General features: G+C 69.3%; 46 protein-coding genes and 1 pseudogene (1 of these 47 running past the window's edge). 27 read left to right on the forward strand and 20 right to left on the reverse strand.

Annotated elements, in window-relative coordinates:
- Positions 1-305: 305 nt before the first annotated feature.
- The 3 genes from VV867_RS11430 to dmeF all read right to left on the reverse strand — a co-directional run bounded on the left by VV867_RS11430 (position 306) and on the right by dmeF (position 2,460).
- Positions 306-440 carry a hypothetical protein gene (locus VV867_RS11430; protein WP_009618002.1) on the reverse strand — a complete coding sequence of 45 codons (135 nt, stop codon included), beginning with the start codon at positions 438-440 and terminating at the stop codon, positions 306-308.
- 116 nt (positions 441-556) lie between these two features.
- Entirely contained in the window at positions 557-1,456 is a 900-nt protein-coding gene (locus VV867_RS11435) for a pseudouridine synthase (RefSeq protein ID WP_328566407.1), read from the reverse strand.
- Between the two features lie 71 nt (positions 1,457-1,527).
- On the reverse strand, positions 1,528-2,460 hold the full coding sequence (gene dmeF / locus VV867_RS11440) for a CDF family Co(II)/Ni(II) efflux transporter DmeF (RefSeq protein ID WP_328566408.1): 933 nt from the start codon (positions 2,458-2,460) through the stop codon (positions 1,528-1,530).
- Positions 2,461-2,523: 63 nt separating this feature from the next.
- On the opposite strand from dmeF, the gene VV867_RS11445 reads away from it, so the two are divergent.
- The gene (locus VV867_RS11445) at positions 2,524-2,802 is read left to right on the forward strand and encodes a metal/formaldehyde-sensitive transcriptional repressor (protein WP_275627501.1); all 279 of its coding nucleotides are present in this window, start codon (positions 2,524-2,526) and stop codon (positions 2,800-2,802) included.
- Between the two features lies 1 nt (position 2,803).
- Here VV867_RS11445 and VV867_RS11450 read toward each other — a convergent pair whose 3' ends face one another.
- On the reverse strand, positions 2,804-3,034 hold the full coding sequence (locus tag VV867_RS11450; RefSeq protein ID WP_328566409.1) for a DUF2789 domain-containing protein: 231 nt from the start codon (positions 3,032-3,034) through the stop codon (positions 2,804-2,806).
- Between the two features lie 146 nt (positions 3,035-3,180).
- Here VV867_RS11450 and VV867_RS11455 point away from each other — a divergent pair, with 146 nt between their 5' ends.
- Positions 3,181-4,383, forward strand: coding sequence for an MFS transporter (locus VV867_RS11455; RefSeq protein WP_328566410.1), 1,203 nt, complete (start codon positions 3,181-3,183; stop codon positions 4,381-4,383).
- Positions 4,384-4,414: 31 nt separating this feature from the next.
- Positions 4,415-5,278 carry a LysR family transcriptional regulator gene (locus tag VV867_RS11460; protein WP_089390697.1) on the forward strand — a complete coding sequence of 288 codons (864 nt, stop codon included), beginning with the start codon at positions 4,415-4,417 and terminating at the stop codon, positions 5,276-5,278.
- Here the strand turns inward: VV867_RS11460 and VV867_RS11465 are convergent.
- Both VV867_RS11465 and VV867_RS11470 read right to left on the reverse strand, forming a co-directional pair.
- The gene (locus tag VV867_RS11465; RefSeq protein ID WP_275627498.1) at positions 5,275-6,414 is read right to left on the reverse strand and encodes an HPP family protein; all 1,140 of its coding nucleotides are present in this window, start codon (positions 6,412-6,414) and stop codon (positions 5,275-5,277) included. The genes VV867_RS11460 and VV867_RS11465 overlap by 4 nt on opposite strands.
- A 257-nt stretch (positions 6,415-6,671) precedes the next feature.
- A complete protein-coding gene (locus tag VV867_RS11470; RefSeq protein WP_328566411.1) occupies positions 6,672-7,274 on the reverse strand; it encodes a glutathione S-transferase family protein in 603 nt (200 codons plus the stop codon).
- Positions 7,275-7,413: 139 nt separating this feature from the next.
- On the opposite strand from VV867_RS11470, the gene VV867_RS11475 reads away from it, so the two are divergent.
- The 8 genes from VV867_RS11475 (at position 7,414) to VV867_RS11510 (ending at position 26,577) form a co-directional block, all read left to right on the forward strand.
- Positions 7,414-8,295 carry a LysR substrate-binding domain-containing protein gene (locus tag VV867_RS11475; RefSeq protein WP_109932527.1) on the forward strand — a complete coding sequence of 294 codons (882 nt, stop codon included), beginning with the start codon at positions 7,414-7,416 and terminating at the stop codon, positions 8,293-8,295.
- A 946-nt stretch (positions 8,296-9,241) separates the two neighbouring features.
- Positions 9,242-12,730 carry an exodeoxyribonuclease V subunit gamma gene (recC, locus tag VV867_RS11480; RefSeq protein ID WP_328566412.1) on the forward strand — a complete coding sequence of 1,163 codons (3,489 nt, stop codon included), beginning with the start codon at positions 9,242-9,244 and terminating at the stop codon, positions 12,728-12,730.
- Positions 12,727-16,425, forward strand: a complete 3,699-nt coding sequence (gene recB, locus VV867_RS11485) for an exodeoxyribonuclease V subunit beta (RefSeq protein ID WP_328566413.1) — start codon at positions 12,727-12,729, stop codon at positions 16,423-16,425. Before recC ends, recB begins: the two co-directional genes overlap by 4 nt.
- Complete coding sequence (gene recD, locus VV867_RS11490; protein ID WP_328566414.1) at positions 16,422-18,461, forward strand: exodeoxyribonuclease V subunit alpha; 2,040 nt, start codon at positions 16,422-16,424, stop codon at positions 18,459-18,461. Before recB ends, recD begins: the two co-directional genes overlap by 4 nt.
- A gap of 70 nt (positions 18,462-18,531) precedes the next feature.
- A complete protein-coding gene (locus VV867_RS11495) occupies positions 18,532-21,348 on the forward strand; it encodes an ATP-binding protein (RefSeq protein WP_328566415.1) in 2,817 nt (938 codons plus the stop codon).
- Positions 21,345-22,541, forward strand: coding sequence for an EAL domain-containing response regulator (locus VV867_RS11500; RefSeq protein ID WP_328566416.1), 1,197 nt, complete (start codon positions 21,345-21,347; stop codon positions 22,539-22,541). Before VV867_RS11495 ends, VV867_RS11500 begins: the two co-directional genes overlap by 4 nt.
- A 98-nt stretch (positions 22,542-22,639) precedes the next feature.
- On the forward strand, positions 22,640-25,876 hold the full coding sequence (locus tag VV867_RS11505; protein ID WP_328566417.1) for a hybrid sensor histidine kinase/response regulator: 3,237 nt from the start codon (positions 22,640-22,642) through the stop codon (positions 25,874-25,876).
- A gap of 50 nt (positions 25,877-25,926) precedes the next feature.
- A complete protein-coding gene (locus tag VV867_RS11510; RefSeq protein ID WP_328566418.1) occupies positions 25,927-26,577 on the forward strand; it encodes a response regulator in 651 nt (216 codons plus the stop codon).
- Between the two features lie 8 nt (positions 26,578-26,585).
- Here the strand turns inward: VV867_RS11510 and VV867_RS11515 are convergent, their stop codons facing one another.
- The 5 genes from VV867_RS11515 to VV867_RS11535 form a co-directional block, all read right to left on the reverse strand.
- On the reverse strand, positions 26,586-27,317 hold the full coding sequence (locus tag VV867_RS11515; RefSeq protein WP_328566419.1) for a fimbrial biogenesis chaperone: 732 nt from the start codon (positions 27,315-27,317) through the stop codon (positions 26,586-26,588).
- Positions 27,314-28,633 (reverse strand): fimbrial protein, encoded by a 1,320-nt coding sequence (locus VV867_RS11520; protein WP_328566420.1) that lies wholly within the window; start codon positions 28,631-28,633, stop codon positions 27,314-27,316. The genes VV867_RS11515 and VV867_RS11520 overlap by 4 nt, the downstream gene beginning before the upstream one ends.
- Positions 28,634-28,653: 20 nt before the next feature.
- Positions 28,654-31,305, reverse strand: coding sequence for a fimbria/pilus outer membrane usher protein (locus VV867_RS11525; protein ID WP_328566421.1), 2,652 nt, complete (start codon positions 31,303-31,305; stop codon positions 28,654-28,656).
- A 14-nt stretch (positions 31,306-31,319) separates the two neighbouring features.
- Positions 31,320-32,048, reverse strand: coding sequence for a fimbrial biogenesis chaperone (locus VV867_RS11530; RefSeq protein ID WP_328566422.1), 729 nt, complete (start codon positions 32,046-32,048; stop codon positions 31,320-31,322).
- A gap of 94 nt (positions 32,049-32,142) precedes the next feature.
- A complete protein-coding gene (locus VV867_RS11535; protein WP_328566423.1) occupies positions 32,143-32,673 on the reverse strand; it encodes a fimbrial protein in 531 nt (176 codons plus the stop codon).
- A 368-nt stretch (positions 32,674-33,041) separates the two neighbouring features.
- Between VV867_RS11535 and VV867_RS11540 the strand changes: the two genes are divergently transcribed.
- The 4 genes from VV867_RS11540 to VV867_RS11555 are packed head-to-tail and all read left to right on the forward strand — an operon-like array spanning position 33,042 to position 35,948.
- Positions 33,042-33,413, forward strand: coding sequence for a YciI family protein (locus VV867_RS11540; RefSeq protein ID WP_089394225.1), 372 nt, complete (start codon positions 33,042-33,044; stop codon positions 33,411-33,413).
- 45 nt (positions 33,414-33,458) lie between these two features.
- Positions 33,459-34,241 carry a DUF899 domain-containing protein gene (locus tag VV867_RS11545; RefSeq protein ID WP_275627485.1) on the forward strand — a complete coding sequence of 261 codons (783 nt, stop codon included), beginning with the start codon at positions 33,459-33,461 and terminating at the stop codon, positions 34,239-34,241.
- Positions 34,242-34,256: 15 nt separating this feature from the next.
- Positions 34,257-34,685 carry a YybH family protein gene (locus tag VV867_RS11550; protein ID WP_109936485.1) on the forward strand — a complete coding sequence of 143 codons (429 nt, stop codon included), beginning with the start codon at positions 34,257-34,259 and terminating at the stop codon, positions 34,683-34,685.
- A gap of 9 nt (positions 34,686-34,694) precedes the next feature.
- Positions 34,695-35,948 carry an RNA polymerase sigma factor gene (locus VV867_RS11555; protein ID WP_328566424.1) on the forward strand — a complete coding sequence of 418 codons (1,254 nt, stop codon included), beginning with the start codon at positions 34,695-34,697 and terminating at the stop codon, positions 35,946-35,948.
- 303 nt (positions 35,949-36,251) lie between these two features.
- On the opposite strand, the gene VV867_RS11560 is transcribed toward VV867_RS11555, so the two are convergent.
- Entirely contained in the window at positions 36,252-36,944 is a 693-nt protein-coding gene (locus VV867_RS11560; protein ID WP_328566425.1) for a Crp/Fnr family transcriptional regulator, read from the reverse strand.
- A 162-nt stretch (positions 36,945-37,106) separates the two neighbouring features.
- On the opposite strand from VV867_RS11560, the gene VV867_RS11565 reads away from it, so the two are divergent.
- The 3 genes and pseudogenes from VV867_RS11565 to copD all read left to right on the forward strand — a co-directional run bounded on the left by VV867_RS11565 (position 37,107) and on the right by copD (position 39,473).
- Positions 37,107-37,970 (forward strand): SDR family NAD(P)-dependent oxidoreductase, encoded by an 864-nt coding sequence (locus VV867_RS11565; RefSeq protein ID WP_109936482.1) that lies wholly within the window; start codon positions 37,107-37,109, stop codon positions 37,968-37,970.
- Positions 37,971-38,208: 238 nt separating this feature from the next.
- Complete coding sequence (gene copC, locus VV867_RS11570; protein ID WP_328566426.1) at positions 38,209-38,574, forward strand: copper homeostasis periplasmic binding protein CopC; 366 nt, start codon at positions 38,209-38,211, stop codon at positions 38,572-38,574.
- Between the two features lie 33 nt (positions 38,575-38,607).
- Positions 38,608-39,473 (forward strand): annotated as a pseudogene (gene copD / locus VV867_RS11575) (copper homeostasis membrane protein CopD).
- A gap of 144 nt (positions 39,474-39,617) precedes the next feature.
- Here the strand turns inward: copD and fahA are convergent.
- Both fahA and hmgA read right to left on the reverse strand, forming a co-directional pair.
- Entirely contained in the window at positions 39,618-40,922 is a 1,305-nt protein-coding gene (fahA, locus tag VV867_RS11580; RefSeq protein WP_328566427.1) for a fumarylacetoacetase, read from the reverse strand.
- A gap of 5 nt (positions 40,923-40,927) precedes the next feature.
- Complete coding sequence (gene hmgA / locus VV867_RS11585; protein WP_328566428.1) at positions 40,928-42,217, reverse strand: homogentisate 1,2-dioxygenase; 1,290 nt, start codon at positions 42,215-42,217, stop codon at positions 40,928-40,930.
- A gap of 101 nt (positions 42,218-42,318) precedes the next feature.
- On the opposite strand from hmgA, the gene VV867_RS11590 reads away from it, so the two are divergent.
- Positions 42,319-43,107 (forward strand): IclR family transcriptional regulator, encoded by a 789-nt coding sequence (locus VV867_RS11590; RefSeq protein WP_328566429.1) that lies wholly within the window; start codon positions 42,319-42,321, stop codon positions 43,105-43,107.
- A gap of 672 nt (positions 43,108-43,779) precedes the next feature.
- On the opposite strand, the gene hppD is transcribed toward VV867_RS11590, so the two are convergent.
- From hppD to pobA, 3 genes are all read right to left on the reverse strand, one after another.
- Entirely contained in the window at positions 43,780-44,856 is a 1,077-nt protein-coding gene (hppD, locus tag VV867_RS11595) for a 4-hydroxyphenylpyruvate dioxygenase (RefSeq protein ID WP_089394214.1), read from the reverse strand.
- Between the two features lie 167 nt (positions 44,857-45,023).
- Complete coding sequence (gene maiA / locus VV867_RS11600) at positions 45,024-45,653, reverse strand: maleylacetoacetate isomerase (protein WP_109936387.1); 630 nt, start codon at positions 45,651-45,653, stop codon at positions 45,024-45,026.
- A 128-nt stretch (positions 45,654-45,781) separates the two neighbouring features.
- Entirely contained in the window at positions 45,782-46,966 is a 1,185-nt protein-coding gene (gene pobA / locus VV867_RS11605) for a 4-hydroxybenzoate 3-monooxygenase (protein WP_328566430.1), read from the reverse strand.
- A gap of 163 nt (positions 46,967-47,129) precedes the next feature.
- Here pobA and VV867_RS11610 point away from each other — a divergent pair, with 163 nt between their 5' ends.
- The 6 genes from VV867_RS11610 to pcaC all read left to right on the forward strand — a co-directional run bounded on the left by VV867_RS11610 (position 47,130) and on the right by pcaC (position 52,269).
- The gene (locus tag VV867_RS11610) at positions 47,130-48,002 is read left to right on the forward strand and encodes a helix-turn-helix domain-containing protein (protein WP_089394211.1); all 873 of its coding nucleotides are present in this window, start codon (positions 47,130-47,132) and stop codon (positions 48,000-48,002) included.
- Complete coding sequence (gene pcaQ, locus VV867_RS11615; RefSeq protein WP_328566431.1) at positions 47,999-48,928, forward strand: pca operon transcription factor PcaQ; 930 nt, start codon at positions 47,999-48,001, stop codon at positions 48,926-48,928. Before VV867_RS11610 ends, pcaQ begins: the two co-directional genes overlap by 4 nt.
- A 120-nt stretch (positions 48,929-49,048) precedes the next feature.
- Positions 49,049-49,768: a protocatechuate 3,4-dioxygenase subunit beta gene (gene pcaH / locus VV867_RS11620; protein WP_058072712.1), complete on the forward strand. Its 720-nt coding sequence runs from the start codon at positions 49,049-49,051 to the stop codon at positions 49,766-49,768.
- An 11-nt stretch (positions 49,769-49,779) separates the two neighbouring features.
- Positions 49,780-50,385, forward strand: coding sequence for a protocatechuate 3,4-dioxygenase subunit alpha (gene pcaG / locus VV867_RS11625; protein ID WP_009618058.1), 606 nt, complete (start codon positions 49,780-49,782; stop codon positions 50,383-50,385).
- A 109-nt stretch (positions 50,386-50,494) separates the two neighbouring features.
- Entirely contained in the window at positions 50,495-51,844 is a 1,350-nt protein-coding gene (locus VV867_RS11630) for a 3-carboxy-cis,cis-muconate cycloisomerase (protein WP_328566432.1), read from the forward strand.
- A gap of 29 nt (positions 51,845-51,873) precedes the next feature.
- Positions 51,874-52,269 carry a 4-carboxymuconolactone decarboxylase gene (gene pcaC, locus VV867_RS11635; protein ID WP_089394208.1) on the forward strand — a complete coding sequence of 132 codons (396 nt, stop codon included), beginning with the start codon at positions 51,874-51,876 and terminating at the stop codon, positions 52,267-52,269.
- Positions 52,270-52,662: 393 nt separating this feature from the next.
- Here the strand turns inward: pcaC and VV867_RS11640 are convergent, their stop codons facing one another.
- Positions 52,663-54,069 (reverse strand): DUF2252 domain-containing protein, encoded by a 1,407-nt coding sequence (locus VV867_RS11640; RefSeq protein ID WP_328566433.1) that lies wholly within the window; start codon positions 54,067-54,069, stop codon positions 52,663-52,665.
- Between the two features lie 171 nt (positions 54,070-54,240).
- Between VV867_RS11640 and VV867_RS11645 the strand changes: the two genes are divergently transcribed.
- Both VV867_RS11645 and VV867_RS11650 read left to right on the forward strand, forming a co-directional pair.
- Complete coding sequence (locus VV867_RS11645) at positions 54,241-55,335, forward strand: DUF1615 domain-containing protein (RefSeq protein ID WP_328566496.1); 1,095 nt, start codon at positions 54,241-54,243, stop codon at positions 55,333-55,335.
- 64 nt (positions 55,336-55,399) lie between these two features.
- Entirely contained in the window at positions 55,400-55,816 is a 417-nt protein-coding gene (locus VV867_RS11650) for an MAPEG family protein (protein ID WP_328566434.1), read from the forward strand.
- 9 nt (positions 55,817-55,825) lie between these two features.
- On the opposite strand, the gene VV867_RS11655 is transcribed toward VV867_RS11650, so the two are convergent.
- Positions 55,826-56,425, reverse strand: coding sequence for a GNAT family N-acetyltransferase (locus VV867_RS11655; protein ID WP_328566435.1), 600 nt, complete (start codon positions 56,423-56,425; stop codon positions 55,826-55,828).
- A gap of 212 nt (positions 56,426-56,637) precedes the next feature.
- Positions 56,638-56,669, reverse strand: partial view of an aldo/keto reductase gene (locus VV867_RS11660; protein ID WP_328566436.1) — the end only. It continues 1,009 nt past the right edge of the window; only the last 32 of its 1,041 coding nucleotides appear in the window; the start codon falls outside the window, past its right edge; the stop codon is at positions 56,638-56,640.

Consider the following 56,669-nt stretch of genomic DNA (forward strand, 5'->3'; position numbering starts at 1 on the left):
CGGGGCAAGCCTTTTTGGTTCCTTTTTGCGGGGGTGGCCTTCCACCGTTTGACAAAAGGGACTCGCCCGAGGGGGCGAAACAAGAGACGTCCGAACACTCGGAGCGGCGCGCTACACCCACACCCGACGTCTTTTCAATGACAAAGGGGTGGAGATCGGAGCACAGGCCCAGGGTTCGCGAGCAAGCTCGCTCCTACGAGGCCCGGGGGTTCAGACCCCCGAACACAGCAACCAGGCCACCGCCAGCAGGTAGAACAGCAGCGACCCATCCTCGCCCAGCGGCGAGTGGCGGAAAGTCCGAGCGTTCATGCCTTGACCTCCGCCGACCAGTAGCCCTGGGCATTGCGGAAGGGCTGCCGGGCCATCTGCTCCGGGCGGGTGATGCCGTTGGCGCGCAGGGCGTTGACCAGCGCCGAGAAGGACTTCGCGGTATAGCTCATGGCGGGCTCCTTGCGTTCCGTCAGTGGGATGACGCTTATGAAAGCGCAACGGCCACCCCCGGCGGAAATGGAACTTCCTGCTTTCGACTATTGATGAAATCGATGAAAGGCCCGGCTCACCAGTCCAGTTGCAACTGGCTGTCGAACTGCCGCGGCCGGCCCGTCAGCGGGTCGTTGAAGGCCAGGTGGCGGGCCAGCAGCTGCAGCGGGCGGCTGTAGTCGTCGCTGCGCCGCTGCTCTTCCGGCAGCAGCTGCGGGTAAAGCGGATCGTTGCGCAGCGCGGCGCCCAGGGCGGCCATGTGCACGCGCAGCTGGTGGCGCTTGCCGCTCACCGGGTAGAGCGCGTAGCGCCACCAGTGCTCGCGGCGCTCCAGCACCTCGATGCGGGTTTCGCTGTTGACCGTGCCCTCGGCCTCGCGCATGAGGATGAAGGGTTCGCCGTCCACCAGGCGGCTGCGCCGCACGTGGGGGAATTCCAGCTGCGGCAGCGGCGGGGCGATGGCCTCGTAGCGCTTGTGCATGCGCCGCTCGCGGAACAGCGCCTGGTAGGCGGCGCGGCTGGCCGGGTTGGCGGAGAACAGCACCAGCCCGGCGGTGGGCCGGTCGATGCGGTGCAGCGGCACCAGCAGCGGGTTGTCCAGGCGCCGGGCCAGGCGCGCCAGCAGGGTCTGCTCGACGTACTGGCCGGAGGGCGTCACCGGCAGGAAGTGCGGCTTGTCGGCCACCACCAGGTGCTCGTCGACGTGCAGGATGCGCTCCTCGAAGGGGATCGGCGTTTCCGCCTCCACCTCGCGGAAGTAGTGCACGCGCAAGCCCTCGCGGTAGGGCGTTGTGGCATCCAGGGCGCGGCCTTCGGCATCCAGCACGCGGCCGCGGGCCAGGCGCTGCAGCCAGGTCTCGCGGGGGATCGCCGGGAAGCGCGCGCACAGGCAGTCGAGCACCGTCGACCAGGGGCCGGCCGGCAGGTGCAGGGTGCTGGCGCGGTGCTGGGCGGCGGAAAACGGCTTCTCGGACATGGGCGGCGGCGACGGTCGGGGGCGTGCATTAGGCCGCAGATGGCCGCTATCGTCAAAGGCCGCCCGGCGCCTCAGGCGGGGTTCACTTCGACGGTCACATGGGCCAGCTCCTCGTGCACCCCCAGCAGTGCCTTGAAGTCTTCCGGCCGCGCCGGGCTGGCGGTGCTGAGGCTGAGGATGCAGGCGTACTTGCGCTTGCCCACCCGCCACAGGTGCAGGTCGGTGATGCGCGCCGGGTAGGGGCCGGCGGCGATGGCCTGGCGCACTTCCTCCAGCACCGGCGCGTCCATCTCCGCGTCGAGCAGCACGCGGCTGCTCTGGCGCAGCAGGCCACGGGCCCAGGTCGCCACCAGCACGGCGCCGACGATGCCCATCAGCGGGTCGAGCCAGGCCGCGCCCCAGAGCATGCCGCCGAGCAGCGCGACTATGGCCAGCACCGAAGTGGCGGCGTCGGCCAGCACGTGCAGGTAGGCGGCGCGCAGGTTGAGGTCGTGGCCATGGGCGTGCCCGTGGTCGTGAGGGTGATCGTGGTCATGGTCATGGTCATGATCGTGGTGGTCGCGCAGCAGCCAGGCGCAGGCCAGGTTGACCAGCAGGCCGAGCGCGGCGATGACGATGGCCTGGACATAGTGGATGGGCGAGGGATTGATCAGCCGCGCCAGCGACTCGAACAGCATCAACGCCGCCACGGCGAGCAGCAGCAGGGCGCTGCTGTAGCTGGCCAGCACCTCGATCTTCCAGGTGCCGAAGGCGAAACGCCCGTCGCCCTTCAGGCGCCGCGCCGCGACGTAGGCGAAGAACGCCAGGCCCAGGGCCATGGCGTGGGAACTCATGTGCCAGCCGTCGGCGAGCAGGGCCATGGAGTTGAAGTACCAGCCGCCGGCGATCTCCAGCACCATCATCAGCGCGGTGAGCACCACCGCGCGCAGGGTGTTGCGCTCGGCCAGCGGATTGCTTTCGTGGAAGTCGTGCGGGTGCGACGGGGCAAGGGCGGGGGCTGGCATGCGAGAATGTCCTGGAATCCGTTTCATATACTATACCCCAGTATACTTTCAGGACGTCAGCCCATGGCCCACACCATCCGCGACAAACGCAAGCTGCTCACCCGCATCCGCCGCATCAAGGGGCAAAGCGAGGCGCTGGAACGGGCGCTGGAGAAGGAGGAGGGCGACTGCGCCGCGGTGCTGCAGCAGATCGCGGCGATCCGTGGCGCGGTCAACGGCCTGATGGCCGAGGTGCTGGAGGGGCACCTGCGCGAGCACCTGGCGGCCGAGGCGCGCACGCCGCAGCAGCGCGCGGAAGACCTCGACCAGGTGATGGGCGTGCTGCGTTCCTACCTGAAGTAGCTCAGTGGGACAGCCGCGCGGCCAGTTCGTCGACTTCCTCGGCCCAGTCCGAGTCCTCTTCCAGAGCCTCGCGGATGAACGTCGCCTGGGCTTCGTTCCAGAAGGACGCATCGGCCAGGGCCTGGCCTTCGGGCAGGCGGTGCGCGGCGAGGAAGGCGTCGATCTCCTGGTGGCCGCTGGGCAGGCCCAGTTGCTTGAACAGCTCGGCGAAGGTGTGTGGGGTGGTGTCCATGGTGGGCCTCCTGTGGTCGGTCGTGCATCAACTATAGGCGTTCGGCGCCGGCCGGTCGGCCGCGGAATCGATAGGTGGCTTTCAATTTTCCCGGCATCGGGCAATGATGGCGCAGTCCCTGACATCCCCTCGCGCCAGGCCCGTTCATGAGCTCTCCCGAGCAGCGTCCGCACGCCGTCACCCTGCAGATCGTCTCGATCGTCGTCTTCACCTTCCTGCTGTTCCTGTGCATCGGCTTCCTGCTGCCGGTGCTGCCCGGCTTCGTCCACCACGACCTGGGCTTCGACGCCACCACCGCCGGCGTGGTGATCGGCGCGCAGTACCTGGCGACCCTCGCCTCGCGGCCGCTGGCCGGGCGCCTGACCGACACCCTGGGGGCCAAGCGCGCGGTGATCTACGGCCTGCTGGCGCTGGCCGGCGGCGGCGCGCTGGTACTGCTGGCCACCAGCCTGCAGGCGCTGACCTGGCCGAGCCTGGCGCTGCTGCTGGGCAGCCGCCTGCTGATCGGCTTCGCCCAGGGCCTGATGGGCATCGGCACGGCGAGCTGGGGCATCGCCCGGGTCGGCGCACAGAACACCGCGCGGGTGATCTCCTGGAACGGCATCGTCTGCTACGGCGGCATCGCCCTGGGCGCGCCGCTGGGCGTGGGCATGGCCGCGCACCTGGGGCTGTGGAGCCTGGGCGCCGGCATCCTGGTGCTGGCCGGCCTGGGCCTGCTGCTGGCCCGCGGCAGGGCGCCGGCGCCGATCATCGCCGGCACGCGCATGGCCTTCTTCGCCGTGCTCGGCCGGGTACTCCCCTACGGTATGTGCGTGGCCCTGGGCTCCATCGGCTTCGGCAGCCTGGCCACCTTCATCACCCTCTACTACGGCAGCCGCGGCTGGGCCGACCCGGCCTGGTGCCTGAGCCTGTTCGGCATCAGCTTCGTCGGCGCGCGGCTGCTGCTGTCCTGGACCATCAACCGCTTCGGCGGTTTCAACGTGGCGGTGCTCTGCCTGCTGGTGGAAAGCGCCGGCCTGCTGCTGTTGTGGCAGGCGCCGAGCCCGGCCTTCGCCCTGCTCGGCACGGCGCTGACCGGCGCCGGGCTGTCGCTGGTGTACCCGGCGCTGGGCGTCGAGGCGGTGCTGCGCATCCCCGCCGCCAGCCGCAGTTCGGCGCTGGGCGCCTACGCGCTGTTCTTCGACCTTGCCCTGGGCCTGGCCGGCCCGCTGATGGGCGCGGTGGCCGCGCACTCGGACTACGCCAGCATCTTCCTGGTGGCCGCGGCGCTGGCCGCCTGCGGCTTCCTCATCTGCCTCTGGTTGCTGCGCTTCACCCGCCAGCGCCACGAGGAACTGGAGTTCGACTAGACTGCGGCATCCTTCGCCGCAAGCCCTTCCCATGGACATCGACCTGGCGCGCACCTTCCTGGAAATCGCCCGAGGCGGTAGCTTCGTCGCCGCCGCGCAGCGCCTGCACGTGACCCAGACCACAGTCACCGCGCGGGTGCAGAACCTCGAGGCGCAGCTGGGCTGCCGGCTGTTCCAGCGCAGCCGCGCCGGCGCCCGGCTGACCGCCGACGGCGAGCGCTTCCTCGGCTACGCCAACCAGTTGGTGCAGACCTGGGACGCGGCGCGGCGCGACCTGCCGCTGCCGGCGGGCTACCGCGAGGCGCTGAGCATCGGCGGCGAGCTGAGCCTGAGCAACCCGCTGATGCTCGGCTGGACGGTGCGCCTGCGCCAGCGCATGCCGGCCCTGGCCCTGCACGCCGAGGTCGGCAGCGGCGAGCAGTTGCAGAAGCAGCTGGAGCTGGGCGTGCTCGACGCCGCGCTGGTCTACCGCCCGGACTACTGGCCGGGCATGCAGGTGGAGCAGTTGCTGGAGGAGAAGCTGATCCTGGTGCGCTCGACGCAGCAGCCGGAGCCCTACATCTACATCGACTGGGGCGAGGAATTCCGCCGCCAGCACGACGCCGCGCTGCCGGACCGGGCCCACGCCGCCACCCGCTTCAGCCTCGGCCCGCTGGCCCTGCAGCACCTGCTGCAATGCGGCGGCAGCGGCTACTTCCGCACGCGGGTGGTGCACAGCTACCTGCAGGCCGGGGTGCTGGAGCGGGTGCCGCTGGCGCCGGAATTCATCTACCCGACCTACCTGGTGTACTCCCGCGAGAAGGACTCGCCGGCGCTGCAGAACGCCCTGGCCATCCTCCGCGAAGTGGTGGCCGAGGACATCGACTGGTCGCAGCGCTGGGACTACGAGGCCTAGACCGCCAGCTGCAGGGCCCGCTCGGCCTGCACCTGCGGCTGCAGCCAGAGGTGGCGGAAGGCGGCGATCAGGTCGGTCTGGCTGAGCATGCCCACCAGCCGGCCGGCGTCGTCGACCACCGGCAGGCAGTGCCGGCCCTGGTCGGAGAGCAGCTGGATCAGCTCCGGCAACTGGGCGTCCTCGCGCAGCGATTGCACGCGGTGCGTCATCAGGTTGCCGACGCGCTGGCCGAAGGGCGAGCGCAGGCGGCGCTGGCCGCGGAACAGGTCGCTCAAGGTGAGGATGCCCACCAGGTGGCCGCGGTCGAGCACCGGCAGGGCCTTGAGGTGGTGCTTGTCGAGCAGGCCCCAGGCCTCCTCGATGCGCGCGTCCGGGCTGACCGAGCGAATGTCCCGGGACATGATGTCGCGCGCGCGGATGCCGCCCAGCAGGCGCTCGCTGGCGTGCTTCTCGGCGGCCAGCAGCAGGCGTTCGAGGTCCTCGGGGGTGACGTCGACGAAGCCGCCGGCGCTGGCCAGGGCGCTTTCCAGGTCGTCGGCGTGCAGGCCCAGGCGCTCGCCGGGCAGCGGGTCGGCGGTCAGGTGCGGGTTGCTGGCCGGGGCGGCGAGCTTGCGCGGGTAGGGCGCGCGGGTGAGGTTGTTGTAGAGCAGGGCCACGCCGATCAGCGCCAGCGAGGCCACGCCCACCGGCAGTAGCAGGTGCAGCAACTGCTGGTCCACCAGCGGCCCGCCCAGGGCCAGGCTGAAGGCCATGGCCGTGCTCGGCGGGTGCAGGCAGCGCAGGCCGAGCATCAGCAGCACCGCCACGGCCATGGCCAGCGACGCCTGCGGCCAGCTGTGGCCCAGCCAGTGGCCGAGCAGCAGGCCCACCAGCGCGGCCACCAGGTTGCCGCCCAGCAGCGACCAGGGTTGCGCCAGCGGGCTGGAGGGCACGGCGATGGCCAGCAGGGCGGAGGCGGCCAGCGGCGGGCCGATGCGCAGCACGGTGTCGATGCCGAACAGCCAGGTGCACAAGGGCATGCTCAGGCCCAGGGCCAGGCCGCAGCCGAGCACGGCACGCAGCCAGTCGCGGTTGGACGAGGGCCCGGCGCAGGGCGCCAGGCGGTGCAGCCAGGCGCCGAAGGCAGCGGCTTTCATCGCGGCACCTCGCAAGAGGCGCCGGGAAGGGGGGCAGTCAATGGATGCATGTCACGCAGGCACCGCGCATCACGAATCCGGCCTGGGGCCGGTCGGGCGGGCGCTTCCTTATGGTTGGTCGAGCGGCGATTCGCCGCAGGGGCGAAGGCTGGAGGCCATCCTAGACAGCGTGACGATGCATATCCAATGAATGTTATTGCTGTTTGAGTGCAATAACGATGAAGTGTGGCGAGCCGTCGGGCTCGCCCGCGCAGGGCTCACACCGGCGGGAAGGCCTTGAAGGCTTCCAGCGTCTCGGCGAACGCCGTCCAGTCGCGCAGCGCCGGGTAGTCGCCGGCGGCCACGCGCTCGGCATGCACCAGCTGGATGAAGGTCCAGGCCACGGCGGCGGTCAGGCCGGCCTGGTCCAGGCTGCCGTCGTGCGGCAGCGGCTGGGTCAGCAGCTCCAGTTCCAGGCCGGCGCAGGCGGCGCGCAGTTGCTGGTCCACCCGGGCGTACCAGGCGGGGTCGCGCCGGGCCTCGTCCCGTTGCAGCTCGTAGTACAGCTGCACGGCCTTCTCGCAGGCCGCCAGGCCCAGGCCCAGCAGGCGCGTGGCGCGCACCCGCGCGGCCGGCTCGGCGGGCATCAGGCTGCGCCCGGCCTGGTGTTCGGCCAGGTCGATGATCAGGCTGGAGTCCATCAGCACCTGGCCGTCGTCCAGCACCAGGCTGGGCGCCTTGACCACCGGGTTGATGGCGCGGAATTCCTCGACGTGGCGGAACACCGAGAGCGAGCGGTGGCTGAAGTCGACGTCCAGCAGGCGCAGGCTGATGGCCACGCGGCGGACGTAGGGCGAATCGAGCATTCCGATCAGTTGCATGGAGGCATCCTGTTATTGGAGATTACATGGGGTGGCCGGCTGAAGGGGCCGCGCGTCAGTGCTGTTGTCGCCCAATCTAGCGGCTCGCAAGGGCGGAAAAAATCGACGATTTATAACTGCAAGGGTTAGTGGAACTTACATGAGCGCCTATCCACCCCTGTCCGCGCTGCGCAGCTTCGAGGCCGTGGCCCGGCTCGGCAGCGTGACCCAGGCCGCCGCCGAGCTGCACGTCACCCACTCGGCAGTGAGCCAGCAGGTGCGCCAGCTGGAGGAACTGCTCGGCGTCACCCTGCTGCAGCGCGAGGGCCGCGGCCTGCGCCTGAGCGAGGAGGGCCGGCTCTACGCCTTGCAGGTGCGCCGCGCCCTGCGCGACATCGCCGAGGCCACGCGCCTGGCGCGGGCGCGGCCCAGCGAAGGCGAACTGGTGGTGGCGGTGCTGCCGTCCTTCGCCCAGCAATGGTTGCTGCCGCGCCTGCCGGGCTTCCGCCGGCGCCACCCGCAGTACCGCCTGCGCCTGCTGGCCAGCCTGGAGGTGATCGACCTGCGCCAGGGCCTGGCCGACGTGGCCATCCGCATCGGCCAGGGGCACTGGGAGGGCCTGGCCCAGCAACGCCTGTTCGACGACGAGCTGGTGGCGGTGTGCGCCCCGCACTTCAATGGCGGGCGCCTGCCGCGCACGCCGCAGCAGATCCTCGCCGGCCCGCTGATCCACGGCTTCGAGTCCTGGCTGCCCTGGTGCCAGGCGGCGGGCGTGGCGCTGCCCGAGGGCGACGGCCTGTTCACCGTCAACGACTCCAACCTGGTGGTGGAGGCCCTGCGCCTGGGCCTGGGCGTGAGCGTCGAACGGCGCAGCCTGGTGGCCGGCGCCCTGGCCCGCGGCGAGCTGGTGCAGCTGGGCGAGGTCAGCGCACCCTATGCCTACCCCTACTGGCTGGTATGGCCGCAGCGGGAGGAGACCCGGGCCAAGGTGGCGGTGTTCGCCGAGTGGCTGGCGGAGGAGGTGGAGGGGTACCTGGCGTAGGGCGAATGACCGTTCGCGGTTATCCGCCGTTGGCCGTGCCACCGGGGTGTCCGGCGTGGGCGGTGAGACCAATCGCGGACGGAGTCCGCTCCTACGCGGGCCGAGCCATGCCATTCCCCTGTAGGAGCGCGCCCTGCGCGCGATTCGCGGGCAGGGCCCGCTCCTACGTCCGTGCTTCCTGAAACCGTAGGAGCAACTTTGTCCGCGATTTGGCGGATAACGCCGTAGGCGTTATGCGCCCTACGAGTTATCGCGAACGTGGGGAGTCAGGGTTCGCGAGCAAGCTCGCTCCTACGAAAAGCAAAAGCGCGTCAGCTCTGGCTCTGGCTTTTGGACTTCCAGAGAAATATCCGAGCGCACCGGAACGCCCCTTCAGAAGGCCGAGCGAAACCGGCGCTCAGGAGGTCATGCGACATGGATGTCGCTAGAGCCCCGATGGGCTACAGGGATGTACCCTCGGGGCGGGCCTCCGTGGCGGGGGAGTTCGCGAGGGTAGCCCGGCTCCATCGGGCCCGTATGCGGGGCAAGCCTTCTTGGTTACTTCTTTGGCGTTTGAAAGAAGTGACTCGCCCGAGGGGGCGAAACGAGAGACACCCACGCACTCGGAGCGGCGCGCTACACCCAAACCCAATAGACAGTTGCTCCTACGTCCGTGCTTCCTGAAACCGTAGGAGCAACTTTGTCCGCGATTTGGCGGATAACGCCGTAGGCGTTATGCGCCCTACACGAGAAACATCAACGCGCTCGGAGCGGCGCGCTACACCCAAACCTGACATCTTTTCTGGGGCCCGCATTCGCGGGAATGACAAGGTTAGGTTGGGGGCGGGGACCAACCTCGCGACACAGAACGTCGCCCCGCCCCGATACAATCACCCCGTGGAAAAACCTCCCGACCCACCCCGGCTTCTGCTCAAATGCCGGGCACACCGGCAAACCTGGAGAGACGATGAGCGAAGCCCTGAGCCCCGGCCTGATGGTCATCCACGGCAACCACCCCGAGGCGCTGCGCGACCTGCTGGTGGCCTGGATGGCGCGCTACCCGCTGGCGCCGCTGGAAAGCGAGACCATCCTGGTGCAGAGCAACGGCATCGCCCAATGGCTGAAGCTGGCCCTGGGCCGCGACGTCGCCGACGGCGGCTGCGGCATCACCGCGGCGCTGGACGTGCAGCTGCCCGCGCAGTTCCTCTGGCGCGCCTACCGTGGCGCGCTGGGCAAGGACGAAGTGCCGGAGGTCTCGGTGCTGGACAAGGCGCCGCTCACCTGGCGCCTGATGCGCCTGCTGCCGACCCTGCTGGAGCGCGACGAATTCCACGCCCTGCGCCGCTTCCTCGCCGACGACGCCGACCTGCGCAAGCGCTACCAGCTGGCCGAGCGCCTGGCCGACCTGTTCGACCAGTACCAGGTGTACCGCGCCGACTGGCTGGAGGACTGGAGCGAGCAGCGCGACCAGTTGCGCACCGCCAACGGCAGCCTCCGCGCGCTGGGCGAGGACGAGCGCTGGCAGGCCGAGCTGTGGCGCGCCCTGCTGGCGGAAGTGGGCGAGGACGGCCTGGCCGGCAGCCGTGCCGGAGTGCACCGGCGCTTCCTCGATCGCCTGCGCGAAGGCACGCCGCCCCAGGGCCTGCCGCGCCGGGTGGTGGTGTTCGGCATTTCCGCCATGCCGGCGCAGACGGTGGAGGCCCTGGCCGCGCTGTCGCGCATCGCCCAGGTGCTGCTGTGCGTGCACAACCCCTGCCGCCACCACTGGGCCGACATCGTCGCCGACAAGGACCTGCTGCGCCACGAGTACCGCCGCCAGCAGCGCCGCCCCGGGGTGCCGCTGCAACTGGACGACGACCTCCAGCACCAGTACGCCCAGCCGCTGCTGGCGGCTTGGGGCAAGCAGGGCCGCGACTACATCAACCTGCTCGACCAGTACGACAACCCCGAGAGCTACCGCAGCCGTTTCGGCGAGGTCAGCGGCGGGCGCATCGACCTGTTCAGCGAGGCGCCGCCGGCGCACCTGCTCGGCCAGTTGCAGGACGACATCCTCGAACTGCGCCCGCTGGCCGAGACCCGCGCGCAATGGCCGGCGCCGGACCCGGCGCGGGACCACTCGATCCGCTTCCAGGTCGCCCACAGCGCGCAACGCGAAGTGGAGGTGCTGCACGACCAGCTGCTGGCGCGCTTCGACGCCGACCCCACGCTGCGCCCGCGCGACGTCATCGTCATGGTCCCCGACATCGACGCCTACGCGCCGCACGTCCAGGCGGTGTTCGGCCAGCTCGGGCGCGACGACCGGCGCTTCATCCCCTACACCCTGGCCGACCAGGGCCAGCGCGGCCGCGAGCCGCTGCTGGTGGCCCTGGAGCACCTGCTGCAACTGCCCGACAGCCGCTTCGCGGTGAGCGAGATCCTCGACCTGCTGGACGTCGGCGCCCTGCGCGCGCGCTTCGGCATCGCCGAGGCCGACCTGTCGCTGCTGCAGCGCTGGATCGACGGCGCCGGGGTGCGCTGGGGCCTGGATGGCGAGCAGCGCGAGGACCTCGGCCTGCCCGCCGCCGAAGAGGCCAATACCTGGCGCTTCGGCTTGCGGCGCATGCTGCTGGGCTTCGCGGTGGGCGAGGGCGAGGCCTTCCAGGGCATCCAGCCCTACGCCGAGATCGGCGGGCTGGACGCCGCCGTGCTCGGTCCCCTGGCCGGCCTGCTGCAGCGGCTGGCAGCAGCCTGCGAGCAGTTGGCCGAGCCAGCCGCGCCCGAGGTCTGGCGCGAGCGCCTGCGCCAGTTGCTCGACGACTTCTTCCTGACCCGCGACGAGCACGACGAACTGCTGCGCCAGCAACTGCTGCAACTGCTCGAACGCTGGCTGGAAACCTGCGAGCGCGCCGCCTTCGGCGAGCCGCTGCCGCTCTCGGTGGTGCGCGAGGCCTGGCTCGGCGGCCTGGACGCCGGCGGCCTGAACCAGCGCTTCCTGGCCGGCGCGGTGAGCTTCTGCACGCTGATGCCGATGCGCGCCATTCCCTTCCGCGTGGTCTGCCTGCTGGGCATGAACGACGGCGACTACCCGCGCCAGCAACCGCCGCTGGACTTCGACCTGATGCGCAACGACTACCGCCCCGGCGACCGCTCGCGGCGCGAGGACGACCGCTACCTGCTGCTCGAAGCCGTGCTCTCGGCGCGCGACCAGCTGTACGTCAGCTGGGTCGGGCGGAGCATCCGCGACAACAGCGAGCGCCCGCCATCGGTGCTGATCGGCCAGCTGCGCGACCACCTGGCGGCCGGCTGGTCGCTGGCCGGCCAGCCCGGCGACGGCAAGGCGCTGCTGCAGGCGCTGACCACCGAGCACCCGCTGCAACCCTTCAGCCGCCGCTATTTCGAAGGGCGGGGCGAGGGCGTCGATGGCTTCTACACCTATGCCCGCGAATGGCGCGAGGTGCACCGCGACGACGAACCGGCCGAACAGGCCGAGGCACCGCTGCCGGAACTGCTACCGGACGCGCCCATCGGCCTGCGGGTGCTCGCCGACTTCCTCGCCAGCCCGGTCAACGCCTTCTTCCAGCAGCGCCTGAAGGTGCGCTTCGCCGAGGAAGACCTGACCGGCCACGACGAGGAGACTTTCGCCCTCGACGGCCTGCAGGTCTGGCAACTGCAGTTCGAACTCTGCGAGCGCCTGCGCCCGTGGATCGAGAACCACTGGGCCGACGGTGAACTGCCCGGCCGCATCGAAGGGCAACTGGCGCGTTTGCGCGGCGAGGGGCGCCTGCCGCTGGCGGCCTTCGGCGCCTTCTCCGCCCGTGAGCTGAGCGCCCCGCTGGGCGAGCTGCTGAGGCGCTACCGCGAGGAACTGGAGCACTGGAGCGAAGCCGAGGAAGGCCAGCGCGAGCTTATCCACAGGCACCCGGCCAGCGGCGTGGAGCTGGGCGACTGGCTCGGCGGCCTGCGGCGCAACGCCGAGGGCCAGTGGGCCAGCCTGCAACTGGTCAGCGGCAAGCTGCACGAAGGCCGCGGCTACAAGTGGCACAGCCTGGTGCGCCACTGGGTGCGCCACCTGGGCCTGCAACTGTGCGGCACGCCGGTGCGCAGCCTGCTGGTCAGCCAGACCGGCACCCTGGAACTGCCGCCGCTGGCGGCGGCCACCGCCCGCGGCCACCTGGACGCGCTGATCGCCGCCTGGCTCGAAGGCCTGCGCCGGCCGCTGCCGGTGGCCTGCAAGGCGGCCTTCGCCTGGCTCGGCGCAGGCACTGACGAGGCCCGCGCCGCCAGCGAGGCGGCCAAGCGCTACGACGGCGGCTTCGGCAGCAGCGGCGAGGTGGCTTCCTCGCCGGCCCTGGCGCGGGTCTACCCGGACTTCGCCAGCCTCGACGCCAGCGGCGAATTCGCCACCTGGGCCGAGACCCTCTACGGCCCGCTGTACCAGCTGCTGCAACGCCGCGACGACGAGGAGCAAGGTCAATGAGCCGCGAACTGCGCGCCCTGGAATTCCCCCTGCACGGCAGCCGGCTGATCGAGGCCAGCGCCGGCACCGGCAAGACCTTCACCATCGCCCTGCTGTACCTGCGCCTGGTGCTCGACCACGGCGGCGAACTGGCCTTCGGCCGGCCGCTGAGCCCGCCGGAAATCCTCGTGGTGACCTTCACCGACGCCGCCACCCAGGAGCTGCGCGAACGCATCCGCGCGCGCCTGGGCGAAGCCGCCAACTGCTTCGCCGAGCCGGCGCTGGCGCACGACGCGCTGCTGGTCGAGCTACGCGCCAGCTACCCGCAGGAGCGCTGGCCCGGCTGCGCGCGCCTGCTGCGCCTGGCCGCGGAATGGATGGACGAGGCCGCCGTGTCGACCATCCACAGCTGGTGCTACCGCATGCTCCGCGAGCACGCCTTCGACAGCGGCAGCCTGTTCACCCAGGACCTGATCACCGACCAGAGCGAACTGCTCGCCGAAGTGGTGCGCGACTACTGGCGGCGCAACTTCTACCCGCTGCCGGCGCCGGCGGCGAAGGTCGTCGGCGACATCTACAAGGGCGGCCCCGAGGCCCTGGCGCGCCTGCTGCAGCCGTTGCTGGCGCAGCAGGAAGCCGGCTTCCGCTACGCCGACCAACCGCTGAGCGCGCCCGGCTCGCTGCGCGAGCTGCTGGAGGAAACCGGCGCCTTCTACGCGCGCCTGGACGAACTGGAGCAACAGGCCCGCGCCGCCTGGGCCGCCGATGCCCAGGGCCTGCGCCAGCTGCTCGTCGACCTGCGGCCGCAGCTCAACGGCAACAGCTACCGCAACAAGGACGACGACGCCGTCTTCGAAGGCTGGCTGCAGGCCCTGGAGGCCTGGAGCGCCGGCGGCGCGGCGCCGGACAACCTGGTCCGCTTCGGCCAGACACGGATCAAGGTGAAGGCCAAGGCGGTGGTGCCCGAGCATCCCGCCTTCAGGGCCATCGACGCCTGGGTGGAGGCCGCCGAGCAGCAGCCGGACATCGCCCCGCAGCTGCTGCTGCACGCCCTGGGCGAAGTCAGCCGCGCCCTGGAGGCGGAGAAGCAGCGCCGCGCCGAACTGGGCTTCGACGACCTGCTGGCGCGCCTGGACCGCGCCCTGGCCGGCCCCGGCGGCGAGCACCTGGCCGAGCGCATCCGCCAGCAGTTCCCGGTGGCGCTGATCGACGAGTTCCAGGACACCGACCCGCTGCAGTACCGCATCTTCGAGCGCATCTACCGCATCGCCGACAACCCCCGGGAAGACTCTCTAGAGAAGCGGGGGGGCCTGTTCATGATCGGCGACCCCAAGCAGGCGATCTACGCCTTCCGCGGCGCCGACATCCACACCTACCTGCGCGCCCGCGCCGCCACCGCCGGGCGCCACTACACCCTGGGCACCAACTACCGCTCGACCCTCGCCGTGGTGGAGGCGGTGAACCACTGCTTCGCCTTCGCCGAGGGCCACGAGCGCGGCGCCTTTCGCTTCGCCGCCGAGGGCGACAACCCGGTGCCGTTCCAGGCGGTGGCCGCCAAGGGCCGCGACGAGCGCCTGCTGATCGACGGCGAAGAAGCCGCGGCGCTGACCCTCTGGCAACTGGAGAACGACGGCCAGGTGGTCGGCAGCCGGCTGTACCGCGAACAGATGGCCGCCAGCGCCGCCAGCGCCATCCGCCACTGGCTGAGCCTGGCCCAGCAGGGCCGCGCCGGGCTGTACAAGGCCGACGGCACGGGCCGCGCGCTGCGCCCGGCGGACATCGCCATCCTGGTCCGCGGGCGCAGCGAGGCCGAGGCGGTGCGCGCGGAACTGGCGGCGCGGCGCCTGGCCAGCGTCTACCTGTCCGACCGCGACTCGGTGTTCGACAGCCCCGAGGCCGGCGACCTGCTGCACTGGCTGCGCGCCTGCGCCGAGCCGGGCAACGACGCCCTGCTGCGCAGCGCCCTGGCCACCCGCACCCTGGGCCTGGGCTGGCAGACCCTGGAGCGGCTGAACCAGGACGAGCGCTTCTGGGAAGGCATGCTCATGCGCTTCCGCGAGTACCGCAGCCAGTGGCAGCAGCAGGGCGTGCTGCCGATGCTGCGGCGCCTGCTGGCCGACTTCGAGCTGCCGGCGCGGCTGCTGCGCCGCGCCGACGGCGAACGCAGCCTGACCAACCTGCTGCACCTGGCCGAGTGGCTGCAGCGCGAGGCCGCCGAGCTGGACGGCGAGCACGCCCTGCTGCGGGTGCTGGCCGAACAGCTGGCCAGCCCGTCGAGCGAGGAAATCCTCCGTCTGGAAAGCGACGCCGACCTGATCAAGGTGGTGACCATCCACAAGTCCAAGGGCCTGGAATACCCGCTGGTGCTGCTGCCCTTCATCTGCAGCTGGAAGGAGCTGGACGGCAAGAGCCAGACGCCGCCCAGCTTCCAGGGCGAGGACGGCAAGGTGATCGAACTGGCGCGCGGCAAGGACCTGGCCGAGGCCGCCTACCGCCTGGCCAACGACGAACGCCTGGGCGAGGACATGCGCCTGCTCTACGTGGCCCTGACCCGCGCCCGCCACGCCCTGTGGCTGGGCGTGGCGCCGCTGGTGGCGGGCAACGCGAAGAACCCCGAGCTGCACAAGGGCGCCTTCGGCTACCTGCTGGGCGGCGGCGCGGCCATCGCCCTGGACGGCTTCGCCGGCTGCCTGCAGGCCCTGGGCGGCGGCTGCCCCGGCATCCGCATCGAACCCGTGCCGGCGGTGGACGCCACGGCCTACGACGAGACCCGCGCCGGCCAGCTCGGCCAGGCCCGCGAGCCGCAGCGGCGGGTGGCGGAGAAATGGTGGATCGCCAGCTATTCCGCCCTGGCCACCCTGGATGCCGAAAGCGAGGCGCCGGCGCCGGCCAGCGAACCCATCAGCGCCGAGGAAGCCACCCTGCGCGAAGGCGACGCCGACAGCGCCGCAGCCGAACTGGCCCAGGCCGCGCCGGCCGCCGGCAGCCTGCACGCCTTCCCGCGCGGGCCCAACCCCGGCAGCTTCCTCCACGGCCTGCTGGAATGGGCCGCCGACGAAGGCTTCGCCGCCGTGGCGCAGCAGCCCGAGGCCCTGCGCGACCTCATCGCCCGGCGCTGCCAGCTGCGCGGCTGGGAAGCCTGGATCGAACCCCTGGCGCAATGGCTGCCGGCCTACCTGCAGGCCGGCTTCGCGCTGCCCGATGCCGCGCCGGTGCGACTGGCGGCCCTGGCCAGCTACCAGAAGGAAATGGAGTTCTGGTTCGCCGTGAAACCCACCGACAGCGCCCGCCTGGACGCCGCCGTGCGCGCCCAGGTGCTGCCCGGCGAGGCGCGCCCGGCGCTGCAGCCGACGCAGCTGGGCGGCATGCTCAAGGGCTTCATCGACCTGGTCTTCGAACACGAGGGGCGCTACTACGTGGCCGACTACAAATCCAACTGGCTCGGCCCGGACGCCGCGGCCTACACCCCGCAGGCCCTGCGCGCGGCCGTGCTGGAGCACCGCTACGACCTGCAGTACGCGCTCTACCTGTTCGCCCTGCACCGCCTGCTCAAGGCGCGCCTGGCGGACTACGACTACGACCGCCACGTGGGCGGCGCGCTCTACCTGTTCCTGCGCGGCGGCGAGCAGGGCGTGTTCCACGAACGCCCGCCCAGGGCGCTGATGGAGGCGCTGGAAGCGCTGTTCAGCCACGCCGCCGAGGAGGTGCCGGCATGACCCGCGACCAGCTGCTCGAACTGCTCGGCCAGTGGGCCGGGCGCGGCTGGCTGCGCGAGCTGGACCGTGCCTTCGCCGCCTTCCTGGTGGAACAGGTGCCCGACGCCGAGCCGCTGCTGATCCTCGCCGCCGCCCTGGCCAGCCACCAGCTGGGCCGCGGCCACGTGTGCCTGGACCTGGCCGCGACTCTCGCCGACAGCCGCTTCGCCCTGTCGCTGCCGCCGGACGGCGAGCTGGAAGGCACGCCGCTGACGCTGCCGGGCGAGCTGCTCGACGGCCTCGACCTGGCCGCCTGGCAGGCCGCCCTGGCCGACCCGCGCCTGGTGGGCGAGGGGCCCGGCGCCACGCCGCTGGTGCTGGCCGGCCCGCGCCTGTACCTGCGCCGCTACTGGCAATACGAGCGCGAGGTGCGCGCCGGCATCGACCAGCGCCTGGCGCGCGGCGAGGCCCTGCGCGCGGCGCTGCCGGTGGACGCGCTGCGCCAGGCGCTGGATGCGCTCTTCCCGAAAAGACCGGGAGCCCCGGCGGACTGGCAGAAGCTGGCCTGCGCCCTGGCTGCCGGCAACGCCTTCGGCATCGTCACCGGCGGCCCCGGCACCGGCAAGACCACCACGGTGGTGCGCCTGCTGGCGCTGCTGCAGAGCCTGGCCCTGGGCGGCGAGGGCGGGCGGCCGCTGCGCATCCGCCTGGCCGCGCCCACCGGCAAGGCCGCGGCGCGGCTCAACGAGTCCATCGCCAACGCGGTGGACCGGCTCGACCTCGGCGCCTTCGCCAACGGCGAGGAAGTGCGCAAGCAGGTGCCCAAGGAAGTCACCACCCTGCACCGCCTGCTCGGCAGCCGCCCGGACAGCCGCCAGTTCCGCCACCACCCCGGCAACCCGCTGGCGCTGGACCTGCTGGTGGTGGACGAGGCCTCCATGGTCGACCTGGAAATGATGGCCGCGCTGCTCGGCGCGCTGCCGGACAAGGCGCGGCTGATCCTGCTCGGCGACAAGGACCAGTTGGCCTCGGTGGAGGCCGGCGCGGTGCTCGGCGAGCTGTGCAGCCGCGCCCGCGAGGGCCACTACCGCCCGGCCACCCGCGACTGGCTGCAGGCGGTCAGCGGCGAGCCCGTCGACGACGACCTGCTCGACCCCCGGGGCCAGCCCCTGGACCAGGCCGTGGCCATGCTGCGCCACAGCCACCGCTTCAGTTCCGCCAGCGGCATCGGTCAGCTCGCCGAGGCGGTCAACGCCGGCGACGTGGCGGCCATGCGCGCGGTCTGGGAACACGGCTACGCCGACCTGGCGCGCCTGGCCCTGGATGCCCGCGACAGCCGCGGCCTGCGCGAACTGGTGGTGGAGGGCGGCGGCCGCTACTTCCTCGACGCCGCCGCCCGCGCCGGCGTGGCGCCGCCCCAGGGCTACCGCCACTACCTGCAGGTGCTGCGCGATACCCGGCCGGCCCTGGACGCCACCCAGGCCGACTTCGACGCCTGGGCCGCGCGGGTGCTCGCCGCCCACGGCCAGTTCCAGGTGCTCTGCGCCCTGCGCCGCGGGCCCTGGGGCGTGGACGGGCTGAACCTGCGCATCGCCGAGCTGCTGCAGGACGAGGGGCTGATCCAGCCCCATGGTGGCGCCTGGTACCTCGGCCGCCCGCTGCTGGTCACGCGCAACGACTACGGCCTGGGGCTGATGAACGGCGACATCGGCATCACCCTGGCACTGCCCCGGGAAGAGGACGGCGAGCGCCAGTGGCCGCTGCGGGTGGCCTTCGCCGACGGCCGCGGCGGCATCAAGTGGGTGCTGCCCAGCCGCCTGCAGGCGGTGGAGACGGTGTTCGCCATGACCGTGCACAAGTCCCAGGGCTCGGAATTCACCCATGCCGCCCTGGTGCTGCCCGACGCCCTCAACCCCATCCTCACCCGCGAGCTGGTGTACACCGGCATCACCCGCGCGCGCAGCTGGTTCAGCCTGGCCAGCGCCGGGCGCGGCCAGTGGGTGCTGGAAGCGGCCATCGAGCGGCGGGTGCAGCGGGCCAGCGGGTTGCTGGAGTAGGAGTTGCGACGGGTTTCACAATTAGAATTGTCTGATAGTTAAGTGGGATGTGTATCGCCAAGCTGGCGATATGAAGCTTAGACAGTTCCTACGGCCTATCGATACTTCCTTTTCTACGCCCAGTGCCGCGCGCAAGCTTCTACGTCTGCTCTGCGGTGCCTTGTCGCTGTGCCTGCTGTGTAGCCTGGCGTTCGCCTTGAGCATGGCCTTCAACCACGAGGTATCGATCAGCCGGCGCCACATGAATGCAGCCATGTACGAGGCGCAGCTGTATCTCTTCCAGCGCGAGTCGTTGCTGGAGCATCTCAACCGCTCGGTCGTGCAGGTCTCCGCCGACCCGGCGCCAAGGTCCGATGAGCTGAATGAGCCGGTTCCGCCGTATGCCCGGGTGACGCTGCCACTGGGCAACGACGGGCGCCGCTGGGGGCTGGCTGTTTCCGGGCGCGATCTCGCCGAGCTGGAAGTGCTGCGCCTGAACCTGTTGTACGTTGAGCCTGCACCGCAGCCGGTGGTCAGCCGCCTGAACGGTCCCGCCAGCCCCGACCTGGTCATTCCGCCCGTGGTGCTGGAGGTGTTGCGCAATGCCGGGCCCGGTGCGGATGGGCAACTGCTCTGGCTTGCCGACCCGGCCGATCCGAAGTCGCGCCTGTACCTGATGAGCCGCATCCACCTGGGTGGACAGTCGGGCTGGCTAGGTCTCGAGCTATACGGAAGCGACCTGGCGGCGGCGCTGGCGGTGCCGGAGGCCGGGCATTACCTGCTGCTCGATGGGCACCACCAGATGATCCTCGGCAGCGATTCGCAGCCGATTTCCGCCGAGCAGTTCCGCACGATCTGGACGCGGGACAGTTTCGACTTCACCGGCGGCGGCCTGCTGCCGCAGCATGTGGCCCTGCTCATGCACATCGGCGCGTCGCACTGGTCGCTGATCTATTACCAGGAGGTGGGCGAACTGCTGCTCCGGCTGTGGCCGTTGCTGCTGATCACCGGGGTGTTCTGCCTGGGACTGATGCTGGCCGTGGCGCTCCTGTCCCGGCGCATCGACCAGCGTCTGATCCAGCCGGCGCAGCAGCGCCTGAGCGCCTTGAAGGAAAGCGAGGCATTTTCCCGTGCGGTGATCCAGACCTCGCCGGTGGCGTTGTGCGTGCTGCGTCGCATCGACGGAGAGGTGGTGCTGGAGAACCAGCAGGCCAGGCAGTGGCTGGGTGACGGTGGCGTGTTGCACCAGTCCGGCGGGCGCTGGATCGAGCAGGCCTTCGGCGGCGGCGGTGGGCCGGCCTGCGAAGAACTGACGGCCGGTGACGGGCGCCACCTCTACTTGACCTACGTGCCGACCCGCTACAACGGCGAGGAGGTCCTGTTCTGCGCCTTCAGCGACATCAGCGAGCGCAAGCGCGCGGAGGCGGAGATGGCCCATGCCAAGCAGTTGGCCGATGCCGCCAACGAGGCGAAGACGCTGTTCCTGGCAACCATGAGCCACGAGATCCGCACACCGCTGTACGGTGTGCTGGGAACCCTGGAGCTGCTCGGCCGGACCGCCCTGGACATGCAGCAGACGGGTTACCTGCAGGCCATCCAGCGCTCGTCCTCGACCTTGCTGCAACTGATCAGCGATGTGCTCGACGTTTCGAAGATCGAGGCCGGGCAACTGGTCCTGGAGCCGGTGGAGTTCTCACCGGTGGAGCTGACCGAAGAGGCCGTCCAGTCGTTCGCCGCCGCGGCCCAGGCCAAGGGCCTGCTGATCTATGCTTGCCTCGACCCGCAACTGCCGTCGCGTTTGCGCGGCGATGCCGCCTGCATCAGGCAGATTCTCAACAACCTGCTGAGCAATGCTGTGAAGTTCACCGACAATGGACGCATCGTGGTACGGGTGAAGGCCAGCGTCCTGGATGCCGAACGGCTGTCGCTGGTCTGGCAGGTGACCGATACCGGCGGGGGCATAGCTGCGGAGGAGCAGACTCGCCTGTTCGACCCCTTCTACCAGGTTGGGCGCAACGTGCACCAGGCCGGGGGCACCGGTCTGGGGTTGTCCATCTGCCAGCGCCTGACGCAGCTGATGAACGGCAGCCTGCAGGTGGTCAGCGAGGTCGGCCTGGGCAGCAGTTTCGCCTTGGCGTTGCCGCTGGAGCGGGCTGCGGGGGCCGCCGAGCAACAGGAACTGAGCGGTTGTAGCGTGCAGGTACTGTCGCCGGTGCGCGAACTGTCGGAGAGCCTCTGTGGCTGGATCCAGCGTTGGGGTGGCCGGGTACGGATCGCCTACCCCGGGCAGCGCGAAGAGGCCGACGAACGCACCGTGCTGGTGGAGCTTCAGTTGCCGGGCTCGCCGCTGGCGGAGATACTGGATTGGCCCGGCTGCCGGGTGATCGTGGGCGTGGATGGCTACACCGCGCCGCGCCGCCAGGATTGCGACTGGCTGGTAGGTTTGAACAGCCTGGAGGCCTTGCGTCGTGCCATCGGCCTGGCCCAGGGCTGCGTTAGCAGCGCCGCGAAATGCCAGGACCCGGTGGAGGAGAACCACGACCTGGGGCTGCGTGTCCTGGTGGCGGAAGACAATGTGATCAACCAACTGATTCTCAAGGACCAGTTGGAGGCGCTGGGGTGCTTGGTGGAACTGGTCTCCGATGGCCAGGAGGCCTTGCAGCGCTGGCGCCCGGAACGCTTCGACGCGGTGCTCACCGATGTCAACATGCCGCGCATGAATGGTTACCAACTGACCGCCGAGCTGCGCAGGCGCGGTTGCCGGCACCCGATCATAGGGGCCACGGCCAATGCCATGCGCGAGGAGCGCGAGCGTTGCCTGGCGGCAGGCATGAGCGATTGCCTGGTCAAGCCGGTGGACCTCGATTCCCTCTATCGCTGCCTGGCGCCGATCGGGGAGGTCGCTTGAGTACGTTGCCCTACCGGGTGCTGGTGGTGGAAGACCAGCTGTTCCAGCGCGAATACCTGATCAACCTGTTCCGCGAACGCGGCGTCGAGTCGGTGGTCGGTGTCGAGGGCGGCGTCGAAGCGTTGCGCTGGCTGGAACAGGAAGAGGTCGACCTGGTGCTCAGCGACCTGCTGATGCCGGGAATGGATGGCATTCAGCTGATCCAGCAGCTGTCCCTGCTGCAGCATCGGCCACAACTGGCGCTGATGAGTTCGACCTCGCGACGGATGATGGTCAGTGCCAGCCTGGTGGCCCAGGCGCTCGGCCTGTCGGTCATCGACCTGCTGCCCAAGCCGGCACTGCCAGCGTCCATCGACCGGCTCCTGCAGCGCCTGGACAAGCGTCTGCGCCAGGGGCTCAGGTTGCCGGCCGGCAGCCTGCGCTTCAGCCGTGAAGAGCTGGCCGGGGCATTGGAGCAGGGGCAGATGCAGGCCTGGTTCCAGGCGAAGAAGGCCTTGTGCAATGGCCGTATCGCCGCCGCCGAAGCCCTGGTGCGTTGGTTGCACCCGCAGCAGGGCCTGCTCCTGCCCGGCCGCTTCCTGGCCGACATCGAGGCCCATCATCTGCAGGAACCTCTGCTGTGGAGCATGCTGGGGCAGACTCTGCGGGCCCAGGCGATGTGGCGCGAGGCCGGCTACGAGGTACCGGTCTCGGTGAACCTGCCGACCCATCTGCTGGACAGCCCGGACCTGCCGGACCGTCTCTGCGACTTCGTCTGCTTCCATGGCGCCAGCCCCGGCGCACTGTGCTTCGAACTCACCGAAAGCAGCACCACTTTGCCATGCAACTACTACGCGGGTGCCTTCCGCCTGCGCATGAAGGGGTTCGGCCTGGCCCAGGACGATTTCGGCCAGGGCTACAGTTCGCTGTACAACCTGGTTTCCACCCCGTTCACCGAGCTGAAGATCGATCGTGCCCTGGTGCATGGCTGCGTCGAGGATTGCGACCTCTCCGCCGCCGTCGGCAGCAGTATCAGCCTGGGCCGCCAGCTCGGCCTGGAGGTGGTCGCCGAGGGCGTGGAAACCTGCGACGAGTTGAACCTGCTGCGGCGCCTGGGCTGTGACCGGGTGCAGGGGTTCCTGATTTCCGAGGCGGTCACCGCCCAGGTGTTCGAGCGCCAGCTGCAGGAGGATGGACCGGCGACCATCCGTTAGGGCGGGAGGGGCGTGCCGGTCGCGGAATGCGCCGGGGGCATCTACATTCAGCGCATCGACGCTGTTGGAGAACGCTCCCGCGCGGGCCAGATCGAATCATGGAACATGACAACGCCTTGATCCGGAAATGGGCGAGAACCTCGCATAACCTGAGCGTGGGTTTGCTCTGTGTATTCATCCTGGCCCTGTCGTTACTGGGTGTCTGCTACTGGGCCGTGGACCGGGTGGTCCAGGAAGAGAAGGACAAGATCAGCTTCCATTTTTCCCGGCTGATGGGCGACATCCGCGAGCACCAGGATTTCCTCGTGCGCATCGCCCAGCAGAGCGATGCCGTTACCCAGAAGAAGGACCAGGAAGTCGTGCCATTGCAACGCCGCCTGCTGACCAGTGAGAGCGGCCTGGATATCTACGAGGGCCGCGAGTTCTCCTTCGCCATGCCGTTCACCCTGGCCACCGATGGACGCGTGCCGCTCGACGATGAAGCCCAGGGACCGTTCGCCCTGGGGATCATGCTGGCCAATTTCTACGGTAGCTACTGGAGTACCTCGGCCTATCCGGCGCCACAGCTGTTGGTCTTCAACCTGACCGGCGATACCAGCCTGGCGGTGCCCGCCATCGATACCTCGGCGTTGCGCGGGGGGGTGCGCGATACCTATCCCGAACTGACGGCGCGGGTACTGGCGCGGGTACGCGAGCGACCCCCGGGGAGTGACGAGCTGCGGGTACACTGGGCACGTGCGGACTACTACCAGGGGGCCAGCCAGGAGCTGCTCGGCTACATCAGCCTGCAGCTGGCGGCACCACTCTGGTGGGGCGCCGGGGTGCGGCATGCCATCGTCGTCGCCAGCCTGCTCGACCTGGGGCGCATCAACGACTTCGAGCAGTTGCTCGATCGTCCTGGCTTCAGCACCCTGAGCCTGTTCTCCCCGGAGGGCGGGCACCTGCTCGGTCCGCCAGTGCCGGATGGGCTGGTCGATGGCCTGAGCTTCACCGGCGGCGGTGTCCTGCTGCGGCTGCGCAGCGCTGCGGACGGTGGCTGGACAGCGGTCTACGGCATCGATTACCCGCGTTTCTTCCGTTATGCCCAGTGGCCATTGCTGGGCAGCCTGCTGCTGCTGATGGGCGGCCTGCTGGCAGGCTGGTTCGGCTTGCAGTGGTATGCGCGGCGAGTGGTGGAACCGGCCAGGGAGGCACACCGGCAACTGGCCGAGAGCGATGCATTCAGCCGCACCATTATCCATACCGCGCCGGTGGCGCTGGCCGTGCTCAGCCACGATGGCCGGGAAGTGGTGATGCAGAACCGCCTGGCCTCGGAGTGGCTCGGCGAGGCTGACCAGATCCTTGCCCTGACTGCCGGCTGGAACCTCTTCGAAGCGGCGGGCTGGCCGCCCGGGGACGTCTGCACCATAGCCGACGGGCGCTACCTGCAGGCGGCCTTCGCGGCAACTCGCTACAACGGCGCGGATACCTTGCTCTGCGTGTTCAACGACGTCAGCCTGCACCGCGAGGCGGAGGCGATCCTGGTGGGCGCCAAGCGTGCGGCGGACTCCGCCAGCGAAGCCAAGACGCTGTTTCTCGCCAGCATGAGCCACGAGATCCGTACGCCGTTGTATGGCGTGCTCGGTACCCTGGAGCTGCTCGGCCTGACCGACCTGGACGCGCGGCAGCGCGGCTACCTGCAAACCATCCAGGACTCCTCGGCGGTACTGCTGCAACTGATCAGCGATGTGCTCGACGTCTCGAAGATCGAGGCCGGGCAGATGGCCCTGAACTTCGTCGATTTCAGCCCGCTGGAATTGCTGGAGGAGGTGCTGCGCAACTATGCGGCCAGTGCCGCGGCCAGGCACCTGCAATTCTATGGTTGCATCGATGCCGGGCTGCCACAGCAACTGCACGGCGATGCCGCGCGCATTCGCCAGATTCTCAACAACCTGGTGAGTAACGCCCTGAAGTTCACCGATGTCGGGCGCGTGGTGCTGCGCCTGAAAGTGCTCTCGCGGGACAATGGCCAGGTCCGCCTGCAGTGGCAGGTGGCCGATACCGGTATCGGTATCCCCCAGGGCAAGCAGCCACGGCTGTTCGAGGCCTTCTACCAGGTCAACGGCCAGCAACGTACCAGCGGCACCGGCCTGGGCCTGTCGATCTGCTGGCACCTGGCCCGGCTGATGGGGGGCAGCATGCAGGTGGTCAGCGAAGAGGGGCTGGGCAGCAGCTTCAGCCTGGTGGTAGACCTGGCGCAGGGCAGCGACGGGGCGCCTCCGCCGATAGCGGCTCCCGCGCAGCAGGAACCGGTCTATCTGCGTTGTTCCATTCGCGAACTGGCGGACAGCGTCGAGGTCTGGCTGGCGCGCTGGGGATACTGCGTGTTGTCCGGCGAGCCACCGGAAGAGGCGGCCGAATCGGCGATATTGCTGGAGCTGTTGCCGGTCCATGCGTCTCCCTTCACCTGGCGTGGGCCTCGGGTGCGTGCGGTGGTGGAGGCCGGCAGCCAACCGCAGTGGCGCGAAGACGGCTGGTACGTCAGCCTCTACAGCATGGCCGGCATCGTCCAGGCATTGGCGCAGGCCCGGGGCGGCAATGTCCGGGAGGCGCTGGCCCAGGATGTGGGGCGGCACCCTGGCCAACTGGGGCTGCGGGTCCTGGTGGCCGAAGACAACCCGGTCAATCAGAGGCTGCTGCGCGAGCAACTGGAGGAGCTCGGCTGCCACGTATGCCTGGCGGGAGATGGGCGCGAGGCCCTGCTGCTCTTCGACAGCCAATTGTTCGATGTGCTGCTCAGCGACGTGAACATGCCGAACATGAACGGCTACGAACTGACTCGGACGCTGCGCACGCGTGGCGAAGGCATACCGATCGTGGGGGTGACCGCCAATGCCATGCGCGAGGAGGGAGAGCGCTGCCGGGCGGTGGGTATGAATGCCTGGCTGGTCAAGCCGATCAGCCTGCAGACCCTGCACGATACCTTGAGTGGCCTGGCCGGCGACGTTACGTCCGTGGTCGAGGCCGGGCCATGGGGGGCCGGGCCAGTGGACGAGCCGGGCGCAGAACCGCTGCAGATACCCGGGAACATGCGCGAGCTGTTCCTGCAGACCATGGACAATGACCTGGGCACTGCCGAGAAGGCCTGTGGCCAGGGGGATGCGCAGGCCCTGCGGCAATGCGTGCACCGTATGGCCGGTGCCTTGGCGGTCGCGCGGGCACGGAGCCTGGTGGAGGACTGTCGCGAAGTGGAACAGGGTCTGCTCGACGGCCGCCTGTTGCCCGCCGCCCCGCAGGTGAGGCAACTCCTGGCACATATCGCGGCGGCGCTGCGGGGCGTGCGGGAACCAGGCTGAGTATCGCCGGCAGGCGTACCGGCATCACTGTCAGGATCCAAGAGAGCTTTATGGACAAGATCAAAATCGTGGTAGCCGATGACCATCCCATCGTACGGCTGGGGGTCCGTGACATGCTCGAACGCGACGGGCGTTTCCTGGTGGCGGGCGATGCCGCCAGCTCCAGCGAGCTGGTGCAGCTGTACCGCGAAATCGACCCGGACATCGTCGTCACCGACTACAACATGCCTGGCGACCAGCGCTATGGCGACGGCCTGAGGCTGGTCGACTACCTGCTGCGGAATTTCCCACGCACCCGCGTGCTGATCTTCACCATGCTCAACAACAACCTGATCCTCTCCAGCCTGTATGACCTCGGCGTGGCAGGCGTGGTATTGAAGAGCGGCGATCTCGACGAGATTCTCTGTGCTCTCGACGTCATGCTCCAGGGCCGCATCTATCGGGGAGCCAACATGCAGCTTCCCAACAGCGTGCTGGCCAATCGCGACGACGTGGAGGGCCGCATCGCCCGGCTGTCGCTGAAGGAGTTCGAGGTGCTGCGCCACTTCGTGTCCGGGCTGAGCGTGGGCGACATCGCCCAGGTGCTCAATCGCAGCGTGAAGACCGTGAGTGCGCAGAAGGTCTCGGCCATGCGCAAGCTGGAGGTGGACAGCGACCAGGCCCTGCTGACCTTCTGCGTCAAGGCCAACCTGTTCCAGTAGCGGCTCCGTCAGGGCGCCAGGGGCGCCTCGTGGGAGACGGGGAAGCCGGCATCGTCGACCAGGCTGAAGCGTACCCGTGCGCCGGCGGGGATGTCGCCGGGAGCGAGGCGGTAGCGTTTTTCGCCGAAGGGCGCGGCCATCATGTCCATCTGCTGTTCCGCCACCAGCGTGCGATTGCCGCCGGACAGCGCCAGGGTGGCGAAGGAGGCATGGTAAGGCGTCGGGTTACGGCACACCAGGAACCATTGACTGCCTTCGCGACTCAGGCTGAAACCGAGCTTGCCGGCGACTTCCCCGGGGGGCAGTGGCAGGTCCCTGGGCCGGTAGAAGATCTTCAGCTGGGTGTTCATGGCCAGCTCCACTCGCGTCGGATCGGGCTCCTTGCGCCCGGCGATCGGCGGGATCTCGTAGAGGTTCAGCCAGAACACCGATTCACGGTCGCGCGGCAACGTTTCGCCGTTGTGGAGGATGCGCAGCCCCTGCAGGCCGCCCGGCTGCAGGCGGAACACCGCCGGTAGCGCAAGGAACGGCGCCTGCGCGGTATCCGGGCTGCCGGTGCCGTCATCCACCCAGATCTGCACCACCACCGGATAGGGGTTGGTGTTGGCCAACATCAGCGAGCGCTCGCGCAGACCTTCGCCGTAGATGACCCGCGTGCCTCCGGCCAGCACACCGGCCTGTACCGGCGCCAGTGCGGCCAGTAGGGCGCACAGGGCCAGACAGCGGGCAAGGACGTTCATTGCACTTTCACCAGCACATAGGCAGTGGCGTGCACCTTGCCGGGCGTGGCGGTCTTGCCCGGCAGTTGCTGCAGGCTGGCGATGAAGGTCTGCAGGTAGTTGGTGTAGCCGGATTGCGAACTGCCCAGGGGGTTGGCGCCGGCCAGCACCGGGTACCAGCCGGCGTTGGCGCCGGTCGGATACTGGCTGGGGACGTTGCCGGTGTTGCCGGGCTGGCCGACGAAGACCATCGCGGTGCCGGTTCCGGCGTTCTTCAGGGTGATGCCGACACCCTGCGCCAGGCTCGGGTCATTGCCGTAGTTGTCAGAGACCAGGGCGTCCACGCCGCCGCTGCCGTTGATCAGGCCCAGGCTCTGGGCCGCGCTGTAGGCCCCCGGGGAGACCTGGATGCCCAGTGCGGTCTGGCCGCTGTTGGTGCCGGACAGGTTGTTCGAGGCTACCTGGTTGCTGCATTCGACCTGCACCGTGAAGTTGGCCTGGGCACTGGCGCCGGCCTGCAGCTGTTGCACTGACATGGTCTGGAACAGCACCAGTGGGGTGGCGTTGCGCGCCACGCAGGTGGCGGTCTGGCTGAGGCTGGCGGCGTTGCGCATGCCATAGCCGAAGCCGTTGTCGGCGCCCCAGAACCTGTAGCGGACGTTGCTATCCTCGCCGATCTCGTCGTGGGTGAGCCCCGGCCCGACCAGTTGGATGTAGGCGTTGGGCTGAATGCAGGTGTAGGTGCCCGAGGAACCCATGCCGCCACAATAGTTGCTCCCCGATCCGCTGGCGGGGGGCAGGTTGCTGATGCGGTACAGCTCGGCCTGCAGCGGGGGTACGTCCTGCAGGCGGATCTGGATGTTGCTGCCGGATTCCGCGTAGGTGGTCAGTGGGATCTTCTGCCAGTAGCGGCTGACGGTGACCCCGGACATGGTCTGCTTGAGGCCGACGTACTGGAACCAGGTGGCGTAGACCCCCGGCAGCCCATCGGCCGCGCCGGTTTCCCAGTAGCCGCCGACCCGGTCGTCGCCATTGGTGGCAACCAGGAAGTAGAGGTTCGGCAGGTCGGTCTTGGCGCAGGTCCAGAGCACCGTCGAGGCGTTGGCCCCGCCGTAGGTGTAGTTGGTCGGTGGCACCACGGCGGTGCCCAGCAGGCTGCCCACCGGTTGCAGGTAGGTGTCGGTGAGGTTGATCTTGCCGAAGGGGATCTGGGCGGTGTAGCCGTCTTCGGTCTGGGCTGCACCGCTTTGGGTGCAGTTGGCGTTGCCCAGCAGCGGCAGCCCCAGCAGGGCACAGAACAGTAACAGCGCGATGGGCATGGGGGATCGTGTATGCATGTTCGGCTCCGTGGATACCGTCATTCGCGGGTACAGGTGGCTTCCAGCTTGATCAGCACCTGCTCGAGGTCCTTGCCGGCGGTGTCGTAGGGCAGCTCGCAGCGCTCGCTGGCGTCGTCTCCCCAGCGCAGGGTCAGGCGGCCCTTGGGCTTGTCGCTGCGCACATAGACCTGGCCACCCTGGCCGACCATGCCGATCACGCTGCCGCTTTCGTCATAGGCTTCGGCACCCAGCGGCACGTTCTGCCCATCGGCCTGGTGGGTGCGGATCAGCAGGGCGTTGCCGGTACGGGTCTTGAACGTCACCTTCACCGCGGCGCCGGCATAGGGTGCCACGCGCTGCTCGCCGTCCTCCAGCTCGGCCTTGCCTTCCATGCCTTCGGGGTCGAGGGCGACGCTGTTGTAGCGGTAGGGCGTGATCGCCGGCACCAGGGCGTAGCCGTTGCCGTCGATGGTGGTGCTCTGGGAGTTGAGCACCTTGGCGCCGGTGGCGCCCTTGGCCTCGACCAGGGCGAAGGTGTCGCCCAGGTAGGGGCCGAAGGTGACCCCGCCGGAGTGGACGGCCAGTGCGCCCTGTGCGTTGCCCGCGGCCTGCCAGTAATCTTCGCCGCGCGAGGCGCTCAGGCCCAGGCTGGTAGTGGGCAGGCGTTTCTGCAGGTTGCCGTTCCATACCGTCTGGCGCTGTTCCTGGTCGCGGGTGACACCCATGCTGTAGCTCAGGGTCTGGTCCTGGTCGGCCATGCCGGACACGGTGCTCTGGTACTGGCTGCCGCCACTGCTGCTGTGGCTATAGGAGCTGCTCAGGGTTGGCGTGCGTGGGTTCGCCGTGTTGCCCAGTGGCAGGGAGACCGAGAGCGTGGTGATGGTGTCGATGCTGCCCGGACTGCTGCCGTTGTAGCCGAAGCCGGGGTTGGACGGATCGTTCTGGTCGTAGCCCCCCGGCACCCGCGAGTCGTAGCCGCCGATACGCTGCCGGGCCACGGACAGGTTGAGGCTCACGCCGTTGCTGAAGGCGTTGCCGTAGCCCAGTTGCAGTTGGGTGTCGCGGTCGCGGCCGTCGCGGTAGTTCTGCGTCGAGCCGGAGAGGAACAGGTTGCCGTAGCGGCCCAGGCTCTGGTTGACCGAGACCTCGAAGCGCGACTGCTGCTGGTAGGTGCTCGATTGCCAGGTATAGCCATCGCGCGCGGCATCGCGTACGCCGAGTACGTCGCCGAGGTCGCGGTAGCCGCTGGTGGAGTAGCGGTATCCGGCGATGGACAGGGTGGTGTTGGTCGGCTGGAAGGTCCGGCTGTAGGACAGGTGGGCCATCCAGCCGTCCAGGTAGCCGGTGTCCGGCAGATCGGCGCGTGAATAGGTCAGGTCGAGGCCGAAGGCGCCCAGGCTGCTGGCGTACACGCTACCCAGCATCAGCGCCTGGTAGCCGTCGGCGATTCGCACGCCGCTATTGGTGGTGATGGTGTTGCTCAGGCCGCGCTGGTAGGTAAGGTCGCTGAACAGCGAGTCCTCGCCGACGTCGCGGGTACGGCCGAGCGAGACGCTGTAGCGGGATACGCCTGGACGCAGGGACTCGGGCACCGCCGAGAAGGGCACGCTGAAACGGCTCACCGAGCCGTCCGCTTCGGTCACCTCGACATCGAGGTCGCCGTTGTAGCTGGTCGGGTAGAGGTCGGTGATCTCGAAGGGGCCGGGGGCCACGGTCGTCTGGTAGATCTCCTGGCCGTTCTGGCGGATCGACACCCTGGCGTTGGTCCGCGCCACGCCGCGCACGGTCGGGGCGTAGCCGCGCATGGAGTCCGGCAGCATGCGGTCGTCGCTGGACAGGTTGATGCCGGTGTAGCTCAGCCCGGAGAAGAAGCGCCCGGTGGTGTAGGTCTGGCCCAGCGACAGTTGGCTGTCCATGGACGGCAGCGGCCGCTGCACGTAGCTGCGGATGTTGTGCCAGTGGCTGCCGTAGTCGCGGTCGTAGGTCAGGTTCGACTGCTGGCGATACTGCCACATGCCCAGGTTCAGCCCGCCGTTGAGCGACAGGTAGGCGGAGTCCTGGCTGCCGGCGTAATCGCCGGTGTAGGACACGTGGTAGTAGTTGCCGATGTAGTTGACGAAGCCGATGGCGTTGCCGGCGTCCAGGTCGGAGGGGTTCACGTAGCCACGCGGCACTCGTTTCATCAGGCTCTGCGGCACGCTCAGGTCCAGGCGCAGACGGGCCATGTCCAACTGGCTGGAGCTGCCCTTGAGCGTCTGGCCCAGTGGCAGGCAACTGGCATTGGCGTCCTGCTGGGGACGTTCACCGGCGATGTTGGTCGCCTCGACCCCGGCATTCTCCAGCAGGGCCGGGGTCAGGCACGGCTGTACCTGGCCGTCGGCCACGCTGACGAACTGTACGTCGGCACGGTCGACGAAGCGGTTGTTGATGAACACGTCGACCTTGTAGGTTCCCGGCGCGACTGCGTTGACCTTGTTGAAGCGCGACAACGTCGCCTGGCTCAACGGACCTCCGCGGAACAGGCTGGAGTCGAAGACATAGCTGTCCGCCAGCAGTTCTTCCGTGGGTTTGCCGCCATTCGCCGTCATGGCGACCGCGGAACACAGCAGCAGTAGCGGCACCTGCAGGCGTGCGGTGGCGCCCGACGAGGCGCGTATGGAGCGCCACGAGGCAATGAACGGGAAGGCCATGGGCTGGGTCCGGGTCAGTGTTGCAGGGGCAGCTCGCTGCTGACGTCGACGCCGTAGTCGTTGACCAGGGTCAGGCGCAGGCGGGCGTTGCCCGCGGAGCCGAGCGGGGACGCGGGGCGCCATTGGGTTTGCGAATGTGGCGGGACCATCAGCGACTCGGCCAGGGGTATGTTCTTGCCGCCCAGTAGCAGGGTGGCCCGGCGCACCACGGCGTGATAGCCGGTGGGGTTGCCGACCTGCAGCGCTCCGTCGCGCAGTTGGAAGGTCATCTGCCTGGCCATGTCGTCCGGCGAGCCGGCCAGGCCCTTGGGCCGGTAGAACACTTTGAGGCGGCTGTTGATCATAAGCACCAGCTTGTTGGCGTCCTGGTCGCGGACCTTGATCGCCGGCACCTGGCTGAAGTTGAGGTAGAACACCGACTCGCGATCCTGTGGCAGCCCTTCGCCGCTGTAGATCAGCCGCACCATCTGCCCGGCATGGGGTTCCATGCGGAAGATCTGCGGGTTGGCGACGAAGGGGGCGTCGGCGGTTTCCACGGTGGATGCCGGGTTGCCCTTGTCCAGCCAGACCTGGACCAGGTTGGGGTGGTCGTCGGTATTGGTCAGCTGGAGGGTTTTTTCCTTGGCGGTGGCGGGATAGATGACCCGGGTTCCGGTCATCACCACGCTGGCCTGTGCCTGGCCCAGGCACAGGGCGGCCAGCAGAGCGAAGGTGATGGAGAGGCGCTTGAAGAGAATAGGCACGACAGCCTCCCGCGCGCGTTGGACGTACGCTGAGACGAAATTCAGGAAGCGCCCGCCTGTCGCGGCTTTTGCCGGCAGGCGGGCGGTACGGCGCTTACAGGTAGCTGAGGGTGTACTCGGCGACCGCGGTCACGGCACCGGCACCGGCGTTGCCGGCCACAGAGATGTACTGGGCGCCGAACTGGTAGCTGGCGCTGGTCTCACCGTCGGCCAGCACCAGGCCGGCCACCGGGGTCACGCCGTTGAGCACGACCGGGGTGGTGCCGGCGGCTTCCTTAGTTAGCTGGATGGCGACGTTGCTGGCCGGGTTGCTGGCCGCGATGTTGCCCAGGTTGCCCTCGGCGGTGACGTTGTGGCCGAGGAAATTGGTGGTGATGGCCAGGTCGCCGGTCGGTGCCTGGCATTCGCTGATGGATATGGTGAAGGGCGTCAGGCCGGCCTTGGAACCTGCGGCGCTCAGCTCGGTGGAGGCGACGGTGGGCAGCAGCACGATGCTGTTGGTCTCGCCGTTGATGCTGGCCTTGCAGGTCTGCGCAGTGACTTCACCCTGGAAGGTCACGGTCGGGGCGGCGAAGACGATGCCCGGGAGCGCGCCTACAGCGAAGAGCAGAGTCGAGAGTTTCATGATATTCACCCGATGATCGAGATTATTGGTGGTGTTTCCCCTCGTCACGGCGTTTGTCGTGGGTAGCAGGACAGGCCACTGCCCAGGCTTTCGGCCTTGCCTTCGGAAAACGCCTACAAATATCTCCGTAACCCTTCCTGGCTAACATCAGACGTTTCTCAAATCGGGCTTCTGAGAGCTGGCTCAAATAGCTGATTTGAATCAATTTTCCTTGACTTTTTGGCTGGCGGGCTTGGGTATCGGACGTTTCTGAAAACTGCCCGGCAGACCGTTGGTCTGCCGGGCGTGTTTTTTTCCACCGGTTGTCGATCCCTTCGCCCCCGGCACGACTATAGGTATCTGCGTCCCAACGCCCGGAGGAGCCGAGGATGAAATACCTGTGCCTGATCTACCTGGACGAGAAAGCCGCCGCGCAGCTGCCCGCCCATGACTACCGCGCCGTGGTGGAAGAATGCCTGGGCTACGAGCAGCAGCTGCGCGAGCGCGGCCAGCTGGTGGCGGTGGAGGCCCTGCAGTCGGTGGACACCGCCACCACCCTGCGCCACCGCGACGGCCAGCTGTCGGTCACCGACGGGCCCTTCGCCGAGACCCGCGAGCAGCTCGGCGGCTTCTACCTGATCGAGGCGCGCGACCTCAACGAGGCCATCCAGATCGCCGCGAAGATCCCGCCGGGGCGCCTGGGCTGCATCGAGGTGCGGCCGATCCGCGACTGGGAACAGCACTTCGCCGCCCAGGCCTGAGCCCCGTCGGCCGGCCGGCGCCCCCCGCGAAGAGGAGGAACGCCCATGAAAATCGATAACTTCACCCTGCCGCCCGTGGTGAGCCGCGAAGACTGGCTGGCCGCGCGCAAGCGCCTGTGGCAGCTGGAGCGCGAGGCCACCCACGCCCGTGACGCCCTGGCCGCCGAGCGGCGCAGGCTGCCGCTGGTGCGCATCGACAAGGACTACCGCTTCGAGGGCCCGGACGGCCCGCTGCGCCTGCTCGACCTGTTCGAGGGGCGGCCGCAGCTTATCGTCTACCACTTCATGTTCCACCGCGACCGTGGTGAGGGCTGCGAGGGCTGCTCGTTCCTGGTCGACAACCTCGGCCGCCTGGAGCACCTGCACGCCCGCGGCACCACCCTGGCCCTGGTGTCCCGCGCGCCCCTGGCGGAAATCGCCCCGTTCCGCACGCGCATGGGCTGGCGGCTGCCCTGGTACTCGTCCTTCGGCAGCGACTTCAACTACGACTTCCACGTCACCCTCGACGAGAAGGTGGCGCCGATCGAATACAACTACCGCGACCTGGACGAACTGCGGCGCCTGGGCCAGGACTACCACATCCAGGGCGAGCAGCCCGGCATGAGCGTGTTCCTGCGCGACGGCGACAGCGTCTACCACAGCTACTCCGCCTACGGCCGCGGGCTGGAGGCGCCGCTGTTCACCTACCATCTGCTCGACCTCACGCCACTGGGCCGCGGCGAGGGCTGGGGCGGCATGGCCGACCTCGACGGCAAGGGTATGAACTGGCTGCGCTACCATGACCGCTACGATGACGAGCAACCGCCGCACGGCTGCTGCGCGTCCTGAAAAGGAGGAATCGCCATGGGCAGTCCCATCGACCCGGCCATCCAGCGCCTGCTGGACGGCTGGCTGGAAGCGGTGCAGGCCGGCGACGTCGAGGCCATCGTCCGCCACTACAGCGACGACGTGCTGGCCTTCGATGCCGTGGGCAAGCTGCAGTTCGTCGGCCGCGAGGCCTATGCGCAGCACTGGCGCGCCTGCCTGCAGGCCTGCCAGCAGACGCGCTTCGAGCGCCACCACCTGGCGGTGGAGCAGGGCGGCGACGTCGCCTTCGGCCACTACCTGTCGTACTGCGGCGGCAAGGACGAGCAGGGCGAGGAAAAGGCCTCCTGGGCGCGGGTGACCTTCGGCCTGAGGCGGGTGGACGGGGAATGGAAGATCGTCCACGAGCACTTCTCCATTCCCTTCGACATGCACAGCGGGCAGTTGCTGTTCGACGCCCAGCCATGAGCCGGCCGCATGCATGACTACGCGCCGCCTTCGCTGCGGGACAGGGTGGATGACATCTACCGCCGCGAATCGCGGCGCGTGCTGGCCACGCTGATCCGCCTGCTGGGCGACTTCGACCGCGCCGAGGAGGCGCTGCACGACGCCTTCGCCGCCGCCGTGGAACAGTGGGGGCGCGATGGCCTGCCGCACAACCCGCGGGCCTGGCTGGTCTCCGCCGGGCGCTTCAAGGCCATCGACCACCTGCGCCGGCGGGTGCGCTTCGACGCCTCGCTGGAACAGATCGCCCGCCAGCTGGAGATCGACGCCCAGGGCGAGGAAGAGGCCGAGCACGAGGGCCTGGAGGACGACCGCCTGCGCCTGGTGTTCACCTGCTGCCACCCGGCGCTGGCCGCCGACGCCCAGGTGGCGCTGACCCTGCGCGAGGTCTGCGACCTGCGCACCGAGGAGATCGCCCGCGCCTTCCTCGCGCAGCCGGCGACCATCGCCCAGCGCATCGTCCGCGCCAAGCAGAAGATCCGCGATGCGCGCATCCCCTACCAGGTGCCGGAGCCGGCCGAGCTGCCGCAGCGCCTGGCCAGCGTGCTGCGGGTGGTGTACCTGGTGTTCAACGAGGGCTACGTGGCCTCCAGCGGCGAATCCCTGACCCGCGCAGAGCTGTCCGGCGAGGCCATCCGCCTCGGCCGGCAACTGCTGGAACTGCTGCCGGAGCCGGAAGTGATGGGCCTGCTGGCGCTGATGTTGCTGCAGGAGTCGCGGCGCGCCGCGCGCAGCGACGAGAACGGCGAACTGGTGCTGCTGGAGCACCAGGATCGCTCGCGCTGGGACAGGGCGCTGATCGCCGAGGGCCAGCGCCTGGTCGGCCTGGCCCTGGCCAGCCGCCGCTTCGGCCCCTACAGCCTGCAGGCGGCCCTGGCCGCGGTGCACGCCGAGGCCGCCGACCTGGCCAGCACCGACTGGCCGCGCCTGGTGGCGCTGTACGACGCGCTGCTGCAGCTGCAGCCCTCGCCGGTGGTGGAACTCAACCGCGCAGTGGCCCTGGCCATGCGCGATGGAGCGCAGGCCGGGCTGGACGCGGTGGACGCCATCCTCGCCCGCGGCGAGCTGGCCGACTACCACCTGGCCCACGCCGCCCGCGCCGACTTCTGCCGCCGCCTGGGCCGCACCGCCGAGGCCCGCGAGGCCTACCAGCGGGCGCTGGAACTGGTGCGCCTGGAGCCGGAGCGGCGCTTCCTCGAACAGCGTTTGCGGGCGTTGGAGGCATGACCAAGCCCGACCGTGCCGTAGGGCGAATAACCGTTCGCGGTTGTCCGCCGATTGGCCCATGCCGCAGCCGAGGCCCAGGTCGACCTTGGAGCCGCCTGGAAGCGAGGTTAAACGGCGGATAACGCGGAGCGTTATTCGCCCTACGCCAAGCTCGACCGTGATGTAGGGCGAATAACCGTTCGCGGTTATCCGCCGATTGGTCCATGCCGCAGCCGACGTCCAGGTCGGCCTTGGAGCTGCTTGGAGGCGAGGTTAAACGGCGGATAACGCGGAGCGTTATTCGCCCTACGCCAAGCCCATCCGTTACGTTTGCGCCGCCATTTCGCGCAGCTTTTCCAGCGACAGGATGCGCAGCTGCCGGTAGCCCAGCTCCAGCGCGCCGCCGGCCACCAGCTCGCGCAGTTCCAGGGACAGCGTCTGGCGGCTGATGCCGAGCATCATCGCCAGCTCGTCCTGGCTGATGCGCACCACCTGGCGCTGCTCGCCGTCGATGCTGCCGTCGCCGCGCGCCAGTTGTTCCAGGCGGCTGGCGATGCGGGCGCGGGTGGAGCGCAGCATGGCGTCTTCCAGCAGGCGGTAGACCAGGCGCGTGTGCTGCGCCTGGAGCACGCAGATGGCGCGGGCGAAGCCGTTGTCGAGCATCAGCCGGTCGAAGGTCGCCTGGTCGACGCCCAGCACTTCGCTGTCACGGCTGGCGATCACGTCGTGGGTGCGCGGCAGGCCGTCGAGCATCGAGGCCTCGCCGAACCAGTGGCCGGGCTCCAGCACCGCGAGGATGGCCTCCTTGCCGTCCTCGCGCAGGGTCGAGGCCTTCAGCTTGCCGTGCAGCAGGGTGAGGAAGTGCTCGCCGCGGTCGCCCTGGCGGAACACGAACTCGCCGGCGCGCAGCTGCTGGCGCCGGCCTTCGCTGGCCAGGGTGCGGCGCACCACGGGGGCCAGGCGGGCGAACCAGGGGTTGGCGCCCAGTTGCTGCAGGAGGTCTTCGGTATCGGGCATGGGGCGGGTTTGGGCAGGGGACCGCAGCACTTTGACCGCCTTGCCCGGCCGCTGCAAGCCATGGGCAATTGTCGGGTTTCCGGCAGTCCTGCGCCGCGTGCTGGCCTAGCCTGCCTGGCAACGCGGGCGGCGTGCGCCCGCAGGCCAAGGAGAACAACAACGATGAGTTTCGCAGCCAAGGTAGTGTGGATAACCGGCGCCTCTTCCGGCATCGGCGAGGCGCTGGCGCTGGCATTGCTGGAGCAGGGCGCCGAGGTGATCCTCTCCGGGCGTCGCGTCGAGGCCCTGCAGGCGCTGGCCGGGCGCGCCCCGCAACGCAGCCTGGTGCTGCCTTTCGAAAGCACCGACTACGAGCGCCTGCCGGCCCTGGTGGAGCAGGCCTGGGCCTGGCGCGGGCGCATCGACCTGCTGGTGAACAACGCCGGCGTCAGCCAGCGCAGCCTGGCCCTGGACACCGGCCTTGCGGTGTACCGGCAACTGATGGAAGTGGATTACCTGGCCCCCGTGGCCCTGACCCAGGCCCTGCTGCCGCGCCTGGTGGAACAGCGCGGCGGCCAGTTGGCGGTGGTCAGCTCGGTGGCCGGCAAGGTGGGCGCGCCGCTGCGCACCGGCTACTGCGGCGCCAAGCACGCGGTGGTCGGCTACTTCGAGGCGCTGCGCGCGGAAGTGGAGGCGGCCTACGGCATCGGCGTCAGCGTGATCCTGCCCGGCTCGGTGCGCACCGCCATCGCCCTGAACTCCCTGGAAGGCAACGGCAGCCAGCGCGGCCGCTCGGACACCAACATCGACAACGGCATCGACCCGGCGGTGGCCGCGCAGACCATCCTTGCCGGCCTGGCCGCGCGGCAGCATGACATCGTGGTCGCCGAAGGCATGGAGAAAATGGCCCTGCAACTGCGCCAGGCCGACCCGGAGAAACTCTTCGCCCTGGTCGCCCAGGAGGGCGCGCGCCTGGCGCAGCAGCGCGAGGAACTGGGGGCTGGGGCGTCCATCGATCCGGGGGATGTGAGCCGGTTGCAGGGCTGAGCCCGGCGCGGCTGGGGCCTATCGCGGACGGAGTCCGCTCCTACGACCGTGCCTCCATGGAAACGTAGGGCGCATAACCGTTCGCGGTTATCCGCCGCCGGCCAGGGCGCCGGCGTCTCGTCCTGGCACCGTAGGAGCGGACTCCGTCCGCGATCATCCGCCCAGGGTTGCGCGGGCGATACGCGGTGGGGCGTCTTTGCTAAGCTGCCGGGCGCTGCAATCCATTCGAGGTTCCGCCATGCGCAAATCCCCCCTGCTCGCCACCTTCGGCCTGCTCGCCATCCTCAACGCCCCCGCCGTCTTCGCCCACGCCCACCTGAAGAGCGAAACCCCCGCCGCCGACAGCACCGCCGCCGCTCCCAAGGAGCTGCGCCTGAGCTTCTCCGAAGGTGTCGAGGCGAAGTTCACCAAGGTCACGGTCACCGCCGCCGACAGCAAGGCTGTGAAGGTGGTCGGCATCGCCACCACCGAGGGCGATGCCAAGGTGCTGGTGGTGACCTTCGACCAGCCGCTGCCGGCCGGCGAGTACAAGGTGGAATGGCACGCCGTTTCGGTGGACACCCACAAGAGCAACGGCAGCTACGCCTTCAAGGTCGCGCCCTGAGCCATGCCCGTTCCAGCCGGGGGCGCATCCGCCATGGATGACGCCCTGGTCTTCTGTCGTTTCCTGCACCTGCTGCTGACCCTCACGCTATTCGGGGTGGCGCTGTTCCGTGCGGTGCTGCGCCGCCAGGAGGGCGCCGTGCTCGCCGCACTGGATGGGCGGGTGCTCGCCGGCTTGCGTGGCGCCGCCGCGCTGGCGCTGCTCAGTGGCCTGGCCTGGCCTGGCTCGGCCTGGTGGCGGCGAGCATGGCTGGCGAGTGGTCCGCCGCGCTGGACGGGCCGACGCTGCGGCTGGTGCTGGGGCAGACCTTCTTCGGCCAGGTCTGGGCCTGGCACCTGCTGGCGAACGTCGCGTTGCTGGTGGCGCTGTGCCTACCCTTGTCGGCGGACAACCCGCTGCGTGTGCTGCTGGCCGGGGCCGTACTGGCCAGCCTGGCGCCGGTGGGCCACGGCGCCATGCTCGACGGCTGGGCCGGCATCGGCCTGATGCTCAACCAGGCCCTGCACCTGCTCTGCGCCGGCGCCTGGCTCGGCGGCCTGCTGTTGCTGGCGGCGCTGCTCTACCGCGCGCCGGACTCCACCCATGGCGAGGCGCTGCGGCGCTTCAGCGGCGTGGGCTACCTGCTGGTGGCCGGGGTGGCGGCCAGCGGGCTGGTGAACGTCTGGGCGCTGGTCGGGCAATGGCCGGACCCGCGGGTTTCCACCTTCGGTTTCGTGCTGACGATCAAGTTGCTGCTGGTGGCGGGGATGCTCGCGCTGGCGCTGCTCAACCGCGTGGCCCTGGCGTTTCGCGAGAAGCGCCTGCTGGCGCTGCGGCGCAGCGTGGTGCTGGAGTGGGCGTGCGGGGTGGCCGCGGTGGCGGCGGTGTCGTTGCTGGGGACCTTGTCGCCGGCGGGGTAGGGGCGCCAAGGTCAGGCGGCGGATAACCGCGAACGGTTATCCGCCCTACGTAGTGGGTGAGCCTGGCGTAGGGCGAATAACGCCTACGGCGTTATCCGCCGTTTGACCTTGCGCCCAGGCGGCCCCGAGGTTGACCTTGGCTGTTCAACGCGCCGGCAGAATCACCCCGCGGCACTCGCCGAAGCCGATGCGCGGGTGGCCTTCGCATTCGCACCAGGCGCGGAAGATCACTTCGTCGCCGTCCTGCAGGAAGGTGCGCTGCTCGCCGCCGGGCAGTTCCAGCGGCTGCTTGCCGCCGAAGGTGCTCTCCAGCAGGCTGCCGAAGGCTTCCGGCTGCGGCCCGGAGAGGGTGCCGGAGCCGAACAGGTCGCCGGCCTGCAGCTTGCAGCCGCCGACGCTGTGGTGGGCGACCATCTGCGCCACCGTCCAGTACATGTTCCGGGTGTTGCTCAGCGCCAGGCGCACGGGCTCGACGCCCTGCTCGCGCATGGCCGCCGTCTGCAGCAGCACTTCCAGCTGGATGTCGAGGGCGCCGTGGGCCTGGTCGTGCTCGTCCAGCAGGTAGGGCAGCGGCTGCGGGTCACCCTCGGGGCGCGGCGGCTGGGCCTTGCGGAAGGGCGCCAGGGCCTCGGCGGTGACCACCCAGGGCGACACGCTGGTGGCGAAGTTCTTCGCCAGGAAGGGGCCCAGCGGCTGGTATTCCCAGGCCTGCACGTCGCGCGCCGACCAGTCGTTGAGCAGGCAATAGCCGGCCACGTGCTGCTCGGCCTGGCCGATGCCGATGGCCTCGCCCATGGCGTTGCCCGGGCCGATCCAGATGCCCAGTTCCAGTTCGTAGTCCAGGCGCTTGCTCGGGCCGAAGGCCGGGGCCTCGGCGCCGGGCGCCAGGGTCTGGCCGTTGGGCCGGCGCACCGCGGCGCCGGAGGCGACCACGGTGGAGGCGCGGCCGTGGTAACCGATGGGCACGTGCTTGTAGTTGGGCAGCAGCGGGTTGTCCGGGCGGAACAGGCGGCCGACGTTGTTGGCGTGGTGGATGCCGACGTAGAAGTCGGTGTAGTCGCCCACCTGGGCCGGCAGGTGCAGCTGGCAGCCGGCCTGGGCCGGCAGCAGCCCGGCGCCCAGTTCCTGCATCTGCGCCTGGCGCGGGCTGCCTTCGGCCAGCAGCGCCTGCAGCTGCTCGCGCAGCACGCGGCGCGGGCCGGCGCCGAGGGCGAAGAAGGCGTTGAGGCTGGCGCCGCTGGCGGCTTCGGCGGCGTGGCGGGCCTCGCCCTCGAACAGGTCGGCGGCCAGCGCCGCCTTCAGGTCGAGGATGTGCTCGCCGATGGCCACGCCGCCGCGCGGTTCGCGGCCGGGGCTGCTGAACACGCCCAGCGGCAGGTTCTGCAGGGGGAAGTCGGGGTGGCCGTTGGCGGATTCGATCCAGCTGCGGCGGTTGTCTGCCTGGTTCATGGGGTTCAGTTCCTCTGGAAGGTCTTGGCCATGCCGCTCCAGCAGGCGTCGTAGTCGCGCTGCAGCTGCGGGCATTCGAGAGCGTAGCGGGTCGGGCGCAGGACGCGGCCGGTCTCGAACATGAAGGCCATGGTGTTGTCGATCTTGTGCGGCGCAAGCTGGGCGGCTATGGCCTGCACGGTGGTGGCGTTGTCCGGGCCGTGGGCGCTCATGCAGTTGTGCAGCGAGGCGCCGCCCGGGGAGAAACCGTCGGCCTTGGCGTCGTAGGCGCCCTGGATCAGGCCCATGAATTCGTTCATCAGGTTGCGGTGGAACCACGGCGGGCGGAAGGTGTTCTCGGCCACCATCCAGCGCGGCGGGAAGATCACGAAGTCGACGTTGGCCATGCCGTGGGTGTCGCTGGGCGAGGTGAGCACGGTGAAGATCGACGGGTCCGGGTGGTCGTAGCTGACCGTGCCGATGGTGTTGAACAGGCGCAGGTCGTACTTGTAGGGCACGTTGTTGCCGTGCCAGGCGACCACGTCCAGCGGCGAGTGGTCCAGCTCGCAGGCCCACAGCTCGCCGAGGAACTTCTGCACCAGCTGCACGGGGGCGTCGATGTCCTCGTAGTGGGCCACCGGGGCGAGGAAGTCGCGCGGGTTGGCCAGGCCGTTGCTGCCGATCGGGCCCAGGTCGGGGATGCGCAGGGCGGCGCCGTGGTTCTCGCAGATGTAGCCGGCGGCGGTGGCGTCGAGCAGTTCGACGCGGAATTTCATGCCACGCGGGATCACCGCGATCTCCAGCGGCTCGATGTCCAGCCGGCCCAGCTCGGTGGCCAGGCGCAGGCGGCCCTGCTGCGGGACGATCAGCAGCTCGCCGTCGGCGTCGAAGAAGGCCCGGTCCATGGAGCGGTTGGCGCGGTACAGGTGCACGCTGACGCCGCTGGCCTGCTCGGGGTCGGCGGTGGCGGCGAGGGTCAGCAGGCCGTCGAGGAAGTCGGTGGGCTCGGCGGGGATGTCCTGGGGGTTCCAGCGCAGGCGGTTGGGGTTGACCTGGCCCGGCTCGCGGCCGGGGATCTGCCGTGCCAGGCGTTCGAAGCGCGGGTGGCTGGCCGAGGGCTTGATGCGGTACAGCCAGGTGCGCCGGGCCTCGCTGCGCGGCACGGTGAAGGCGGTGCCGGAGAACTGCTCGGCGTACAGGCCGTAGGGCGCCTGCTGCGGCGAGTTCTGCCCGTGGGGCAGCGCGCCGGGCAGGGCTTCGCTGGCGAACTGGTTGTTGAAACCCGACAGGTAGGCGAGGGATTCGACGGACGACATGGCGACCTCTTTGTTTTTGTAATCGAATTACGGATAACGTAATTTGAACGCCGGAAGGGGTCAAGCTATAACAGCGCCTCCATCGACGAACGAGTCATTGCATGGCCATTCCCAGGGACACCGGCGACGCGCCGAAACGCCAGAAAGTGCAGGCCGCCGAAGTCGGCACGGACATCCTCAAGGGCCTGGCCGACCTGGCCCCGGCCACCTCGCTGTCGCGCCTGGCCGAGCACGTGGGCATGCCCGCGGCCAAGGTCCACCGCTACCTGCAGGCGCTGATCGCCAGCGGCTTCGCCGAGCAGGACGCGGCCACCAACCATTACGCCCTGGGGCCGGAGGCGCTGTTCGTCGGCCTGGCCGCCATCGGCCGGCTGGACGTGGTGCGCGCCGCCACGGCGCACCTGAGCGCCCTGCGCGACGAGCTGAACGAGACTTGCTTCCTCGCCGTGTGGGGCAACAAGGGCCCGACCGTGGTGCAGGTGGAGCAACCGCTGCGTGCGGTGACCCTGGTCACCCGCGTGGGCTCGGTGCTCCCTCTATTGGGCTCGTCCACCGGCCTGGTGTTCAACGCCTACCTGCCCGACGGCGAGACCGCGCCGCTGCGCGCGGAGGAGGCGGGCACGCCCGGCGCGCTGGACGAGGCGGAACTGCACAAGCAGACGGCGGAAATCCGCGCCACGGGCCTGCACCACGTGCACGGCCTGCTGATGCCGGGGGTGAACGCGCTGTCGGCGCCGGTATTCGCGGTGGGCGAGCAACTGGCCGGGGTGGTGACGGTGGTGGGCGCGGCCAGCGCCTTCCGCGCGGAAACCCAGGGGCGGGCGGCGGAGTTGCTGAAGGAGGCGGCGGCGGCGATTACGGCGCGGATGGCGGGGCGCAGGCCAGAGTAGGAGCGCTTTTCGTAGGAGCGAGCTTGCTCGCGAATGGGGTTCCATCGGGCAGGTTCGGTGCGCATCCTCAAGAGCGCCCTCTCCCCAACCCTCTCCCGCAAGCGGGAGAGGGGGCTGTCCGGCATGAACGCGGAGTTCAGCTTCAACCTGTAGGAGCGCGCCCTGCGCGCGAATCGCGGGCAGGGCCCGCTCCTACAATTTGCCGTGAAGCACGGGCTCCCTGTAGGAGCGGACCTTGTCCGCGAATGGCGTTCGCCGGCGGCACCGTGCTTTGGATTGACGTCTTCCCCTCTCCCCAACCCTCTCCCACAAGCGGGAGAGGGGGCTGTCCGGTATGAACGCGGAGTTCAGCTTCAACCTGTAGGAGCGCGCCCTGCGCGCGAATCGCGGGCAGGGCCCGCTCCTACAATTTGCCGTGAAGCACGGGCTCCCTGTAGGAGCGGACCTTGTCCGCGAATGGCGTTCGCCGGCGGCACCGTGCTTTGGATTGACGTCTTCCCCTCTCCCCAACCCTCTCCCACAAGCGGGAGAGGGGGCTGTCCGGTATGAACGCGGAGTTCAGCTTCAACCTGTAGGAGCGCGCCCTGCGCGCGAATCGCGGGCAGGGCCCGCTCCTACAATTTGCCGTGAAGCACGGGTTCCCCGTAGGAGCGGACTCCGTCCGCGATGGGTTTATTTCGCCTCCAGCACCCCGCGGCGGATCTGGTCGCGCTCGATGGATTCGAACAGCGCCTTGAAGTTGCCCTCGCCGAAGCCGTCGTCGCCCTTGCGCTGGATGAACTCGAAGAACACCGGGCCCATCAGGGTTTCCGAGAAGATCTGCAGCAGCAGGCGGCGCTTGCCGCCCTCGGAGGTGCCGTCGAGGAGGATGCCGCGGTTGCGCAGTTCCTCCACCGGCTCGCCATGGTTGGGCAGGCGTTCCTCGAGCATCTCGTAGTAGGTCGCCGGCGGCGCGGTCATGAAGCGCATGTTCAGGCCCTTGAGGGCGTCCCAGGTCTTCACCAGGTCGTCGGTGAGGAAGGCCACGTGCTGGATGCCCTCGCCGTTGAACTGCATGAGGAACTCCTCGATCTGCCCGGCGCCCTTGGAGGATTCCTCGTTGAGCGGGATGCGGATCATGCCGTCCGGCGCGGTCATGGCCTTGGAGGTCAGGCCGGTGTACTCGCCCTTGATGTCGAAGTAGCGGATCTCGCGGAAGTTGAACAGCTTCTCGTAGAAGTCCGCCCAGTAGGCCATGCGCCCGCGGTACACGTTGTGGGTGAGGTGGTCGATGATCTTCAGGCCGGCGCCCTTCGGGTGGCGGTCCACGCCTTCGATGAACTCGAAGTCGATGTCGTAGATCGACGAGCCCTCGCCGAAGCGGTCGATCAGGTACAGCGGCGCGCCGCCGATGCCCTTGATCGCCGGCAGGCGCAGCTCCATCGGCCCGGTGGGGATTTCCACAGGCTGCGCGCCCAGCTCCAGGGCGCGGGCGTAGGCCTGGTGGGCGTTCTTCACGCGGAAGGCCATGCCGCACACCGAGGGGCCGTGCTCGGCGGCGAAGTAGGCCGCCAGGCTCCTGGGCTCGTTGTTGAGGATCAGGTTGATGTCGCCCTGGCGGTACAGGTCCACGTCCTTGGAGCGGTGGCTGGCCACCTTGGTGAAGCCGAGGCTGGCGAAGATGGGTTCCATCACGCCGGGGGTGGGGGAGGCGAATTCGATGAACTCGAAGCCCATGAGGCCCATGGGGTTGTCGAAGAGGTCTGCCATGTCTGTGTTCCTCGCGGTGGACGCGCGCGGCGGCGCGCCCGGGATTCGGAAAGTCGTGGGGTCAGCTGCGCGGCTGGCGCGGTGGCGAGCAGGGCACGCCGCGTACGCTGCGGGCGAGGAAGTCGCCGATGGTGACTTTGAATCCGAGGCTGTGCATGGCGCGCTCCTCAGGCCGGCTTGTCGGCCTGGACGTCCGGGTGGGCCTGGCGGAAGGCCGGGTGCTCCAGGGCCAGGCGCTCTACCCTGAGTATGCGCGGGAATCCTGCCAGGTCCACCTTGAAGCGGCGGGCGGCGTACAGCTGCGGCAGCAGGTAGACGTCGGCCAGGCCCGGCTGCGGGCCGCAGCAGAAGCCCTCGTCGCCGATCAGCGCTTCCACGGCCTTGAGGCCTTCGCCGACCCAGTGGGCGATCCATTGCTCGACGCCGTTCTCGTCGATGCCCAGCCCGCGCAGGCGGTTGAGCACGGCGACGTTGTGCAGCGGGTGGATGTCGCAACCGATGAGCGCCGCCACGCCGCGCTGGTGCGCGCGCTGCAGGGCGTCGGCCGGCAGCAGGGCGGGTTCGGGGTAGCGTTCTTCCAGGTATTCGATGATCGCCGGCGACTGGACCAGCAGCTCGCCTTCGTCGGTGCGCAGGGCCGGCACGCGGCCTTGCGGGTTCAGGGCCAGGTAGGCGCCCTGGCGGTGCTCGCCCTGCAGCAGGTTCACCGGCAGCTGCCGGGCTTCCAGCCCCTTCAGGGCCAGGGCGATGCGCACCCGGTAGGAGGAGGTGGAGCGGTAATAGGTGTAGAGGTCCATGAACCGGCACTCGCAGGCAGCGTGCCCGTCGTGGCGGACACTGTTGTTTTCGTAATGGACTTACACTCTGCGTAATTTTTCCGCCGAGGGCAAGCCCCCGCGTTCCGCGGGGGCTCGCGGCGGCGGCGCTACTCGATCGTCTCGAAGGGCAGGCCCACGTAATTCTCGGCGATGCAGGTGCGCCCCGCCAGGGAATCGAGGAAGTAGGCCAGTTCGGTGTCGAGCATCTTCTGGGTGAAGGCGTCGTTGTCGGGGAACTTGTGCAGCATGCTGGTCATCCACCAGCTGAAGCGCTCGGCCTTCCAGATGCGCCGCAGGGCGACTTCCGAGTAGCGCTGCAGCAGCTCGACGCGGCCTTCGCCATAGACCTTGACCAGGATGCGGTACAGGGCGTCGACGTCGCTGGCCGCCAGGTTCAGGCCCTTGGCCCCGGTGGGCGGGACTATGTGCCCGGCGTCGCCGACCAGGAACAGCTTGCCGTACTGCAGCGGCTCCACCACGAAGCTGCGCAGCGGGGCGATGCTCTTCTCCAGCGACGGCCCGGTGACCAGGCGCGCCGCGGCGTCGGCCGGCAGGCGGCGCTTGAGTTCGTCCCAGAAGCGCTGGTCGGACCAGTCCTCGACCTTCTCCTCCAGGCCCACCTGCAGGTAATAGCGGCTGCGGGTGGCCGAGCGCATGCTGCTGAGGCTGAAGCCGCGCTCGCTGCTGGCGTAGATGAGTTCGTGGTTGACCGGCGGGGTGTCGCTGAGCAGGCCGAGCCAGCCGAAGGGGTAGATGCGCTCGTAGGTCTTGAGCTTGTCCGCCGGGATGGTCTGCCGTGACACGCCGTGGAAGCCGTCGCAGCCGGCGATGTAGTCGCAGTCCAGGCGGGCGGCCTCGCCGTCCTTGGTGAAGGTGACGTAGGGCTTCTCGCCCTGCACCTCGTGCAGTTGCACGTCGCCGGCTTCGTAGATGCTCAGGGCGCCGCTGGCCTGGCGCGCCTCCATGAGGTCGCGGGTGACCTCGGTCTGGCCGTAGACCATGACGTTCTTGCCGCCGGTGAGCTGCTTGAGGTCGATGCGCTCGCGGCGGCCGTCCAGCACCAGTTCGAAGCCGTCGTGGGGCAGGCCCTCGGCGTCCATGCGGGCGTGGGCGCCGGCTTCGCGCAGCAGGTCCACGGTGCCCTGTTCCAGCACCCCGGCGCGGATGCGCCCGAGCACGTAGTCCGGGCTCTGGCGTTCGAGGATGACGTTGTCGATACCGGCACGCTGCAGCAGCTGGCCGAGGAGCAGCCCGGAAGGGCCGGCGCCGATGATGGCAACCTGGGTTTTCATTGTTGTTTTCCTCGTCGTCGCGGACCGGGGCCTGGTCGTAGGCACGCCCCCTGGCCGCGTAGTTGTTATTGGCTCCTGCATTTTTGGTGGATGAATCGCTGCGCAGAAGGCAATATCCAACAGATAACCTGGATTTTTCGTGGATAGCCCCGGCGGCCTATAAATGCACAAGACGCCCGCTTCGAACCCGGTCCCGGTGTTTCAGCTGTACGGCGAGACCCACGCCTGGCCGACACCCGACCCCCTGCACTGCGAGACCATCCCGTCGCGCAGCAGCCTCTACGACTGGGAGATCCGCCCGCACCGCCACGCCGACCTGGTGCAGTTGCTCTACGTGCGCGCCGGCGAGGCCGAGCTGGAGGTGGAGGGCAGCGTCACCCACGTGCGCGAGGCCACCCTGCAGGTCTCGCCGCCGCTGTGCGTGCACGGCTTCCGCTTCACCGCGCAGATCGACGGCTACGTCATCAGCCTGGCCCAGCCCTTCGCCGAGGAACTGCTGCGCCAGTTCGACCGCGCCGTGCTGGAACAGCCGCAGTGCTACGCAGTGGGCGAGGACGAGCGCTACCTGAGCACCCTGTTCGAGTCCATCGAGCGCGAATACACCCGCCAGGAGCCGGGCCGCGAGCTGATGCTGCGCTCGCTGGTCAGCGCCCTGCTGGTATGGCTCGGCCGCCGCCACCTGCAGGCCAGCCATGCCGCCAGCGCCACCCCGGACCGCGGCCGCGAGCACCTGCAGGCGTTCCGCCGGCTGGTGGAGCAACGCTTCCGCGAGCACCTGCCGATCGAGCGCTACGCCGAGCGGCTGGGCATCAGCGCGGCGCACCTCAACGCCCTGTGCCGGCGCCTGGCCGGCGCCTCGGCGCTGCAGCTGATCAACCAGCGCCTGCTGCTGGAGGCCAAGCGCAACCTGGTGTACACGGACATGACCGTGCAGGAGGTCTCCGACCAGCTGGGCTTCTCGGAGCCGGCGTACTTCTCGCGATTCTTCAAGCGCGGCACCGGGCAGTCGCCCAGGGCCTTCCGGGGTAACCGATGAACATCGACTCACGCATCAAGTTCCGCCACCTGCTGTGCTTCCTCGAGGTGGCCCGCCTGGGCAGCCTGGCGCGCGCCGCCGACCGCCTGGCGGTGAGCCAGCCGGCGGTGTCCAAGACCCTCAAGGAGCTGGAGGAGGTGCTCGACGCCAGCCTGTTCGTACGTGGCAAGGGCGGCGCCACGCTGACCGAGGCGGGCATCGCCTTCCTGCGCTACGCCGGGCCCTGCGTGCAGGCCCTGCGCGACGGCGTGGAGAGCCTGCGCGGCGGCGAGTACGCGGCCAGCAGCGCGCGCCTGGGCGTGCTCTCCACCGTGGAGGGCGCCTTCCTCCCGGAGGTGGTGCGGCGCCTGCACGCGCGCCACGGGGCGCTGGTGGTCAGCGTGGTCACCGGGCCCAGCGCGCACCTGCTCTCGCAGTTGCGCGTCGGCGAGCTGGACCTGGTGGTCGGGCGCATGACCGACAGCCCGCAGATCCAGGGCCTGACCTTCGAACACCTGTACAACGAACCGCTGACCCTGGTGGTGCGCGCCGGCCACCCGCTGCTGGGCCGGCCGCTGGACGCCGCGGAGCTGGAGGAATACCCGCTGGTGCTGCCCACCGCCGGCACCACCATCCGCAAGCGCGTCGACAGCCTGTTCGTCGAGCACGGCCTGCGCCAGTCGTCGCGGCGCCTGGAGACCCTCTCGCTGAGCCTGAGCCGGCGCTACGTCGACGACAGCGACGCGGTGTGGATGGCGCCGCTGGACGCGGTGCGCGCGGCCCTGGGCAAGGGCGAGCTGGCCGAACTGGCGCCGCAGTTGCAGGAGGCCGGTGGTTCGGTGGGCATCTGCAGCAACGCCTCGCTGCCGCTGTCCCTCGGCGCGCACTGGTGCCAGGAAGTGCTGCGCGAGGTGGGGCAGGAATACCGCGACGGGGTTTATCCATAACCAATTGGTTAATGATCGCAGGCGCCTTTTCAATTTTCCTGCGGACCAACCTGGCGGAAACTGCGGAGCACATGCCTGATGCTCTACAGGCTCCTATAACTCCAACAACAGGAGACCGCCATGTCCGAAGTGGACAGCAGCCGGTTCGTCATCCGTGACCGCAACTGGCACCCCAAAGCCCTCACCCCCGACTACAAGACCTCCGTCGCCCGCTCCCCGCGCCAGGCGCTGGTGAGCATCCCGCAGTCGATCTCCGAGACCACCGGCCCGGACTTCTCGCACCTGAAGTTCGGCGAGCACGACAACGACCTGCTGCTCAACTTCAACACCGGCGCCCTACCCATCGGCGAGCGCATCGTCGTCCACGGCCGCGTCGTCGACCAGTACGGCAAGCCCGTGCCCAACACCCTGGTGGAGATGTGGCAGGCCAACGCCGGCGGCCGCTACCGGCACAAGAACGACCGCTACCTGGCGCCGCTGGACCCGAACTTCGGCGGCGTCGGCCGCGCCATCACCGACAGCGACGGCCGCTATATCTTCCGCACCATCAAGCCCGGCCCCTACCCGTGGCGCAACGGCCCCAACGACTGGCGCCCGGCGCACATCCACTTCTCCATCAGCGGCCCGTCCATCGCCACCCGGCTGATCACCCAGCTGTACTTCGAGGGCGACCCGCTGATCCCGATGTGCCCCATCGTCAAGTCGATCGCCAACCCCGAGGCGGTGCAGAGCCTGATCGCGCGCCTGGACATGGGCATGGCCAACCCCATGGATTGCCTGGCCTACCGCTTCGACATCGTGCTGCGCGGCCAGCGCCAGACCCACTTCGAGAATCGCTGAGGAGGTTCGCCATGCCCGTTCAACTGCTCCCCGAAACCCCCTCGCAGACCGCCGGCCCCTACGTGCACATCGGCCTGGCCCTGGAGGCCGCCGGCAACCCGACCCGCGACCTGGAAATCTGGAACCAGATGGCCAAGCCCGGCGCCGCCGGCGAGCACATCCTGCTGCTGGGCCACGTCTACGACGGCAACGGCCACCTGGTGCGCGACTCCTTCCTGGAGTTCTGGCAGGCCGACCACGAAGGCAACTACGACAGCCGCTACGACGCGGAGAAGGCGTTCAACGGCTTCGGCCGCACCGCCACCACCTTCGATGCCGGCGAGTGGACGCTCAAGACCATCAAGCCGGGCGTGACCAAGGCCGCCGACGGCCGCCCGCAGGCGCCGCACATCAACGTGTCGCTGTTCGCCCGCGGCATCAACATCCACCTGCAGACGCGCCTGTACTTCGAGGACGAGGCCGAGGCCAACGCCAAGGACCCGGTGCTCAACCTGATCGAACAGGCGCCGCGCCGCGAGACCCTGGTGGCCCGCCGCTGCGAGGTGAACGGCCAACTGGCCTATCGTTTCGACATCCGCATCCAGGGCGAAGGCGAGACGGTGTTCTTCGACTTCTGATGCGCATCGTTTGGCGCATGAACGGGCGGGCCGCGCGAGCGGTCCGCCCGTCGGCGTTCACGGCATGGCGTAGGCTGTGCCTGATGACGAAGAAAACTGGAGCCCTTGCGTGAGCAACCGACTTTTCGACGCCTACTTCACCCAGCCGGCGATGCGCGAGCTGTTCTGCGACCGCGCGCGCCTGCAGGGCATGCTCGACTTCGAGGCCGCCCTGGCCCGCGCCGAGGCGCGCTGCGGGGTGATCCCGGCCAGCGCGGTGGCGCCCATCGAGGCCGCCTGCCGCGCCGAGCTGTACGACTTCGACGCCCTGGCCACGGCCATCTGCAGCGCCGGCAACTCGGCCATCCCCATGGCCAAGGCGCTGGGCCGGCAGGTCGCCGCCGGCGATGCCGAAGCCGAACGCTACGTGCACTTCGGCGCCACCAGCCAGGACGCCATGGACAGCGGCCTGGTGCTGCAACTGCGCGCCGCCGTCGGCCTGCTGGAGGACGACCTGGCGCGCCTGGGCGCGGCCCTGGCCGAACAGGCGCGCCGGCATGCCGACGTTCCCATGGCCGGGCGCACCTGGCTGCAACACGCAACGCCGGTGACCCTGGGCATGAAGATCGCCGGCTGGCTCGGCGCCGTCACCCGCCACCGCGAGCGTCTGGCCGAGCTCAAGCCGCGCCTGCTCAGCCTGCAGTTCGGCGGCGCCTCCGGCAGCCTGGCGGCGCTGGGCGACGACGGCTTCGCCGTGGCCGAGGCGCTGGCCGAGGAACTGCGCCTGCAACTGCCGGAACAGCCCTGGCACACCCAGCGCGACCGCCTCGCCGAATTCGCCGCCTGGCTCGGCCTGGTGGCCGGCAGCCTGGGCAAGCTCGGCCGCGACCTCAGCCTGCTGATGCAGACCGAAGCCGGCGAAGTCTTCGAACCCTCGGCGCCGGGCAAGGGCGGCTCCTCGACCATGCCGCACAAGCGCAACCCGGTGGGCGCCGCCGTGCTGATCGGCGCCGCCACCCGCGCGCCCGGCCTGGTGGCGACGATGCTGAGCGCCATGCCCCAGGAACACGAGCGCAGCCTCGGCCTGTGGCACGCCGAATGGGAAAGCCTGCCGGAACTCTGCTGCCTGGTTTCCGGCGCCCTGCAGCAGGCGCTGCTGGTAGTGCCGGGCCTGGAAGTGGACGCCCAGCGCATGCGCCGCAACCTGGAACTGACCCGCGGCCTGGTGCTGGCCGAGGCGGTGAGCATCGCCCTGGCCCGGCGCATCGGCCGCGACGCCGCGCACCACCTGGTGGAGCAGTGCTGCCGCCAGGCCGTGGCCGAGGGCGCGCACCTGCGCCAGGTGCTGGGCGGCAACGCCGAGGTCCGCGCGCAACTCAGCGACGCCGAGCTGGACCGCCTGCTCGACCCGGCGAATTACCTGGGCCAGTGCCGCCGCTGGGTGGAACGCGCCCTGGAAGAACACGCACGCCTCGGTTGAGGCGCAATCGACAAGCGAGAGAGAACCCGATGGACGAGAAACAACGCTACGAAGCCGGCATGCAGGTCCGCCGCGCGGTGCTGGGCGACGCCCACGTCGACCGCAGCCTGAACAACCGCACTGCCTTCAACGAAGAATTCCAGGAAATGATCACCCGCCACGCCTGGGGCGACATCTGGACCCGCCCCGGCCTGCCGCGCCACACCCGCAGCCTGGTGACCATCGCCATGCTCATCGGCATGAACCGCGAGGGCGAACTGAAGCTGCACCTGCGCGCCGCCCGCAACAACGGCGTGAGCCGCGAGGAGATCAAGGAAGTGCTGCTGCAGAGCGCGATCTACTGCGGCATCCCGGCGGCCAACGCGACCTTCCACCTGGCGGAGGAGGTGTGGAACGAACTGGGGACGGAGTCGCTGGAGGGCTGAGGCGGCTTCGAGGCAGGGCGTAGGGCGAATAACGCTCCGCGTTATCCGCCGTTTGGTCTTGGCCTGGGCGTAACGGCGCTTTTCGTAGGATCGAGGGGGACGCCTGGTTCTTGCTCGCGAACGGGGCTAGCCGGGTGTTTCGGTACTGGGCCCGATGCCGTTCCCTCTCCCTAACCCTCTCCCTGAAGGGAGAGGGGACCGTTGGGCAGAAACGGATACCCCGCAGTCAGCCGGCTACTCCAGGAGGGGCCGGCGAACGCCACGATTTCCACTGGCACGGACAAGCCCCCTCTCCCGCTTGCGGGGGAGGGTTGGGGAGGGGGAGCGGCGTCAACCCGAAACACCAACGTCACCGGGGAGCCCCGTTCGCGAGCAAGCTCGCTCCTCCCCCCTTCAAGGCATCCGATCCGCCGTGAAGTCCGCCTCCGAGCGCGCCTCCAGCTGGCCCTTGCGGCAGGCGCGCTGGAAGCGTTCGAAGTCGCGTTCGTTCTGCAGTGCGTAGGCCTTGGCGTAGTGCAGCAGGGCGTCGCTCAGCGCCTCGCTCTTGCCGATGTAGCCGGCGATCCGCGCCGCCTGGCCGCCGGACTTGGCGTGGGCGCAGGCCAGGGCGCGGCCGCAGACCCGTGCGTAGGCGGCGAAGGCTTTCTCGTCGAAGGTCTCCAGTTCCGCCGAGACCTTCATGTCGCGCAGCTGGCGCACGTAGAAGTGGCGGCCATTGGGGCCGGTGGTCCAGCCGAGGAAGAGATCGCTGGCCGACTGCATCAGGCGCTGGCCGTCCACCACCCGCTGGCCCTGGTGGCGGGTGCGCAGCTTGCTGCGCACATAGGTGGCCAGCACCGAGGGACGGGCCTCCTTGAATTGCAGGAACAGCGGCTGCTCCTGGGGATCGGTGAGCAACGCCACCAGGCAGCGGGTGCCGACGCTGCCCACGCCCACCACCTTGAACACCAGGTCCTGCACCTCGAAGCGGTCGAGCAGTTCGCGACGGTCGGCCTGCAGGGTGGTGCGGTAGTCGCGGATGAAGGTGTCGTGCAGATCCTGCCAGTGATCCAGGCTCATCCAGTCGTCGTCCTCGTCCAGCAGGCTGGTCGCGGAGTGCAGGTGGAAGATCTCCGGCAGGTCGTCGCGGATCTCCAGGCGGCCCCGGGCGTCGCGTTCGGCGATCTTCGGCAGCAGCTCGGCATGGGTGCGCCGGTTGGCCTTCTCGATGGCGCGCTGCACGTGCTCGCGCAGGTCCTTCTCGCGCTCCTGCTCCAGCGCCACCTCGTAGTCGATGCGCCCGTACCACAGCTCCAGGGCGCCCATCTCGGCACATTCGGCGATGTTCTGCTGGTAGGACAGCACCAGTTGGCGGCAGACGTCCTCTTCCACCGTCTCGCCGTGGCGCAGGTCGCGGGCGGCGATCAGGAAGCTCGCCACCAGGCGCTTGAGGTCCCATTCCCAGGGGCCGGGGTGGACCTCGTCGAAGTCATTGACGTTGAACAGCAGGTTGCGCTCGGGGGAGGCGAAGCCACCGAAGTTCATCAGGTGGCAGTCGCCGCAGATCGGCAGTTCCATGCCCATGTCCGGGGTGCCCGAGAGGTCGTGGGCCTGGAGCAGGGCGCTGCCGCGGAAGAAGGTGAAGGGCGACACCAGCATGCGCCCATAGCGCAGCGCCACCAGAGACCGCACGCGGCCGGCGCTGGAGGCCTCGATCAGCGGCAGCGGGTCGCGGTCGATCTTCCCGGGTTCGGCGTGGCTGCTGCGTGGGCACTTGTCGCGGGCGTCCTTGCCCTGTTTGCGCAGGTCCTTGATGTCCATCGTTCACCTCGAATCCGGGGGCCATGAATTCGAGCTTAGAGGCTGGCCGGGGGCCTGCAAGTCGGCGCGTTGGGCTGGCCTGGAAAGGGCATTTCTGCGATGGTCGCGGCGTCTCGTCGTCAGGAAGCGTCCATGCCCGTCATCGCCATCCCGCTCACCCGTCCCACGCCCATGCCCTGGCGCGGCCTGTGCGTAGCCCTGGGCCTGCTGGCCCTGGCCGGTTGCAGCTCGCAGTCCGCCCGCCAGGCGCCGGAGCCGACCCCGGCGCAGGTGCGCGCCACCCTGGCGCAGCTGCTGCCGGCCAGGGTGAGCGACCGCAGCGGCTGGGCCACGGACATCCAGGTGGCCTTCGCCGCCCAGCGCATCCGCCCGAGCAAGGAGAACCTCTGCTCGGTGCTGGCGGTGACCGAACAGGAGTCGAACTTCCAGGCCGACCCGCAGGTGCCGGGCCTGGGCCGCATCGCCCGCGACGAGATGAAGAGGCGCGCCGCGCGCCTGCACGTCCCCGGCTTCGTGCTCGACGCCGCGCTGGCGCTGAAGTCGCCCAGCGGCAAGAGCTACAGCCAGCGCCTGGACGCGGTGCGCAGCGAACGCGAGCTGAGCGCCATCTTCGATGACTTCATCGGCATGGTACCGCTCGGCCAGCAGCTGTTCGGCCGCTTCAACCCGGTGCGCACCGGCGGGCCCATGCAGGTCAGCGTGGCCTTCGCCGAGCAGCATGCCGAGGGCTACCCATACCCGCTCAAGGGGAGCGTGCGCCAGGAGGTGTTCAGCCGCCGCGGCGGCATGTACTTCGGCATCGCCCACCTGCTGGGCTACCCGGCGGACTACGAGCGGCCGCTGTACCGCTTCGCCGACTTCAACGCCGGCTGGTACGCCAGCCGCAACGCGGCCTTCCAGCGCGCTGTGAGCCTGGCCACCGGCATCCCGCTGGCGCTGGACGGCGACCTGATCCGCTACGACTCCAGCGCCGCCGGCGCCACCGAGCTCGCGGTGCGCACCCTGGGCCCGCGCCTGGGCCTGAGCGACAGCCAGATCCGCCGCGACCTGGAGCAGGGCGAGCGCGCGGAGTTCGGCGAGACGAAGCTGTACGCCAAGGTCTTCGCCCTGGCCGAGAAGAACGAAGGCAAGCCGCTGGCCCGGGCGGTGCTGCCGGGCATCACCCTGCACAGCCCGAAGATCACCCGCAACCTCACCACCGCCTGGTTCGCCCAGCGCGTGGACGAGCGCTACCAGCGCTGCCTGGCGCGGGCGGGGAAAGGCTGAAGGCGACTAGAGTAATTGCTCTAGATTGGCTAGAGTCTCCGCCACAACAACAAGGAGCTCCGCCATGTCCCTCAGCCCCAGTGCTGTCGCCTTGCTCGGCCTGGTCGCCTGGACCCTGCTGCTGGTCCTCGTCCTGGTCAACCACCGTGGCCTGCTGGTGCTTTCCGGCAGCCGCGCGGTCAACGCCTTCGCCGCCGACGGCAGCAGCACGCCGGGCTTCGGCCAGCGCCTGGCGCGGGCCCACGCCAACTGCGTGGAGAACCTGCCGCTGTTCTTCGCCGTGCTGCTCTACGCCATGCTCACCGGCCAGACCCAGGTCACCGACCCGCTGGCGCCGGTGCTGCTGGCGGCGCGCATCGTCCAGAGCCTGATGCACCTGGCCAGCACCTCGCCGCTGTTCGTCTGGCTGCGCTTCGCCGGCTACCTGGTGCAACTGGTGATCCTCGCCTGGTGGCTGCTGCGCCTGGCCGGCTGGCTCTGAGGCAGTGTGCTAGGTCGAGTGGCCGCGGCCCAGGCGCGCCAGTAGGGCGGCCTTCACCGCCGGCCACTCGTCGTCGATGATGCTGAAGCGCACCGAGTCGCGCTTGCGCCCGTCGGGCATGATCCGCTCGTGGCGGACGATGCCTTCCTGCACCGCGCCCAGGCGCAGGATGGCGGCGCGGGACTTCTCGTTGAGCACGTCGGTGGTGAACTGCACGCGCACGCAGCCCATGGCTTCGAAGGCGTATTCGAGCAGCAGCAGCTTGGCCTCGGTGTTGATCGCCGTGCGCTGCGCCGAGGCGGCCAGCCAGGTGTGGCCGATCTCCAGCTTGCGGTTGGCGCGGTCGATCTTCCAGAAGCGGGTGCTGCCGACGATGCGCCCGCTACGCCGGTTGCGGATGATGAAGGGCATGACGGTGCCGGCCTCGCGCCCGGCCAGGGCCTTGTCCAGGTAGGCGTCGATGCTGCCCGGCCCCGGCACCACCGTGACCTTGAGGTTCCACAGCTCGCCGTCGGCGGCCGCGGCGAGGAGTTCGCCAGCCTGGTCGCGGGCCAGGGGCAGGAGTTCGGCATGCTCGCCGATGAGGGCGGGGTAGGCTGGGATGGACATGCTCGCGGCTCCGGGAGGGGAGCCGCGAGCTTGCCGGTTTCGCCCGCACCTGGAAAGCCGGGACGGAGGCTGCGAATCGCGCGCAGGGCGCGCTCCTACAGGAGGCGTGAGGTGGCTTTCGCAGGATGGGTTGAGTTTTTGCGAAACCCATGCGGTCGTGGCGATGGGTATCGCTGCGCTCCACCCATCCTACGAGAGCCATGCTTGCCTGCTCAGCGCTCGGCCAACTGGCCGCGGCGGTACT

The sequence above is a fragment of the Pseudomonas sp. JH-2 genome (assembly GCF_036231725.1).
In the GTDB taxonomy this organism is placed as follows: domain Bacteria; phylum Pseudomonadota; class Gammaproteobacteria; order Pseudomonadales; family Pseudomonadaceae; genus Pseudomonas; species Pseudomonas delhiensis.

Excerpts from the sequence above, each read along its gene's own strand:
- VV867_RS11430 (WP_009618002.1), bottom strand. The coding sequence starts at position 440 with ATGAGCTATACCGCGAAGTCCTTCTCGGCGCTGGTCAACGCCCTGCGC.
- VV867_RS11435 (WP_328566407.1), bottom strand. The coding sequence starts at position 1,456 with ATGTCCGAGAAGCCGTTTTCCGCCGCCCAGCACCGCGCCAGCACCCTG.
- dmeF (WP_328566408.1), bottom strand. The coding sequence starts at position 2,460 with ATGCCAGCCCCCGCCCTTGCCCCGTCGCACCCGCACGACTTCCACGAA.
- VV867_RS11445 (WP_275627501.1), top strand. The coding sequence starts at position 2,524 with ATGGCCCACACCATCCGCGACAAACGCAAGCTGCTCACCCGCATCCGC.
- VV867_RS11450 (WP_328566409.1), bottom strand. The coding sequence starts at position 3,034 with ATGGACACCACCCCACACACCTTCGCCGAGCTGTTCAAGCAACTGGGC.
- VV867_RS11455 (WP_328566410.1), top strand. The coding sequence starts at position 3,181 with ATGAGCTCTCCCGAGCAGCGTCCGCACGCCGTCACCCTGCAGATCGTC.
- VV867_RS11460 (WP_089390697.1), top strand. The coding sequence starts at position 4,415 with ATGGACATCGACCTGGCGCGCACCTTCCTGGAAATCGCCCGAGGCGGT.
- VV867_RS11465 (WP_275627498.1), bottom strand. The coding sequence starts at position 6,414 with ATGAAAGCCGCTGCCTTCGGCGCCTGGCTGCACCGCCTGGCGCCCTGC.
- VV867_RS11470 (WP_328566411.1), bottom strand. The coding sequence starts at position 7,274 with ATGCAACTGATCGGAATGCTCGATTCGCCCTACGTCCGCCGCGTGGCC.
- VV867_RS11475 (WP_109932527.1), top strand. The coding sequence starts at position 7,414 with ATGAGCGCCTATCCACCCCTGTCCGCGCTGCGCAGCTTCGAGGCCGTG.
- recC (WP_328566412.1), top strand. The coding sequence starts at position 9,242 with ATGAGCGAAGCCCTGAGCCCCGGCCTGATGGTCATCCACGGCAACCAC.
- recB (WP_328566413.1), top strand. The coding sequence starts at position 12,727 with ATGAGCCGCGAACTGCGCGCCCTGGAATTCCCCCTGCACGGCAGCCGG.
- recD (WP_328566414.1), top strand. The coding sequence starts at position 16,422 with ATGACCCGCGACCAGCTGCTCGAACTGCTCGGCCAGTGGGCCGGGCGC.
- VV867_RS11495 (WP_328566415.1), top strand. The coding sequence starts at position 18,532 with ATGAAGCTTAGACAGTTCCTACGGCCTATCGATACTTCCTTTTCTACG.
- VV867_RS11505 (WP_328566417.1), top strand. The coding sequence starts at position 22,640 with ATGGAACATGACAACGCCTTGATCCGGAAATGGGCGAGAACCTCGCAT.
- VV867_RS11510 (WP_328566418.1), top strand. The coding sequence starts at position 25,927 with ATGGACAAGATCAAAATCGTGGTAGCCGATGACCATCCCATCGTACGG.
- VV867_RS11515 (WP_328566419.1), bottom strand. The coding sequence starts at position 27,317 with ATGAACGTCCTTGCCCGCTGTCTGGCCCTGTGCGCCCTACTGGCCGCA.
- VV867_RS11520 (WP_328566420.1), bottom strand. The coding sequence starts at position 28,633 with ATGCATACACGATCCCCCATGCCCATCGCGCTGTTACTGTTCTGTGCC.
- VV867_RS11525 (WP_328566421.1), bottom strand. The coding sequence starts at position 31,305 with ATGGCCTTCCCGTTCATTGCCTCGTGGCGCTCCATACGCGCCTCGTCG.
- VV867_RS11535 (WP_328566423.1), bottom strand. The coding sequence starts at position 32,673 with ATGAAACTCTCGACTCTGCTCTTCGCTGTAGGCGCGCTCCCGGGCATC.
- VV867_RS11540 (WP_089394225.1), top strand. The coding sequence starts at position 33,042 with ATGAAATACCTGTGCCTGATCTACCTGGACGAGAAAGCCGCCGCGCAG.
- VV867_RS11545 (WP_275627485.1), top strand. The coding sequence starts at position 33,459 with ATGAAAATCGATAACTTCACCCTGCCGCCCGTGGTGAGCCGCGAAGAC.
- VV867_RS11550 (WP_109936485.1), top strand. The coding sequence starts at position 34,257 with ATGGGCAGTCCCATCGACCCGGCCATCCAGCGCCTGCTGGACGGCTGG.
- VV867_RS11555 (WP_328566424.1), top strand. The coding sequence starts at position 34,695 with ATGCATGACTACGCGCCGCCTTCGCTGCGGGACAGGGTGGATGACATC.
- VV867_RS11560 (WP_328566425.1), bottom strand. The coding sequence starts at position 36,944 with ATGCCCGATACCGAAGACCTCCTGCAGCAACTGGGCGCCAACCCCTGG.
- VV867_RS11565 (WP_109936482.1), top strand. The coding sequence starts at position 37,107 with ATGAGTTTCGCAGCCAAGGTAGTGTGGATAACCGGCGCCTCTTCCGGC.
- copC (WP_328566426.1), top strand. The coding sequence starts at position 38,209 with ATGCGCAAATCCCCCCTGCTCGCCACCTTCGGCCTGCTCGCCATCCTC.
- fahA (WP_328566427.1), bottom strand. The coding sequence starts at position 40,922 with ATGAACCAGGCAGACAACCGCCGCAGCTGGATCGAATCCGCCAACGGC.
- hmgA (WP_328566428.1), bottom strand. The coding sequence starts at position 42,217 with ATGTCGTCCGTCGAATCCCTCGCCTACCTGTCGGGTTTCAACAACCAG.
- VV867_RS11590 (WP_328566429.1), top strand. The coding sequence starts at position 42,319 with ATGGCCATTCCCAGGGACACCGGCGACGCGCCGAAACGCCAGAAAGTG.
- hppD (WP_089394214.1), bottom strand. The coding sequence starts at position 44,856 with ATGGCAGACCTCTTCGACAACCCCATGGGCCTCATGGGCTTCGAGTTC.
- maiA (WP_109936387.1), bottom strand. The coding sequence starts at position 45,653 with ATGGACCTCTACACCTATTACCGCTCCACCTCCTCCTACCGGGTGCGC.
- pobA (WP_328566430.1), bottom strand. The coding sequence starts at position 46,966 with ATGAAAACCCAGGTTGCCATCATCGGCGCCGGCCCTTCCGGGCTGCTC.
- VV867_RS11610 (WP_089394211.1), top strand. The coding sequence starts at position 47,130 with ATGCACAAGACGCCCGCTTCGAACCCGGTCCCGGTGTTTCAGCTGTAC.
- pcaQ (WP_328566431.1), top strand. The coding sequence starts at position 47,999 with ATGAACATCGACTCACGCATCAAGTTCCGCCACCTGCTGTGCTTCCTC.
- pcaH (WP_058072712.1), top strand. The coding sequence starts at position 49,049 with ATGTCCGAAGTGGACAGCAGCCGGTTCGTCATCCGTGACCGCAACTGG.
- pcaG (WP_009618058.1), top strand. The coding sequence starts at position 49,780 with ATGCCCGTTCAACTGCTCCCCGAAACCCCCTCGCAGACCGCCGGCCCC.
- pcaC (WP_089394208.1), top strand. The coding sequence starts at position 51,874 with ATGGACGAGAAACAACGCTACGAAGCCGGCATGCAGGTCCGCCGCGCG.
- VV867_RS11640 (WP_328566433.1), bottom strand. The coding sequence starts at position 54,069 with ATGGACATCAAGGACCTGCGCAAACAGGGCAAGGACGCCCGCGACAAG.
- VV867_RS11645 (WP_328566496.1), top strand. The coding sequence starts at position 54,241 with ATGCCCTGGCGCGGCCTGTGCGTAGCCCTGGGCCTGCTGGCCCTGGCC.
- VV867_RS11650 (WP_328566434.1), top strand. The coding sequence starts at position 55,400 with ATGTCCCTCAGCCCCAGTGCTGTCGCCTTGCTCGGCCTGGTCGCCTGG.
- VV867_RS11655 (WP_328566435.1), bottom strand. The coding sequence starts at position 56,425 with ATGTCCATCCCAGCCTACCCCGCCCTCATCGGCGAGCATGCCGAACTC.